This is a genomic window from Streptomyces sp. NPDC099050 (genome assembly GCF_044759865.1).
Taxonomy (GTDB): Bacteria; Actinomycetota; Actinomycetes; order Streptomycetales; family Streptomycetaceae; genus Streptomyces.
Genome location: NZ_JBIWAE010000026.1, coordinates 57,672 through 115,342 on the forward strand (window position 1 = coordinate 57,672; position 57,671 = coordinate 115,342).

Annotated in this window: 46 protein-coding genes (2 of these 46 cut by a window edge); 31 read left to right on the forward strand and 15 right to left on the reverse strand. The window is 72.4% G+C overall.

Annotated features, from left to right (window positions below; all coding sequences use genetic code 11):
• The 5 genes from hutI to ACIQV3_RS33295 all read left to right on the forward strand — a co-directional run.
• Positions 1-735, forward strand: partial view of an imidazolonepropionase gene (hutI, locus tag ACIQV3_RS33275; protein WP_403718948.1) — the 3' portion only. It extends 444 nt beyond the left edge of the window; only the last 735 of its 1,179 coding nucleotides appear in the window; the start codon falls outside the window, past its left edge; it ends in the stop codon at positions 733-735.
• A gap of 177 nt (positions 736-912) precedes the next feature.
• Complete coding sequence (locus tag ACIQV3_RS33280) at positions 913-1,581, forward strand: LPXTG cell wall anchor domain-containing protein (RefSeq protein ID WP_403718950.1); 669 nt, start codon at positions 913-915, stop codon at positions 1,579-1,581.
• A 17-nt stretch (positions 1,582-1,598) separates the two neighbouring features.
• Complete coding sequence (locus tag ACIQV3_RS33285) at positions 1,599-2,669, forward strand: hypothetical protein (protein ID WP_403718953.1); 1,071 nt, start codon at positions 1,599-1,601, stop codon at positions 2,667-2,669.
• A gap of 101 nt (positions 2,670-2,770) precedes the next feature.
• Positions 2,771-3,901, forward strand: a complete 1,131-nt coding sequence (locus ACIQV3_RS33290) for a hypothetical protein (RefSeq protein WP_403719076.1) — start codon at positions 2,771-2,773, stop codon at positions 3,899-3,901.
• A 14-nt stretch (positions 3,902-3,915) separates the two neighbouring features.
• Positions 3,916-5,244 carry a hypothetical protein gene (locus ACIQV3_RS33295; RefSeq protein ID WP_403718955.1) on the forward strand — a complete coding sequence of 443 codons (1,329 nt, stop codon included), beginning with the start codon at positions 3,916-3,918 and terminating at the stop codon, positions 5,242-5,244.
• Positions 5,245-5,335: 91 nt separating this feature from the next.
• On the opposite strand, the gene ACIQV3_RS33300 is transcribed toward ACIQV3_RS33295, so the two are convergent.
• Positions 5,336-6,832 (reverse strand): peptide MFS transporter, encoded by a 1,497-nt coding sequence (locus ACIQV3_RS33300; RefSeq protein ID WP_403718957.1) that lies wholly within the window; start codon positions 6,830-6,832, stop codon positions 5,336-5,338.
• Between the two features lie 496 nt (positions 6,833-7,328).
• On the opposite strand from ACIQV3_RS33300, the gene ACIQV3_RS33305 reads away from it, so the two are divergent.
• Together ACIQV3_RS33305 and ACIQV3_RS33310 are read left to right on the forward strand one after the other, a co-directional pair.
• Entirely contained in the window at positions 7,329-8,006 is a 678-nt protein-coding gene (locus tag ACIQV3_RS33305; RefSeq protein WP_403718960.1) for a response regulator transcription factor, read from the forward strand.
• A 91-nt stretch (positions 8,007-8,097) separates the two neighbouring features.
• A complete protein-coding gene (locus ACIQV3_RS33310) occupies positions 8,098-9,369 on the forward strand; it encodes an ATP-binding protein (RefSeq protein ID WP_403718964.1) in 1,272 nt (423 codons plus the stop codon).
• Positions 9,370-9,395: 26 nt separating this feature from the next.
• Here the strand turns inward: ACIQV3_RS33310 and ACIQV3_RS33315 are convergent, their stop codons facing one another.
• Positions 9,396-9,953 (reverse strand): GtrA family protein, encoded by a 558-nt coding sequence (locus ACIQV3_RS33315; protein ID WP_403718966.1) that lies wholly within the window; start codon positions 9,951-9,953, stop codon positions 9,396-9,398.
• A gap of 247 nt (positions 9,954-10,200) precedes the next feature.
• Between ACIQV3_RS33315 and ACIQV3_RS33320 the strand changes: the two genes are divergently transcribed.
• The 4 genes from ACIQV3_RS33320 (at position 10,201) to ACIQV3_RS33335 (ending at position 14,365) form a co-directional block, all read left to right on the forward strand.
• Positions 10,201-11,340, forward strand: a complete 1,140-nt coding sequence (locus tag ACIQV3_RS33320) for a 5-(carboxyamino)imidazole ribonucleotide synthase (RefSeq protein WP_403718968.1) — start codon at positions 10,201-10,203, stop codon at positions 11,338-11,340.
• On the forward strand, positions 11,337-11,873 hold the full coding sequence (gene purE / locus ACIQV3_RS33325; protein WP_403718971.1) for a 5-(carboxyamino)imidazole ribonucleotide mutase: 537 nt from the start codon (positions 11,337-11,339) through the stop codon (positions 11,871-11,873). The genes ACIQV3_RS33320 and purE overlap by 4 nt, the downstream gene beginning before the upstream one ends.
• A complete protein-coding gene (locus ACIQV3_RS33330; protein WP_403718974.1) occupies positions 11,870-13,081 on the forward strand; it encodes a dipeptidase in 1,212 nt (403 codons plus the stop codon). Before purE ends, ACIQV3_RS33330 begins: the two co-directional genes overlap by 4 nt.
• A gap of 207 nt (positions 13,082-13,288) precedes the next feature.
• Complete coding sequence (locus tag ACIQV3_RS33335; RefSeq protein WP_403718977.1) at positions 13,289-14,365, forward strand: membrane dipeptidase; 1,077 nt, start codon at positions 13,289-13,291, stop codon at positions 14,363-14,365.
• A gap of 7 nt (positions 14,366-14,372) precedes the next feature.
• On the opposite strand, the gene ACIQV3_RS33340 is transcribed toward ACIQV3_RS33335, so the two are convergent.
• Both ACIQV3_RS33340 and ACIQV3_RS33345 read right to left on the reverse strand, forming a co-directional pair.
• Positions 14,373-15,704 (reverse strand): glycosyltransferase 87 family protein, encoded by a 1,332-nt coding sequence (locus tag ACIQV3_RS33340; protein ID WP_403718982.1) that lies wholly within the window; start codon positions 15,702-15,704, stop codon positions 14,373-14,375.
• 184 nt (positions 15,705-15,888) lie between these two features.
• Positions 15,889-17,241, reverse strand: coding sequence for a UDP-glucose dehydrogenase family protein (locus ACIQV3_RS33345; RefSeq protein ID WP_403718985.1), 1,353 nt, complete (start codon positions 17,239-17,241; stop codon positions 15,889-15,891).
• Between the two features lie 208 nt (positions 17,242-17,449).
• Between ACIQV3_RS33345 and ACIQV3_RS33350 the strand changes: the two genes are divergently transcribed.
• The 3 genes from ACIQV3_RS33350 to ACIQV3_RS33360 all read left to right on the forward strand — a co-directional run bounded on the left by ACIQV3_RS33350 (position 17,450) and on the right by ACIQV3_RS33360 (position 20,632).
• Complete coding sequence (locus ACIQV3_RS33350) at positions 17,450-18,622, forward strand: acyl-CoA dehydrogenase family protein (RefSeq protein ID WP_403718987.1); 1,173 nt, start codon at positions 17,450-17,452, stop codon at positions 18,620-18,622.
• A 143-nt stretch (positions 18,623-18,765) separates the two neighbouring features.
• Positions 18,766-19,416, forward strand: a complete 651-nt coding sequence (locus ACIQV3_RS33355; protein ID WP_403718990.1) for a hypothetical protein — start codon at positions 18,766-18,768, stop codon at positions 19,414-19,416.
• A gap of 133 nt (positions 19,417-19,549) precedes the next feature.
• On the forward strand, positions 19,550-20,632 hold the full coding sequence (locus ACIQV3_RS33360) for a sugar phosphate nucleotidyltransferase (protein WP_403718992.1): 1,083 nt from the start codon (positions 19,550-19,552) through the stop codon (positions 20,630-20,632).
• 67 nt (positions 20,633-20,699) lie between these two features.
• On the opposite strand, the gene ACIQV3_RS33365 is transcribed toward ACIQV3_RS33360, so the two are convergent.
• Positions 20,700-22,055: an LCP family protein gene (locus tag ACIQV3_RS33365; RefSeq protein ID WP_403718995.1), complete on the reverse strand. Its 1,356-nt coding sequence runs from the start codon at positions 22,053-22,055 to the stop codon at positions 20,700-20,702.
• Positions 22,056-22,323: 268 nt separating this feature from the next.
• Here ACIQV3_RS33365 and ACIQV3_RS33370 point away from each other — a divergent pair, with 268 nt between their 5' ends.
• From ACIQV3_RS33370 to ACIQV3_RS33385, 4 genes are all read left to right on the forward strand, one after another.
• Positions 22,324-22,866 (forward strand): acyl-CoA thioesterase, encoded by a 543-nt coding sequence (locus ACIQV3_RS33370; protein ID WP_403718997.1) that lies wholly within the window; start codon positions 22,324-22,326, stop codon positions 22,864-22,866.
• Between the two features lie 118 nt (positions 22,867-22,984).
• Positions 22,985-23,803 (forward strand): SGNH/GDSL hydrolase family protein, encoded by an 819-nt coding sequence (locus tag ACIQV3_RS33375; protein WP_403718999.1) that lies wholly within the window; start codon positions 22,985-22,987, stop codon positions 23,801-23,803.
• Positions 23,804-23,880: 77 nt separating this feature from the next.
• A complete protein-coding gene (locus ACIQV3_RS33380; RefSeq protein ID WP_403719002.1) occupies positions 23,881-24,504 on the forward strand; it encodes a TetR/AcrR family transcriptional regulator in 624 nt (207 codons plus the stop codon).
• A complete protein-coding gene (locus ACIQV3_RS33385) occupies positions 24,501-25,415 on the forward strand; it encodes an SDR family oxidoreductase (protein WP_403719005.1) in 915 nt (304 codons plus the stop codon). The genes ACIQV3_RS33380 and ACIQV3_RS33385 overlap by 4 nt, the downstream gene beginning before the upstream one ends.
• A 69-nt stretch (positions 25,416-25,484) precedes the next feature.
• Here the strand turns inward: ACIQV3_RS33385 and ACIQV3_RS33390 are convergent, their stop codons facing one another.
• Complete coding sequence (locus ACIQV3_RS33390) at positions 25,485-27,008, reverse strand: LCP family protein (protein ID WP_403719008.1); 1,524 nt, start codon at positions 27,006-27,008, stop codon at positions 25,485-25,487.
• A gap of 141 nt (positions 27,009-27,149) precedes the next feature.
• Between ACIQV3_RS33390 and ACIQV3_RS33395 the strand changes: the two genes are divergently transcribed.
• Positions 27,150-28,175 carry a glycosyltransferase family 2 protein gene (locus tag ACIQV3_RS33395; protein ID WP_403719011.1) on the forward strand — a complete coding sequence of 342 codons (1,026 nt, stop codon included), beginning with the start codon at positions 27,150-27,152 and terminating at the stop codon, positions 28,173-28,175.
• A 133-nt stretch (positions 28,176-28,308) separates the two neighbouring features.
• Here the strand turns inward: ACIQV3_RS33395 and ACIQV3_RS33400 are convergent, their stop codons facing one another.
• The 4 genes from ACIQV3_RS33400 to ACIQV3_RS33415 all read right to left on the reverse strand — a co-directional run bounded on the left by ACIQV3_RS33400 (position 28,309) and on the right by ACIQV3_RS33415 (position 34,262).
• Positions 28,309-29,988 (reverse strand): LCP family protein, encoded by a 1,680-nt coding sequence (locus ACIQV3_RS33400; protein WP_403719014.1) that lies wholly within the window; start codon positions 29,986-29,988, stop codon positions 28,309-28,311.
• A gap of 102 nt (positions 29,989-30,090) precedes the next feature.
• The gene (locus tag ACIQV3_RS33405) at positions 30,091-31,839 is read right to left on the reverse strand and encodes an LCP family protein (protein WP_403719017.1); all 1,749 of its coding nucleotides are present in this window, start codon (positions 31,837-31,839) and stop codon (positions 30,091-30,093) included.
• A 222-nt stretch (positions 31,840-32,061) separates the two neighbouring features.
• Positions 32,062-33,333 carry an LCP family protein gene (locus tag ACIQV3_RS33410; protein ID WP_403719020.1) on the reverse strand — a complete coding sequence of 424 codons (1,272 nt, stop codon included), beginning with the start codon at positions 33,331-33,333 and terminating at the stop codon, positions 32,062-32,064.
• A 179-nt stretch (positions 33,334-33,512) separates the two neighbouring features.
• On the reverse strand, positions 33,513-34,262 hold the full coding sequence (locus ACIQV3_RS33415; protein ID WP_403719023.1) for a TIGR03089 family protein: 750 nt from the start codon (positions 34,260-34,262) through the stop codon (positions 33,513-33,515).
• A 150-nt stretch (positions 34,263-34,412) separates the two neighbouring features.
• Between ACIQV3_RS33415 and ACIQV3_RS33420 the strand changes: the two genes are divergently transcribed.
• On the forward strand, positions 34,413-35,855 hold the full coding sequence (locus tag ACIQV3_RS33420; protein WP_403719026.1) for a peptidoglycan recognition protein: 1,443 nt from the start codon (positions 34,413-34,415) through the stop codon (positions 35,853-35,855).
• An 885-nt stretch (positions 35,856-36,740) separates the two neighbouring features.
• Positions 36,741-37,646 carry a DNA-3-methyladenine glycosylase family protein gene (locus ACIQV3_RS33425; RefSeq protein WP_403719078.1) on the forward strand — a complete coding sequence of 302 codons (906 nt, stop codon included), beginning with the start codon at positions 36,741-36,743 and terminating at the stop codon, positions 37,644-37,646.
• Positions 37,647-37,715: 69 nt separating this feature from the next.
• Here the strand turns inward: ACIQV3_RS33425 and ACIQV3_RS33430 are convergent, their stop codons facing one another.
• The 3 genes from ACIQV3_RS33430 to ACIQV3_RS33440 all read right to left on the reverse strand — a co-directional run bounded on the left by ACIQV3_RS33430 (position 37,716) and on the right by ACIQV3_RS33440 (position 40,696).
• On the reverse strand, positions 37,716-39,020 hold the full coding sequence (locus tag ACIQV3_RS33430; protein ID WP_403719079.1) for a coenzyme F420-0:L-glutamate ligase: 1,305 nt from the start codon (positions 39,018-39,020) through the stop codon (positions 37,716-37,718).
• A gap of 62 nt (positions 39,021-39,082) precedes the next feature.
• The gene (gene cofD / locus ACIQV3_RS33435) at positions 39,083-40,042 is read right to left on the reverse strand and encodes a 2-phospho-L-lactate transferase (RefSeq protein WP_403719030.1); all 960 of its coding nucleotides are present in this window, start codon (positions 40,040-40,042) and stop codon (positions 39,083-39,085) included.
• 105 nt (positions 40,043-40,147) lie between these two features.
• The gene (locus ACIQV3_RS33440) at positions 40,148-40,696 is read right to left on the reverse strand and encodes a cysteine dioxygenase (RefSeq protein WP_403719033.1); all 549 of its coding nucleotides are present in this window, start codon (positions 40,694-40,696) and stop codon (positions 40,148-40,150) included.
• A 660-nt stretch (positions 40,697-41,356) separates the two neighbouring features.
• On the opposite strand from ACIQV3_RS33440, the gene ACIQV3_RS33445 reads away from it, so the two are divergent.
• The 3 genes from ACIQV3_RS33445 to ACIQV3_RS33455 all read left to right on the forward strand — a co-directional run bounded on the left by ACIQV3_RS33445 (position 41,357) and on the right by ACIQV3_RS33455 (position 47,122).
• Positions 41,357-41,620 carry a WhiB family transcriptional regulator gene (locus ACIQV3_RS33445; RefSeq protein WP_112450237.1) on the forward strand — a complete coding sequence of 88 codons (264 nt, stop codon included), beginning with the start codon at positions 41,357-41,359 and terminating at the stop codon, positions 41,618-41,620.
• Between the two features lie 370 nt (positions 41,621-41,990).
• Positions 41,991-45,635: a glycosyltransferase family 2 protein gene (locus ACIQV3_RS33450; RefSeq protein ID WP_403719038.1), complete on the forward strand. Its 3,645-nt coding sequence runs from the start codon at positions 41,991-41,993 to the stop codon at positions 45,633-45,635.
• Positions 45,632-47,122, forward strand: a complete 1,491-nt coding sequence (locus ACIQV3_RS33455) for a DUF5719 family protein (RefSeq protein ID WP_403719041.1) — start codon at positions 45,632-45,634, stop codon at positions 47,120-47,122. The genes ACIQV3_RS33450 and ACIQV3_RS33455 overlap by 4 nt, the downstream gene beginning before the upstream one ends.
• 354 nt (positions 47,123-47,476) lie before the next feature.
• On the opposite strand, the gene ACIQV3_RS33460 is transcribed toward ACIQV3_RS33455, so the two are convergent.
• A complete protein-coding gene (locus ACIQV3_RS33460; RefSeq protein ID WP_403719044.1) occupies positions 47,477-47,971 on the reverse strand; it encodes a metallopeptidase family protein in 495 nt (164 codons plus the stop codon).
• Positions 47,972-48,012: 41 nt separating this feature from the next.
• Here ACIQV3_RS33460 and ACIQV3_RS33465 point away from each other — a divergent pair, with 41 nt between their 5' ends.
• From ACIQV3_RS33465 to ACIQV3_RS33490, 6 genes are all read left to right on the forward strand, one after another.
• The gene (locus ACIQV3_RS33465) at positions 48,013-48,468 is read left to right on the forward strand and encodes a DUF3499 domain-containing protein (protein WP_403719080.1); all 456 of its coding nucleotides are present in this window, start codon (positions 48,013-48,015) and stop codon (positions 48,466-48,468) included.
• 78 nt (positions 48,469-48,546) lie between these two features.
• A complete protein-coding gene (locus ACIQV3_RS33470) occupies positions 48,547-49,917 on the forward strand; it encodes a phosphomannomutase/phosphoglucomutase (protein ID WP_403719048.1) in 1,371 nt (456 codons plus the stop codon).
• Between the two features lie 305 nt (positions 49,918-50,222).
• Positions 50,223-50,411 (forward strand): Trm112 family protein, encoded by a 189-nt coding sequence (locus tag ACIQV3_RS33475; protein WP_385381495.1) that lies wholly within the window; start codon positions 50,223-50,225, stop codon positions 50,409-50,411.
• A 97-nt stretch (positions 50,412-50,508) separates the two neighbouring features.
• Positions 50,509-51,642 (forward strand): SIS domain-containing protein, encoded by a 1,134-nt coding sequence (locus ACIQV3_RS33480; RefSeq protein ID WP_403719051.1) that lies wholly within the window; start codon positions 50,509-50,511, stop codon positions 51,640-51,642.
• 39 nt (positions 51,643-51,681) lie between these two features.
• The gene (gene manA, locus ACIQV3_RS33485; protein ID WP_403719053.1) at positions 51,682-52,854 is read left to right on the forward strand and encodes a mannose-6-phosphate isomerase, class I; all 1,173 of its coding nucleotides are present in this window, start codon (positions 51,682-51,684) and stop codon (positions 52,852-52,854) included.
• A 93-nt stretch (positions 52,855-52,947) separates the two neighbouring features.
• A complete protein-coding gene (locus tag ACIQV3_RS33490) occupies positions 52,948-53,913 on the forward strand; it encodes a cation diffusion facilitator family transporter (protein ID WP_403719054.1) in 966 nt (321 codons plus the stop codon).
• Positions 53,914-54,023: 110 nt separating this feature from the next.
• Here ACIQV3_RS33490 and ACIQV3_RS33495 read toward each other — a convergent pair whose 3' ends face one another.
• Complete coding sequence (locus tag ACIQV3_RS33495) at positions 54,024-56,117, reverse strand: fructose-specific PTS transporter subunit EIIC (protein WP_403719056.1); 2,094 nt, start codon at positions 56,115-56,117, stop codon at positions 54,024-54,026.
• Positions 56,118-56,479: 362 nt separating this feature from the next.
• On the opposite strand from ACIQV3_RS33495, the gene ahcY reads away from it, so the two are divergent.
• Positions 56,480-57,671, forward strand: partial view of an adenosylhomocysteinase gene (gene ahcY / locus ACIQV3_RS33500; protein WP_403719059.1) — the 5' portion only. It continues 260 nt past the right edge of the window; only the first 1,192 of its 1,452 coding nucleotides appear in the window; it begins with the start codon at positions 56,480-56,482; its stop codon lies off the right edge, out of view.

Here is a 57,671-nt window from a genome sequence, read left to right on the forward strand (position 1 = left end):
CTCCGCATCGCCGCCGCGCACACCGAGGAGGTCACCTACCTCGGCGCGCACATCGTCTCCCCGGACTACGCCGACGACCCGGCGGGCTACGTGGATCTCGTCACCGGCGAGATGCTGACCGCCTGCGCCCCGTACGCCCGCTGGGTGGACGTGTTCTGCGAGAGGGGCGCCTTCGACGGCGACCAGGCCCGGGCGATCCTCACCGCCGGCGCCGCCGCCGGGCTGATCCCGCGCGTCCACGCCAACCAGCTGTCCCACGGCCCCGGCGTCCAGCTCGCCGTCGAGCTGGAGGCGGCCTCCGCCGACCACTGCACCCACCTCACCGACGCCGACGTGGACGCCCTCGCCCAGGCGTCCGGCACGACCGTGGCCACCCTGCTGCCCGGCGCCGAGTTCTCCACCCGCGCGCAGTGGCCCGACGCCCGCCGGCTCCTCGACGCGGGGGTCACCGTGGCGCTGTCGACCGACTGCAACCCGGGCTCCTCCTACACGAGCTCGATGCCGTTCTGCATCGCCCTCGCCGTCCGCGACATGGGGATGACCCCGGACGAGGCCCTGTGGTCCGCCACCGCCGGCGGCGCCCGCGCCCTGCGCCGCGGTGACATCGGCGCGCTGACCCCCGGGGCCCGCGCGGACCTGGTCCTTCTCGACGCCCCCAGCCACGTCCACCTCGCCTACCGGCCGGGTGTCCCGCTGGTCTCGGCCGTCTGGCAGAAGGGCCTCAAGACGGCCTGAAACCGCCGGTATCCGGACGCCGCGATCCGCCCCCGGGCGCGGATCGCGGCCTATGGACGGGCTGTTGATACGGCGCCGTCCTTTGTCTTCCCTCCGTAAGGCCCCCGGCGTACCTTGAGCCACCAATCTGATGTGCCGTCAGTAACTTGTGGCCCGAGGTTCGAGGGGAAGACGAAGGTGTCCGACCGGAAACGCTCCACCGCGCTCGCGCTGGCCTCCGCGCTGGCGGGGGCGGCGGTACTGCTGGCCGCCCCCGCGGCCCATGCGGCCGTTGTCGACGTCCAGTACGACTGCAAGACCCCCATCGGGGACAAGTCGGCGGTCTCGCCGATCGAGATCAAAGGAGTCAAGGAGGGCAGCGGGTACAAGCTGACGATGTCCTTCCAGAAGGGCGTCTCCTCCAGCCCCATCGAGCTCGGCAAGGGCGCGATGACGCCCAGCGCCGTGATCATGGTCGACGGTGCGGAGAAGGTGTCGGTCCCGGTCTCCGGGGCGCCCAACTCCGAGGCCGTTCCGGCCAACACCCCCATCAAGATCAGCGACCTCTCGGGCACGTACACGCCCAAGAAGTCCGGCAAGGTCACCCTCACGCCGGGCGTGCTCACGATCAAGGCGATGGGTACGACCACCACCTGCACCCCGGGCAACAGCCCCAAGCCGTCGCTCGAACTCGACGTGGCGGGCGCCGCGGGTGCCGCGGGCGGCAGCACCACCGGGGACAGCCTCCCGCAGACCGGCCCCGAAGACTCCGCCATCGCCCTCGGAACCCTCGGCGCCACCGTGATCCTCTCCGGCGCCGCGGGCGTGCTCTGGCTGACCCGGCGCGGCCAGCGGGCCCGGTCCTGAACGGAGCGCACCCGGTCATGCCCGTGCTCCACTCGCCCCGAAGGTCCGGCGGGCTCCTCCTCGCCACCGTCGCCGCCGTGGCCGCCGCCGTGCTCCCCTGCGCGGTGGCGGCCCCGGCCGCCGCCGACGGGCCCGGCTGGACCGCCGAGCCCGTCGCCGGGAGCGCGCCGGCGGCGGCGGCGAAGGCCGGGGACCGCCCGTACTTCGCGCGCCCGTTCTTCTACCTCGCGGGTCCCTCCGGCACGGTGCTGGAGGACCGCCTCGTCCTGGCCAACACCAGCGACCAGGAGCACACCATCACCCTGCGCGGCGCCGACGTCTACAACACGGCGGACGGCGCCTTCGCCGTGCGCCCCGCCGGGCCCGCCGCCGGAGGCGGCCCGGAAGGGCCCGTCACCGGCGCGGGCCCGTGGATCAGCTTCGGCACGGCCACCACGGTCAAGGTCCCGGCGCGCACCCGAGCCGTGGTCCCCTTCACCGTCACCGTGCCGCCCGGCTCCCCGCCGGGGGACCACCCGGCCGCCGTCGTCGCCACCGAGTCCGGCCGCGAGGTGGGCGTACGGGTCCACCTGCGCGTCGGCGGCCCGGCGCTGGCGGCGCTCACGGTCGAGGACGTGTCCGTACGGGGCAAGGGCGCGGCCGCGCGCGTCGCGTACACCCTGGTCAACCGCGGCAACGTGGCCCTCGCCCCCGAGCTCGCCATCAGCGCCGAGGGCGCCCTCGGCGAGGTCGCGGGCCGCAGCGTCCGCACCCTGCCCGTCGAGGTGCTGCCCGGCCAGCGCGTCGAGCTGACCGAACCCTGGCCCGGCGCACCCGTGTTCGACCGGGTCGCCCTGACCCTCACCGTCACGGCCCCCGGCGGCGCCCGCGCCACGGGAAGCACCTCGGTCTGGTTCGTGCCCTGGGGCATCGCGGGCACGACCGGTCTCGGGCTGCTCGGCCTCGGCGCCGTGGCCGCGGGCGCGCTGTTCCTCGTACGCAAGCGGCGGATCCGGTCCGGTGACGGGCCCGGGCCCGCGCCGCACGGGAGCGCCGTACCCGAAGAAGCCCCAGCGCCGGAACACGAGTTGACGGGAGCACCCAGGTGAGCACCCAGGTGAGCGCCAAGGCCGGTGGGAGACACGGCGGCAAGGTCAGGGCCCTGGTCGCGGCGGGACGCGCGGGGCTGGCCACGGGGTTGGCGGCGGGGCTGGCCGTGTGCGCGCTGGCGCTGTCCGCGGCGGTCCCGGCCGCCGCGGACGACGGGCCCGAACCGGCCGTGGCCCTCTCGCTCAAGGAGGCCGCCAAGGGCACGCAGATGGCCGTCACCGGAACGGGCTGGCGGGCCAAGACCATGGTGATGCTGCTGGTCTGCGGACAGAACATGATCGGCGGCACCAACAGCTGCGCCAACGCCGACGGGGTGGCCGTCTCGGTCGCCGACGACGGGCACTTCTCCGCCCAGCTCCCGGTGGTCGCCCCGCCCAAGCCCTGCCCCTGCGTGGTCAACGTGACCTCCGTCAACGGGGACCAGTCCACCGTCGCGGCCCCGCTGAAGATCACCGACCACCCGGTCGCCGACCTGCCCACCGAGGGCGGCACGGCCCGCCTCGCCCTGCTCACCGGGGTCCGGCTCAAGGGCGAGGACGGGGTGCTGACCTGGTTCGGGGCCCCGCCCGGCCGCAAGTTCACGGTCACCGTGGGCAATCTCGGCTCCGCCGCGGTCAAGGACCCGGTCTTCCAGCTCGGCACCGCCCACGGGGTGTTCGCGCCGACCTGGGAGGAGGTCCGCTGGAAGGGCACCATCCCGCCCGGCGGCAAGGCGGAGGTCTCCCTCGACGCCACCCTGACCGCGGGCGCCCACGGGGACTACACCCTCTCCCTCAAGTACGGGGAGACGGTGCTGGCCACGCAGCCCTGGGGCGTGGACCGCCCGTACGGGGTGCTGCTGTTCTGGGGCCTGCTCCTGCTGGTGATCCCGGCCGCCGTCTTCCGCATCGGCATGGCCGTCGTCGACAAGGTCCGCCCCCGTACGGGTCTCCCGGCGGTCGGGGGCCGCCACCGCGGCCACCGGCCGGACCCGGCGGCGGTGACGGCCCGGCTGCCGCGGATCCCGGCGGTACGGGGACCCGCGCGCGGCCCCGTACGAGGACCGCTGGCCCGCTCCGCCCCGGCGGCCGAACCCCCGCAGACCACCACGGCGGTACTGCCGTGGTTCACCCCGGACAGCGCGCCGGGGACAGCAGCACCATCCGACGCACCACAGGCAGCACAGGCAGCACAGGCACCACAGGCGTCCGCACCGTCTGAGAACAGTCCGACGACGAAAGGAACCTTGTGAACACCCAACGGAGGATGAGCGCGGCCGCGGTCGCGCTGCTTCTCGGCGGCGCGGGCGTGGTGATGGTGGCCGCGGCCCCGGCCGGCGCGGCCGAGATTTCGTTCCAGACCGTGTGCGATCCGCCGATCGGGGCGAACATCGAGGGGACGACCAAGGCCGAGGTCACCGTGACGCCCGCCGAGGCCAAGGTGGGCGATGAGGTGGAGGTGGTCTGGAAGACCACCAAGGCGGCTTCGGACAACCCCGGCTACACGGATCTGGCGCCGAACTCGGTGACCCCGTCCGGAGTGATCAAGCTGGGCGGGGACGCCACCGGCGACCTGCCGGTGCAGGGCAAGGCGGAGAACCCGGCGATCCCCAAGAACTCACCGATGGTGGTCACTCCCATGAAGGCGAAGCTCAAGCTGACGAAGGCCGGCACGGTCACCCTGACCCCGGCCTCGTACAAGATCAACGTGCTGAGCACGGACACCGTGTGCACGGCCAAGGCGGGGACGACCGTCCCGGTCGGGGCCACGATCAAGGTGACGGGCGCGGGCAACCCGAACCCGACGCCCACCACCGCGCCCCCCACCAGCCAGCCCCCCACCACGGCTCCGCCGACGAGCCAGCCGCCCACCAGCCAGCCGCCGACGAGCCAGCCTCCCAGCAGCCAGCCGCCCAGCAGCCCCGCGCCCTCCCCGTCCGGTGGGGGCCAGACCGACTTCCCCGGCCAGACCGTGGACGTCACCTTCGACTGCGGGTCCTTCATCCAGGGAGGCCCGCTCAAGGGCAAGGTGACGATCAACGCGAAGAAGAACGGCGGCACCTACGACCTGATCGCCACCACCGCCAAGGGCGTGATGAACAGTCCCATGGACCTCCCGGCGGGAGCGCTCCAGCCCGCGCTGGACATCAAGCTCGGCGGCGCCGACAGCGGCATCGTCAAGGTCAGCGGCCCGGGCAACCCCGAGCCGATCAAGGGCGGCGCGCCGGTCAGCCTCAGTGACATGAAGGGCACCTACAAGCCCGGAAAGACCGGCAAGACCACGCTGACCCCGGACAAGCTGACGATCAACGTGGTCATGGCCCCGGGCGCCGCCCCGATCGTGGTGCCCTGCGTGGCGAAGTCCAGCGCGGTGTCGCTCACGCTCGACACCGCCGCCCAGCCGGGCGGCTCGGGCACCTCCGGTTCCTCCGGCTCCTCCGGCACCTCGGGCAGCACCTCGGGCGGCCTCGCCGAGACCGGAGCCTCGGACGACGGCGGCATCAAGGCCCTGGCCCTGGTCGCCGGCACGGTGATGCTCCTCGGCGCGGCCGTCTTCACCTTCACCCCGTGGCGCCGCCTGCGCGGCCGACCGTAACGGCCCGCCCGCGACAACGGAACGGTCCGGCACACCTTGCGGTGTGCCGGACCGTTCCGTTGTCGGGCCGTTCGCCCTGTCGGGGGGTGCGTCAGTGCACGCCGCCCATGAGGGGCTGGACCTTCTTGCGGTACATGTAGATCGCGATACCGGCGAGCACCGCCAGCGCGCCCTGGCTGGCGAACCAGCCCTGGGTGTCCGTCGGGGCGCCGAGCAGCTGGAGCAGCGCGATCGTCGAGTCACCGGCGGTGACCGCGAGGAAGAAGACACCCATCATCTGGGAGGCGTACTTCTGCGGCGCCAGCTTGGTGGTCAGCGACAGGCCGACGGGGGAGAGCGTGAGCTCACCGACGGTCTGGATGAAGTACACGCCGACCAGCCACATCGGGCTGACCTTCGTGTCGCCGGTGGCCAGGCCCTGGGCCATCATCATGACGCCGAAGGAGACGCCGATCATGACCAGCGCGAAGGAGAACTTCGCGAGGGTGGTGGGCTCCTTGGAACGACGGGCCAGCGCCACCCACAGCATCGCGAAGAGGGGCGCGAGCGCCATCACGAACAGCGGGTTGAGCGACTGGAACCAGCTCTCCGGGAAGTTGAAGCCGAACAGCGTGCTGTCCGTGCTGTCCTTCGCGAACAGGGCCAGCGTGGAGCCGGTCTGGTCGTAGATCGCCCAGAAGATCGCGGCGGCGGCGAAGAACCAGACGTACGCCGACATGCGCGAGCGCTCGACGTCCGAGAGGTCCTTGTCGCGCTTGATGCGCAGGATCGCCCAGGCGGGGAGGACCAGACCGGCGATGGTCAGCGGCCACAGCGCGTAGTTGATCGTGAAGATGCCGGCCAGGCCGATGACCGCGTAGGCGGCGGCGGCGACGCCGAGCCAGATCAGGCCCTTCTTGAGGACGGAGGACTTCTCGGCGGCGCTCAGCGGGCTCGGAACCGTGTTGGAGACCGGGTTCAGGTGGCGGAAGCCGAAGAAGTAGAAGGCGAGGCCCAGGGCCATGCCGACACCGGCCATGGCGAAGCCGAGGTGCCAGTTGACCTCCTGGCCGACGTAGCCGATCGTCAGCGGGGCGACGAAGGCACCGAGGTTGATGCCCATGTAGAAGATCGTGAAGCCACCGTCACGGCGGGGGTCGTTCTTGTCCGTGTACAGCTGGCCGACCATCGTGGAGATGTTGGCCTTGAGCACGCCGGAACCGGCGGCGATGAGCGCCAGGCCGATGAAGAACGAGATGGACGAGGGCACCGCCAGCAGGAAGTGACCGGTCATGATCACGACACCGGCGACCGCCACGGCCTTGCGGGCGCCCCACACGCGGTCGCCGAGCCAGCCGCCCGGGAGGGCGAGGAGGTAGACCATCGCGTTGTAGACGGAGTAGATCGCGACCGCGGTCGCGTCGTTCATCCCGAGACCACCGTCGGCGACGTTGGTGGCCAGGAAGAGCACGAGCAGTGCGCGCATGCCGTAGAAGCTGTAGCGCTCCCACATCTCCGTCATGAAGAGGAAGGCGAGGCCGCTGGGGTGTCCGAGGAAGGTCTTCTCGGTCGAGGTACCGGCCGAGTCCTTCGTCAGGCTGGAAGCCATGGTCGATCCTTGCTTGCTCGGGACGCGCGGCTTCGTGAGCTCAACGGCGCCCGGTGAGGGGTGGCCGGTACCGGCTTCGGGTGCTCCGGACCCCACGCCCGGGGGTCTCGCTCCGCGGGGGCGAAGACGAAGGAACATCCGCAACCGGGATCCACGCCCCGTCGCGCTCCATCGCGCGAAGGGCCCGGCCCATAGGTCATTCACTGTCATCTGCTGCCCGGAACGGGCGGTGCGACAACAATGCCTGCCCGATCGGGGCAGAAATAGAGACTTTCGGCCGGTTTTCGCTCGAAAGTCTCTTGGAGGTAGTGCATCAGGCGTCTCGACACCATACGACACGACAGTGCCGCATATGAAAGTACTTGAGATATGGATCACAGGTAGCAGTGGAACCAAGTGGGTACATTCGAAGGCTGTGAGTAGCCCACGAGGTCAGATATAGAGGGGTCCACAAGCGGGCCTCTTCTTTACCCCGCCGCGGACTACCATCACCCACATGACGCGTGTACTGCTCGCCGAGGACGACGCATCCATCTCGGAACCCCTGGCCCGCGCCCTGCGCCGGGAAGGGTACGAGGTCGAGGTCCGGGAGGACGGCCCCACCGCCCTGGACGCGGGACTGCAGGGCGGCATCGACCTCGTCGTCCTGGACCTGGGACTGCCGGGCATGGACGGGCTGGAGGTCGCCCGCCGGCTGCGCGCCGAGGGCCACGGGTTCCCGATCCTGGTCCTCACCGCCCGCGCCGACGAGGTCGACACGGTCGTGGGCCTGGACGCCGGCGCCGACGACTACGTGACCAAGCCCTTCCGGCTCGCCGAGCTGCTCGCCCGCGTGCGGGCCCTGCTGCGGCGCGGCGCCACCGAGGCCTCCCAGCCCCCGGCCACCCACGGGGTGCGGATCGACGTCGAATCGCACCGCGCGTGGATGGGCGAGGAGGAGCTCCAGCTCACCGCGAAGGAGTTCGACCTGCTGCGGGTCCTCGTCCGCGACGCGGGCCGGGTCGTCACCCGCGACCAGCTCATGCGCGAGGTCTGGGACACCACCTGGTGGTCCTCCACCAAGACCCTCGACATGCACATCTCCTGGCTCCGCAAGAAGCTGGGCGACGACGCGGCCAACCCCCGGTACATCGCCACCGTCCGCGGGGTCGGCTTCCGCTTCGAGAAGAGCTGATCGCACCTTCGAGAAGAGCTGATCGCACCTTCGAGTAGAGCCGGAACGACCCGGGACCGTATATCTGGATATCTAGGGCATCCTCGGAGTCATGCGCCGCCGCCTGATCAACTCCACGCTCGCCGTGGTGCTCGTCGTCATCGCCGTCTTCGGGGTCTCCCTCGTCATCGTCGAGACCCGCACCATCACCAGCAGCGCCCAGGACCGCATCGAGTCCGAGGCGCTGCGGCTGGTGGGCATCGTCGAGAGCGACGTCCTGGAGAAGAAACAGGTCGACCCCGGCGCGCTGGCCGAACAGCTCGACTCCGGCCGGTACGCCCGGATCACGATCCCGGGCCGGGAGCCGATCGAGATCGGCACGCGCATCACCGAGAGCGTGATCCGGGGCACCGCCCTCGGGGAGCAGGGCGAGACCGTGGTCGTCGAAGAGCCGCGCTCCACCGTCACCCGCGAGGTGGGCCGGACCCTGGCCGTGGTCGGCGCCGTCGCCCTGCTGGCCGTCGTGGCGGCGGTCCTGCTCGCCGTACGCCAGGCCAACCGGCTGGCCTCCCCGCTGACCGACCTCGCCGAGACGGCCGAGCGCCTCGGATCGGGCGATCCGCGCCCCCGCCACAAGCGGTACGGGGTCCCCGAGCTGGACCGGGTCGCGGACGTACTGGACTCCAGTGCCGAGCGGATCGGCCGCATGCTCACCGCCGAGCGGCGGCTGGCCGCGGACGCCTCGCACCAGCTGCGCACCCCGCTCACGGCCCTGTCGATGCGGCTGGAGGAGATCACGGTCACCGACGACCTGGAGACCGTGCGGGAGGAGGCGACGATCGCCCTCACCCAGGTGGAACGGCTCACGGACGTGGTCCAGCGGCTGCTGACGAACTCCAGGGACCCGCGCACGGGCTCCGCCGTCCCCTTCGACCTGGACGAGGTCGTCAAACAGCAGCTGGAGGAGTGGCGCCCCGCCTACCGCAGCGCCGGCCGGGCCGTCGTCCGCTCCGGGAAGACCGGCATCCGCGCCGTGGGCACCCCCGGGGCGGTCTCGCAGGTCCTGGCGACGCTGGTGGAGAACTCCCTCATGCACGGGGGCGGCACCGTGGCGCTGCGCACCCGCGTGATCGGCAACCAGGCCGTACTGGAGGTCACGGACGAGGGACCGGGCGTGCCGGCGGACCTCGGCAACCGGATCTTCGAGCGGGCCATCAGCGGCCGCAACTCCACCGGCATCGGCCTCGCCGTGGCCCGGGACCTCGCGGAGGCCGACGGCGGCCGCCTGGAGCTGCTCCAGGCCCGGCCGCCGGTGTTCGCCCTGTTCCTGAGCCGGACCGCGCCCGCGCCCGCGACCTCGGAGCCGGAGCAGACGGTCCGCTGAGGGCGGCGTGGGTGGCCGGAGGGGCCTCAGTTGGCCGCGGCCTCCGGGGTCCGGGTCACCGGGGCGGCCTGCGCGTCCGCCGCGGTCGCGGACTGGCCGTCACGCTGCTCGACGACCAGCGAGGCCGCGGGCGGCGCCGGCAGGGCCTTGAAGACCCAGGTGCGGTAGGACCAGAAGCGGAACACGGTGGCGATGCCGATGCCGGTGAACTTGAAGAAGTTCGAGGCGAGCGGCCCGTCCCAGTGGAAGCCGTAGGTGGCCGTGAAGAGGATGCCGTTCTCGATCACCAGCCCGATCGCGCTGAACGCGACGAACAGCCCGAGCTCACGGGTGCGGCCCGCTCCGGTCCGGTCGGCCCGGTCCCGGTAGGCGAAGTAGCGGAAGCCCAGGTAGTTCGTGACGATGGCCACCAGAGTGGCTATCACGCTCGCGCGCACCACCTGGAGGTCGGTGACCTGCCGGATCAGGTTGAAGACGCCCAGATTGACCAGGACCCCCAGCCCGCCGACGGCCCCGAACCTGGCGATCTCGCGCGCGAGACCGCGCGCGCGGCCGAGGACGGATCCGTTCTCCGGCTTGCTCATATGAGGCTCAGTCCTGTCTTCGGGGCCCCCGTATGAGGCGTCACACGTTTACGTCGCGGGTTCGACCCGTGCGCGCCCATGCTAAGTGTCGCCCCATCGGTACGTCTGCGCCTTCGGAGACCGTGCGACACACGGCACACCCGCCGCACGCCCGCCGCACACCCGCCGCGCGCGAGCGGCGGGTGTGCGGCCAGGGCCGTCCCCGGGCGGGTCCGGATGGCGGAATACCGCCGGATATCCTGGAGGAGTGACGTTCCCGGTAGTCGGCATGGTCGGCGGCGGACAGCTCGCCCGCATGACCCACGAGGCGGGTATCCCCCTCGGCATCAGATTCAAGATCCTCAGTGACACCCCACAGGACTCGGCGGCCCAGGTCGTGAGCGACGTCGTCATCGGCGACTATCGCGATCTGGAGACCCTGCGCGCCTTCGCGCGCGGCTGTGACGTGATCACCTTCGACCACGAGCACGTGCCCATCGCGCACCTGCGGGTCCTGGAAGCCGACGGCATCCCCGTCCGCCCAGGGCCCGACGCGCTGGTGCACGCCGCGGACAAGGGGGTGATGCGCGCCAAGCTCGACGCGATCGGCGCGCCCAGCCCCCGCCACCGGATCGTGAGCGATCCGGCGGACGCGGCCGCCTTCGCCGAAGAGGTCGGCGGGTTCCCCGTCATCCTCAAGACGGTGCGCGGCGGGTACGACGGAAAGGGCGTGTGGTTCGTCCGTACGCCGGCGGACGCCGAGGCCCCCTTCAAGGCGGGCGTCCCGGTCCTGGCCGAGGAGAAGGTGGACTTCGTCCGCGAGCTCGCGGCCAACATCGTCCGCTCCCCGCACGGCCAGGCCGTGTCCTACCCCGTCGTGGAGTCCATCCAGGTCGACGGCGTCTGCGACACGGTCATCGCCCCCGCCCCGAACCTCTCGGAGGCCCTGGCCGGCGAGGCCCAGGCCCTGGCCCTGCGCATCGCCAAGGAACTCGACGTGACCGGCCACCTGGCCGTGGAGCTCTTCGAGACCTCCGACGGCCGGATCCTGGTCAACGAACTGGCCATGCGCCCGCACAACAGCGGGCACTGGACGATGGACGGCGCCGTCACCTCCCAGTTCGCGAACCACGTGCGGGCCGTCCTGGACCTCCCCCTCGGCGACCCGCGCCCCCGCGCCCGCTGGACGGTCATGGCCAACGTGCTCGGCGGGGACTACCCCGACATGTACGCGGCGTACCTGCACTGCATGGCCCACGACCCCCAGCTGAAGATCCACATGTACGGCAAGGACGTGAAACCGGGCCGCAAGGTCGGCCACGTCAACACCTACGGCGACGATCTGGACGATGTGCTGGAGCGCGCACGTCACGCAGCCGGCTACCTCAGAGGATCCATCACCGAATGAGCACCTCCGCAACAGCTCCCGTCATCGGCATCGTCATGGGTTCGGACTCCGACTGGCCCGTCATGGAGGCCGCGGCCCAGGCCCTCGACGAGTTCGAGATCCCCTACGAGGTCGACGTCCTGTCCGCCCACCGGATGCCGCGCGAGATGATCGCGTACGGGGAGCGGGCCGCCGGGCGCGGCCTGAAGGGGATCATCGCGGGCGCGGGCGGCGCCGCCCACCTGCCAGGGATGCTCGCCTCCGTCACCCCGCTGCCGGTCATCGGCGTGCCCGTCCCGCTGAAGTACCTCGACGGCATGGACTCCCTGATGTCGATCGTCCAGATGCCGGCCGGGATCCCCGTCGCCACCGTCTCGATCGGCGGCGCCCGCAACGCCGGACTGCTCGCCGTGCGGATCCTGGCCGCGCACGACCCGGAGCTGCTGGGCCGGGTCAACGACTTCCTCCAGGACCTCAACGACCAGGCCACCGAGAAGGGCAAGCGGCTGCGTACGAAGGTCGCGGGCCAGGACTCCTTCGGATTCGGCAAGTGACCCCCGTCGACGCCGCAGGGGCCGCGGACGCGTCCCGGTACCTGGACGCGGCGCGCGAACTGCTCGCCGAGCACCCGGTCGTCGACGGGCACAACGACCTGCCCTGGGCCCTGCGCGAGACCGTGCGCTACGACTTGGACCGGCGCGACATCGGCCGCGACCAGAAGGGCCACCTGCACACCGACATCCCCCGGCTGCGCGCCGGCGGGGTCGGCGCGCAGTTCTGGTCGGTCTACGTGCGCTCCGACTACGCCGGGGACGACGCGGTCAGCGCCACCCTGGAGCAGATCGACGCCGTCGCCCAGCTGATCGACCGCTACCCGCGCGACCTGGTGCGGGCGCTGACGGCCGACGACATGGAGGCGGCGCGCGCGGAGGGCCGGATCGCCTCGCTGATGGGCGCCGAGGGCGGGCACTCCATCAACAACTCGCTCGCCACCCTGCGCGCCCTGCACCAGCTCGGCGTGCGGTACATGACGCTCACGCACAACGACACCATCGACTGGGCGGATTCGGCGACCGACGAGCCCCGGCACGGGGGCCTGAGCGACTTCGGCCGCGAGGTCGTCCGCGAGATGAACCGGATCGGCATGCTCGTCGACCTCTCGCACGTCGCCGCGACCACGATGCGCGACGCGCTCGCGGTCACGGCCGCGCCGGTGGTCTTCTCGCACTCCTCGGCCCGCGCCGTCTGCGACCACGTGCGCAACGTCCCCGACGAGGTACTGGCGCTGCTGCCGGCCAACGGCGGGATCGCGATGGCCACCTTCGTGCCCAAGTTCATCCTCCCGGCAGCCGTCGAGTGGACCCTGGCGGCCGACGAGAACCTGCGCGCGCACGGCCACCACCACCTCGACACCACCCCGGCGGCGATGGCCCTGCACCGGGCCTTCGAGGAGTCGCGCCCGCGCCCGGTGGCCACGGCCGCCACGGTCGCCGACCACCTCGACCACATGCGCGAGGTGGCCGGCGTCGACCACATCGGCATCGGCGGGGACTACGACGGCACCGCCTTCACCCCGGCCGGGCTGGACGACGTGGCCGGGTACCCCAACCTGGTCGCCGAACTGCTGGCACGCCGCTGGTCGAAGGCCGACCTGGCCAAGCTGACCTGGTCGAACGCGGTACGGACGCTGCGCGACGCCGAAGCGGTGGCGCGCGAGCAGTCGGCCTCCCGGGGCCCGTCCAACGCGGTGCTCCAGGGGTGAGGCCGAGGAGCCCCGCCGGTTCCTGACCGGCCCGCCCGGCGGATCCGGCGTACGGGCCGTGACCAGCGCACACCTGCGCCGGTTACACCCGAACGCCACATCCGCCGGGCGCCTCCGGCGTCCCACATGTCACGGTGGCAACATCTTCCCTGCTTCTCTCCCGCTGCTTTTCGCAACGACACAGCCGCCGAGACCGGAGCGCACGCCATGTCCGACCTGCAGGACGAACCGCACACGAACCCGGTGACCCCCGTGGGCCCCGGTTCCCTAGGAGCCGAGGATCCCACCGGCACGTTGCTCCCGGGCGCCCTGGACCGCGCCGCCGCACTGCTTTGCGTCCATCCCGTCGCGGATGGCAGCAACACCCTCGTCTGGACCCTTCGGACGAGTCCGTACCACGACATCGAGACCTCGGACGCGGGCGTCGACACCGACATCCCGCGGCTGCGCGCCGGGGGAGTGGGCGCCCAGTTCTGGTCGCTGCTCACGCCGCGCGAGGCCGCGGCCACCGACCAGGTGGTGTCCGACACCCTCGAACAGATCGACGCGGCACTGGCCCTGATGCGCCGGTACCCCGACAGCCTCTGCCTCGCGCTGACCGCCGACGACCTCGCGGACGCCCGCAACCGGGGCCGCATCGCCTCCTTCCTCGGCCCGGTGCCCGGGCGCACCCTGACGGACTCGCTGGGCGCGCTGCGCGCCTTCCACGCGCTGGGCGTACGGATCCTCGCGCCGGCCGGGGCCCCCTGGGCGATGGAGGGACTGACCTCCTTCGGCCACGAGGTGGTCAAGGAGATGAACCGGCTGGCGATGCTGCTGGACCTCAGAGGCTGCCCGCCCGCACCGGCCTGCCAGCTCGCCGCGGCCTCCAAGGCACCGGTGATCATCTCGCACACCGGGGCGGCCGCCCTCAATCCGCACCCGGACAACGTGACCGACGAGGTGCTGCTCGCGCTGCGCGCGGCGAACGGCCTGGCGATGGTCGGCTTCGACACCGAGCTCACCGGGGACTCGCTGCACGCGGTCGCGGACCACGTGGACCACGTACGAGCCGTCGCGGGCCCCCACTGCGTGGGCCTGGGCGCCGGCTTCGGCGCCGAGCCGGGCATCTCCCGGCCGGCGGGGCTCACGGACCCCTCGGGCTATCCGCGGCTGATCGCGGAACTGCTGGAGCGGGGCTGGCCGGAGACCGACCTCGCCCTGCTCACCTGGGGCAACGCCCAGCGGGTGGTGCGCGACGCGGAGTTCACGTCCCGCGCGGCCCAGCGCCGCAGGGCCTCCTGAGCGGAAGTCAGACGCGCGCCGGCAGCTCGGAGCCGGCCTTGGGCGCCGGGGCCGCCACGGTCCCGGTGTTCGCGTTTCCGTTTCCGTTCCCGGTGCCGTTCCCGGTGCCGTTCCCGGTTTCGGGGAGGGGGCTCACGCTCGCCCGCCACAGGAGCAGGCAGGACCAGACGGCGGCCCAGGCCAGCAGGCCGTTGCGGAGCACCAGGAGGAACGTGCCGATGCCGCTGCCCGCGAGGATCTGCGAGACGTAGGTCAGCGGGTAGATCACGGTGGTGACCGCGGTCGCGGCCACGATCAGCCAGGCCACCGGCCGCTGCGTGGTGTGCTTGCAGGTCAGGCAGACGGCCGCGAGACCGACCAGCCACATCAGGTACTGCGGGCTGAGCACGCGGCTGGTGATGGTGAAGACGAGGATGGCGCACAGCCCGGCGTCCAGCGGGGTCGCGGTCGTCCAGCGCCGCGCCTTGATCCGCCACAGCAGCAGCCATGCGAACCCGACGAGCGTGAGGCCGACGGAGAGCATGGCGACGCTGGAGACGTACGGGCCGACGTACTCGTAGGCCCCGTAGCGGACTTCGGACTTCCCGGACCAGGCGCCGACGAGCTTGCCGAACATCAGGGCGGAGCCGCCGAGGGACTCGACCTGGATGCCGCGGTTGCCCTGGTTGCCCAGGAAGCCGAGGGTGTCGCGGAAGAACAGCGCGAGCACGGCGAGCAGGACGGCCCCGGCCGCCACGGCCGACAGGACGGCGTCGCGGGTGGTGCGGCCGCGCGGGGTGCCGATCAGCGTGAGCAGGGGCCAGACCTTGACCATGGCGCCGATTCCGGCGAGGACCCCGCCGAGCTTGCGGCGGAAGCGCAGGCACAGCAGCGAGCCGACGGCGAGCAGGGTGACCTGGAGGTCGTAGCGCGCGAAGGGCAGCGACAGCAGCAGCGGCAGCGTGGTCAGCCACAGCACGGCGCCGGCCATGCTGCCGTCGGAGCGGCGGGCGGCGCGGACCAGGCCGACGGTGATCAGCGCGTCGCAGATCACCGTCAGGGCGACGAAGGCCTCGAAGTAGCTGAGGAAGGGAAGCAGGTCGGGCGACAGGAAGATCGCCGCCGCGGCCGGCGGGTACTGCCACATGACGTCGCCGTGCGGCATGGTCCCCGTCACGAGGACGTTGTACCAGTTGTTGTAGGTGACGGTGATCTCCGCGCGGACCGAGGAGGTGCCGTGCAGGTTCACCACCAGAAGGACCACCATCAGGGTCCTGGTGGCCAGCCAGAAGCCCGCCATGGCCAGGCGGCCGGCGCGCCCCCGGAGTGCGGAGTCGATGGTCGTGCTCGTACTGGTCATCGGGCGTGAGTCTAGCGATCCATCCCGCGTGGCCCCGGCTGCTCCCGCCAACGATCCGGTGACGAGATGCGAAACCACTCATTCCGCAACGAAGCAGATCAAGGCCCGCGCCGGGGCGTACGCCGGGCCGGACGCGGGCCGGACGCGGGGCCGACGACGCGTCAGGCGCCGGGCCGACGACGCGTCAGGCGCGGGGCCGGCCCATCGCGCGGTACGTCCAGCCGGCCGCGCGCCACAGGGCGGGGTCGAGGGCGTTGCGGCCGTCGAGGACGAGCCGGTCGGTGACCACCTCGCCGAGGGCGGCGGGGTCCAGGTCGCGGAACTCCCGCCATTCGGTGAGGTGCAGGACGACCTCGGCGCCGCGGGCGGCGTCCAGGGCGGTGTCGGCGTACCCGAGGGTGGGGAAGACGCGGCGGGCGTTGTCCATGCCCTTGGGGTCGTAGACGGTGACCTGCCCGCCCTGGAGGTGGATCTGGCCGGCCACGTTCAGCGCGGGGGAGTCGCGGACGTCGTCGGAGTCGGGCTTGAAGGTGGCGCCCAGGACGGCGACCCGCTTGCCGAGGAAGGAGCCGCCGACGGCCTCGCGGGCCAGCTCGACCATGTGGCCGCGGCGCCGCATGTTGATGGAGTCGACCTCGCGCAGGAAGGTCAGGGCCTGGTCGGCGCCGAGCTCGCCGGCCCGCGCCATGAAGGCGCGGATGTCCTTGGGCAGACAGCCGCCGCCGAAACCGATGCCGGCGCGCAGGAACTTCTTCCCGATGCGCTCGTCGTGGCCGATGGCCTCGGCCAGCTTCACCACGTCGCCGCCGGCGGCCTCGCACACCTCGGCCATGGCGTTGATGAAGGAGATCTTCGTGGCGAGGAAGGAGTTGGCGGCGGTCTTGACGAGTTCGGCGGTGGGGAAGTCGGTGACGACCAGCGGGGTGCCCTCGCCCATGGGGATCGCGTAGACCTCCCGCAGGACCTTCTCGGCGCGCTCGCCCCGTTCGCCGTCGATCCCGATGACGATCCGGTCCGGGTGCAGGGTGTCCTGGACGGCGAAGCCCTCGCGCAGGAACTCCGGGTTCCAGGCGAGCTCGATCTCCTCGCCGGCCGGGGCGAGCGCGGTCAGCTTCGCGGCGAGCCGCTCGGCCGAGCCCACGGGCACGGTGGATTTGCCGACGACCAGGGCGGGCCGGGTCAGGTGCGGGGCGAGCGATTCCACGGCGGAGTCGACGTAACTCATGTCGCAGGCGTACTCGCCGTGCTTCTGCGGGGTGTTCACGCAGACGAAGTGGACGTCGCCGAAGGCGCCGGCCTCCTCGTAGGAGGTGGTGAAGCGCAGCCGGCCCGTGGAGCCCGGCAGTCCGGCCACGTGCGCGGCCAGCAGTTCCTCCAGCCCCGGCTCGTACATGGGGACGCGGCCGGCGGCGAGCATGGCGATCTTCTCCGGCACCACGTCCAGTCCGAGCACCTCGAACCCCAGCTCCGCCATCGCCGCGGCGTGCGTGGCGCCGAGGTATCCGGTGCCGATCACAGTGATCTTGAGGGGGGCCATGCGTGCTCCTGGAGGTGCGGGGCCGTATGCGGCAACCGAGCATAGTCGGGCCGATGGCCGGGGATGCATTCCGGCGTCCGCCACCGGGCAGCCACCCCGCTGTCACGCAACTCACGCCCGACGCCCGTGTCGCGGTCGGCGGGCGGACACTAAGCTTGGGCTACTTAACGGTAGTTAACACCACGCACCACCTGGGGAGTGAGAGATCTTGGCGGGTTCTGCCGACTTCGACCTGTACCGCCCGGCCGAGGAGCACGACATGCTCCGCGAGTCCGTCCGCGCGCTCGCCGAGGCGAAGATCATGCCCTTCGCCGCCGCGGTCGACGAGGAGTCCCGTTTCCCGCAGGAGGCCCTGGACGCCCTCGTCGCCAGCGACCTGCACGCCGTCCACGTGCCCGAGTCCTACGGCGGCGCGGGCGCCGACGCCCTGGCCACCGTGATCGTGATCGAGGAGGTGGCCCGCGTCTGCGCGTCCTCCTCCCTCATCCCGGCGGTCAACAAGCTCGGCTCGCTCCCGGTGATCCTCTCCGGCTCCGAGGAGCTCAAGGTCAAGTACCTCGGCCCGCTGGCCAAGGGCGACGCGATGTTCTCGTACGCCCTCTCCGAGCCCGACGCGGGCTCCGACGCGGCCGGCATGAAGACCCGCGCGGTGCGCGACGGCGACTTCTGGGTGCTCAACGGCGTCAAGCGCTGGATCACCAACGCCGGCGTCTCCGAGTACTACACGGTCATGGCCGTCACCGACCCGGAGAAGCGCTCCAAGGGCATCTCGGCCTTCGTGGTCGAGAAGTCCGACGAGGGCGTCTCCTTCGGCGCCCCGGAGAAGAAGCTCGGGATCAAGGGCTCGCCGACGCGCGAGGTCTACCTCGACAACGTCCGCATCCCCGCCGACCGCATGATCGGCGCCGAGGGCACCGGATTCGCCACCGCGATGAAGACCCTCGACCACACCCGCATCACCATCGCCGCCCAGGCGCTGGGCATCGCCCAGGGCGCCCTGGACTACGCCAAGGGCTACGTCCAGGAGCGCAAGCAGTTCGGCAAGCCGATCGGCGACTTCCAGGGCGTGCAGTTCATGCTCGCGGACATGGCCATGAAGATCGAGGCCGCCCGCCAGCTGACGTACTCGGCCGCGGCCCGCTCGGAGCGCGTCTCCGGCGGCGGCCCGCACGAGGACCTCACCTTCTTCGGCGCCGCGGCCAAGTGCTTCGCCTCCGACGTGGCGATGGAGGTCACCACGGACGCGGTCCAGCTCCTCGGTGGCTACGGCTACACCCGGGACTACCCGGTGGAGCGCATGATGCGCGACGCGAAGATCACTCAGATCTACGAAGGAACGAACCAGATCCAGCGGATCGTCATGGCCCGCAACCTGCCGTAGCGGCCGGTCCCCGACCGCGTGAACCCGCGTACCCCCGGCATATGCCGGGGGTGCCGTGGACGCCCCGTACGGCGTGACTAGGCTGTGCGCCCGGCCGGTCTTCGGCGCGGGATCAGGGGCGGGTTTCTGGGTGGGGAACGAACGTGTTCGTAGAACGTGACATAGCGGAACTGATGCGGCAGATCGCCCGGCAGGACGTCCTGGAGATCGGCTCCAACGCAACCGTCAAGTTCGTGCGGGGGGCCTCCCTGGCCCACATCGCCGAGTCCTACGGCTTCGAGTACGACGAGACGTTCCGCCTCGGGCGCAACAAGGAGTTCGTCCTGGTCCGGATGTACCGGGACCCGAGCCCCGAGGCCCGGGCCCGCGAGGCGGCCGCCATCACCGCGCACCCGCGGGCGGGCAACGGCGGAACGGTGCCGGGGATGCGGCAGGGAACGCTCAAGCCCCTGCCGGAAGCGGGGCAGGCCGTCGCCGTGATGAAGGACCGGATCCGGTTCGACATCGCGGGCGCCGCGGTGGAAAAGCGCCAGCAGATGACCGCGTACGCGTGCTGCGCGTTCGCCGCCGTCTTCATGGCGGTCCTCGGAAAGCCGGTCCTCGCGCTCGTCGTCGGCGTCACCCTCACCGCCTTCCTGTTCGGCGCCTTCCGGTTCGGCGCGGTCCGCCGGAGCCGGATCGCACAGCGGCTGCGGGACGCCGGGTACCACCAGGTGCGGGACGAGCGGGGAGCGGAGCGGTTCCTGGCCCCCGGCCGGCAGCTGCCCGGTCACGCCAACCCCTTCGCCTCCTGACCGCCGTGACGGCCGTGACCGCCCTGAGCAGCGGCGCAGACGGCCGCACACATCGGGCACCAGCTCCCTGGGGACCCCCCGGATGGGCTAAATTTGGACCTTCGTACGCCGGAACCGGTTGGGGAGAACGCAAATGACGGAAGCGATCCTGCTGGTCGGCGGACAGGGGACGCGGCTGCGCCCCGTCACGGTGAACACGCCGAAGCCGATGGTGCACACGGCAGGCGTTCCCTTCCTCGCTCACCAGATAGCCCGCGCCGCCGCCGCAGGCGTCACGCACATCGTGATGGCCACCTGCTACCTCGCCGAGGTCTTCGAGCCCTACTTCGGGGACGGGTCCGACTTCGGCGTCCACCTGGAGTACGTGGTCGAGGACGAGCCGCTCGGCACCGGCGGCGCCATCCGCAACGCGGCGCGGCTGCTCACCGGCGGCCCGGACTCCTCCGTGCTCGTCTTCAACGGTGACATCCTCACCGGCCTGGACATCGCCGGGCTCGTCGAATCGCACAAGGCGGCCGACGCCGACGTCTCCCTGCACCTGGTCCGGGTCGACGACCCGCGCGCCTTCGGCCTGGTCCCCACCGACGCCCACGGGCGGGTGCTGGCCTTCACTGAGAAGCCCCAGACGCCCGAGGAGATCATCACCGACCAGATCAACGCCGGCTGCTACGTCTTCCGGCGCAGCGTGATCGACACCATCCCGGCCGGCCGGTCCGTTTCCGTGGAGCGCGAGACCTTCCCCGGCCTGCTCGCCTCCGGGGCCACCCTGCACGGGGTCACCGAGAACACGTACTGGATGGACCTCGGCAAGCCTGAGGCGATCATCCAGGCCTCCGCCGACCTGGTCCGCGGCGTCGTCCCCTCGCCGGCCGTCCCCGGACGCCGCGGGGAGTTCCTCGTCCTGCCCGGAGCCCACGTGGCGGCCGGGGCCAAACTGTCGGGGGGCACCGTCGTGGGCGCCGGAGCCCGCGTCGAGGCGGGGGCGGTCGTCCAGGGCTCCATCGTGCTGGCGGACGCGGTCGTCGGCCCCGACGCCCAGGTGTCCGCCAGTCTGATCGGCGCCGGCGCCTCGGTGGGCGCGCGGACCGTACTGGACGCCGCCGTCATCGGTGACGGAGCCTGCGTGGGCGCCGACAACGAGCTCCGCGCCGGCGCCCGGATCTGGTGCGGGGCGCGGCTGCCCGACGCGGCGATCCGCTTCTCCTCCGACGCCTGAGCCCGTTCCGTCGGCCGGGGCGCCCCGGCCGGGGGCGCCCCCGGCCAGTGGGCGCCCTCCGCCGTGATCAGTTCCCGCGGACGGTGACCTTCTCGTCCTTCTGGATCTGCTGCACCAGCTGCTGCACCTTCGCCTTGTCCCAGACGAGGTTGCCGCCGCGCTGACCGGAGATCGGCATGTTCATGGACACGCCGTCACCGCCGCTGATGCCCTTCATCGCGAAGAACATCGACCCCATGTCGTACAGCCCCATGTCCTTGTCCACGATCAGCGTGTCCAGTCCCGCGCCCAGCACCGGGTACAGCGAGAACGGGTTCAGGATCGTCGTGGGGGTCGCCGCCTGGCTGGCCAGCGCCGACAGGAACCTCTGCTGGTTCTTGGTCCGCTGCAGGTCCGACTCGGCGAAGGCGTAGCGGGTCCGTACGTAGGCCAGCGACTGCTCGCCGTTCAGCGTCTGGGTGCCCTCCTTGAAGTCGGCCCCGGACTTCTCGTCCTTGAACGCCTTCTCGATGTTCAGCTCCACCCCGCCCAGCGCGTCCACGATGTTCGCGAAGCCGGCGAAGCCGATCTCCGCGTAGTGGTCGATGCGCAGGCCGGTGTTGAACTCCACCGTCCGCACCAGCAGCTCCGGGCCGTCCTGCGCGTACGCCGCGTTCAGCTTGGTCCGCTTGCCCGTGCCCGCGAACTTCTTGCCCGACTCCGAGCCGACGAAGGAGGGGATCTCCACGTCGGAGTCGCGGGGCAGGGAGATCATCGTGTTCCCGCTGGAGCACTTGGCGAGGATCATCATCGAGTCGGTGCGCTTGCCCTCGGCCGAGCCCGTGTGGAGCTTCTTCTTGTCCTCGGCGGACATGCCCTCGCGGCTGTCGGAGCCCACGATCAGGTACGTCGTGCAGTCGCCCTCCTTCGGGCGCTCGATGACCTTGGAGAGGTCGACCTCGCGGCGCACGTTGGAGTCGGCCCAGAAGTAGGTGCCGATGCCCGTCACGAGCAGGCCGGAGACCAGCACGATCGAACCGATCTTGATCCGCCTGCGCCAGTCCGGCGCCGCTCCCGCCGGCCGGGCCGGGCCGCCGGGGCCGCCCGGTCCGCGCCCGCGCGGCCCGCTGGGCGGCTGGCCGCCGCCGTAGACCTGACCGGTGTTGTAGCCGCTGTCGTAGCTCCCGCCGGCGCTGCCGCCGCTGTACGAGCCGTCCTGCTGCGGAGGCACGTAAGCCGGCCCGGCCGGCGGCTGGGCCGGGCCGCGCGGGGGCTGCCGGGGCTGCGGCGGCTGCGGCTGCCGGGACGCCTGGGGGCCGGGCCGCTGGACGTGCCTCATCCGCTGTGCGCCTTCCGGCTCCGCCTGACCGCTGCCGCGGCCGTACCCGTCATCGCGGCGGCCGCGCTGGTCCTGCTCGCCGCTCCACCCGTCCCTGTCACTCATGTGCCCAAGAATGCCTGGCCGGGAGGGCCGCGGAACACCCCCGGCCGCCCTTCGTACCGCTGCTGTTGCAGAGCTGACACCAGCGGGCCGCACTTAGGGCGTGTCTTTCGGATCAAGCCGGGCCCGCGGTGTCCGGCACCGCGCCTCGCCGCGTTGTCGTCGGTCCCCGACGCTCCGCGTCGGCTCCCTCCTCCGCCTTGCGATGCACGGCACCGGACACCGCGGGCTGACCCGGCCTGATCCAAAAGACACGCCCTAAGCTGTCTCCATGACAGAGATACCGGGCGAGCTGCCGGGAAAGCCGATCTCGGCTTCCCGCACCACCCTGAGCCACATCATGACCGCCAATGACACCAACCTGCTCGGCACGGTGCACGGCGGAGTGATCATGAAGCTGGTGGACGACGCGGCCGGCGCCGTGGCCGGCCGGCACTCCGGCGGCCCGGCGGTCACCGCCTCCATGGACGAGATGGCCTTCCTCGCCCCGGTCCGCGTCGGTGACCTCGTCCACGTCAAGGCCCAGTGCAACTGGACCGGCCGCTCCTCGATGGAGATCGGCGTACGCGTTCTCGCGGAGCGGTGGAACGAGTCCACCCCCGCCACCCAGGTCGGCAGCGCCTACCTCGTCTTCACCGCGGTCGACGCCGAGGGCAAGCCCCGCCAGGTTCCGCAGGTCATCCCGGAGACGGAGCGGGACGAGCGGCGCTTCCAGGAGGCCCAGATCCGCCGCACCCACCGGCTCGCCCGCCGCCAGGCCATCCGCGACCTGCGGGAAGAGCGGTCCGCGCAGGGGCTGGACGCCGACCTCTAGTGCGCCCGCGTCCGCCCGCGCCCGTGCCCGTGCCCGTGCCCATGCCCGTGCCCTCGCGTCAGCCCGCGTCCGTCCGCTCGCAGCTGCCGTCCCGCCCCATCCGGAAGGCAGAGGCATCATGAATCGCCGATCGGCCGTGTTCGCAGGCGTCGCCGGCCTCGCAGGTCTCGCCGTCGCGGTTCCGCTGCTGACGGCGGCGGACTCCGGAACGGCACCCGCCGCCATGGTCCCGCCGTTCCCGACGGCCTCCCCCGATGCCTCCCCCGGCACGGGAGCGCCCCGCACCCTGCGCGTGATGCCCCTGGGGGCCTCGACGACCGCCGGCGTCGGGAGCTCCGGCTTCGGCGGCTACCGGCTGCCGCTGGGGCGCCTGGTCGCGGCCCAGTCGGCGTACGCCATCGATTTCGTGGGCTCCCGGGCCCAGGGGCCCATGGAGGACAACCAGCACGAAGGGCACCCCGGGTACACCGTCGGCCGCATCCGTGGCGGGGTCGACCGGTGGATCGAGGCCGCGAAGCCCGACGTGGTCCTGCTGCACATCGGACTGAACAACCTGAACCGCGGCGGCGACCCCGACCGGGCCGCGGACGAGGCCCGGGAACTGGTCGACCGGATCTTCACCCTGCGCCCGGGGATCACCGTCGTCATGCAGGGCCTGGTCCCCTCGACCCCCGGCTCGAAGGACCAGGACATCTCCGGGCCCATCGCGGCGTACAACCGCAACCTCCAGCGGATCGAGACCCGGGAACAGGGGGCGGGCCGGCACTTCCGCTTCGTCAAGGCCCCCTGGCTGACCCCCGCGGAACGGGCGGACGCGAGCACGCCGGCCGAACTGGCCGACGGCCTGCACCCGAACGACACCGGGTACGCGAAGGTGGCGGACGCCTTCTTCGAGGCGATGCAGCAGGCCCACTCGGACGGCTGGTTCGGGATGTGAGCCCGGATCGCCCTCCGGGGGCGACCTCTGCGTGTTTTAATAAATGAACAGGCATTTATAAATGAAGGGTGGCGGTGATGGCACGTCCCCGAGGGGTCGAGGACGCGGTGATCCTGCGTGCGACGGCGCAGGTCATGGGCCGGGTGGGTCCCGCGGGTCTTACGCTGGCCGCCGTGGCGCGCGAGGTCGGACTGGTTCCGGCGACCCTGGTGCAGCGATTCGGTTCCAAGCGCGGTCTGCTCCTCGCGCTCGCCGACCTGTCCGAGAAGGACGCGAGCGAGACGGCCGAGCGCGTGCGCCGGTCGCACGACTCGGCGCTCGGGGCCCTGGTGGCGCTGACGGTGGAGTCGGCGGCGGCGATCGCCACGCCGGAGAGCTTCGCCAACCATCTGGCGTTCCTGTGCACGGATCTCGGGGATCCCGAGCTCTACGAGCGGGCGCTGGCCGTTCACCGCACGCATGGGCGGGTGATCGGGGAGCTGCTCACGGAGGCGGTCGGCGAGGGCGAACTCCGCGCCGGAACCGATGCCGCGGCGCTGGCCCGCACCGTCCAGGCGATCACCGCCGGGGCCGGCCTGACCTGGGCGCTCGAACGCGAAGGCACCCTCGCACAGCGGCTCCGGCAGGAGCTCGACGTCGTGCTGTCCCCCCACCTTCCCCACCTTCCGCCGCGAGACGGCCACGACCAGGAGGAATCATGAAGACCGTTGACGCACGCCCGCTCGCCGGCAAGGTGGCCCTGGTCGCCGGCGGTACCCGGGGCGGCGGACGGGGCATCGCCGTCGAGCTCGGCGCCGCCGGGGCGACGGTGTACGTCACCGGCCGCAGCGGCGCCGGCGGGCGCTCCGATCTGGACCGCCCGGAAACCATCGAGCAGACCGCCGAGCAGGTCACCGCGGCGGGCGGTCTGGGCATTCCCGCACGGACCGACCACAGCCGTCCCGACGAGGTACGGGCCCTCGTCGACAGGATCGCCGCGGAACAGGACGGGCGCCTCGACATCCTGGTCAACTCCGTCTGGGGCGGAGACCCGCTGACCGACTGGGAACACCCCCTGTGGGAGCAGGACCTGGAGACCGGTCTGCGGCTGCTGCGGCAGGCGGTGGAGACCCACGTCATCACCAGCCGGTTCGCGCTCCCGCTCATGGTCGCCCGTAAGAGCGGCCTGGTCGTGGAGGTCACCGACGGCAACACCGCCCGCTACCGCGGCACGTTCTTCTACGACCTGGCGAAGTCGGCGGTCATCCGCCTCGCGGTCGCCCAGGCCGCCGAGCTGCGGCCGCACGGCGTCGCGGCCGTGGCCATCACCCCGGGCTTCCTGCGCTCGGAGGCCCTGCTGGAACACTTCGGCGTCACCGAGGCCAACTGGCGCGACGGCGCGGCCCAGGACCCGAACTTCGCCCACTCCGAGACCCCGGCCTACCTCGGCCGGGCGGTGGCAGCACTGGCCGCCGACCCCGGGGTCATGGCCAAGTCGGGACGGGCCCTGGCCACCTGGGGCCTGTACCGGGAGTACGGCTTCACCGATGCCGACGGCACGCAGCCGGACTTCGCCGCCCACTGGGCCGAGAACCTGGAGGAGGAGTACGGGCCCCTCGGCGACCCGCTGTAACCCGGTCCGCCACGACGGCCCCGGCCGCCACGAACGGCCGGGTCCGCCACGACCCGTACGCCGGTCCGCTCAGGAGCCGCCGCAGACCACCTGGTCGCCGGTGACCACACCGAACTCGCCCTGGTACGGGTCCTCCGCGCGCACCGTCACCACCTTGCGGTAGTCCGCGCCCGCGATCACCACCACGGTCCGCCCCTGCCCCCGAACGGCCCGCATCTCACTGCCGGGCAGCGCGGTGGACACCGTACGGGCCGACCGGTCCCAGCGCGGGTCGTACGTGATCACCGTGCGCTTGACGTCCCGGCTCGCGCCGTTCCCCGGAGCCCGGGTGGTGTCGAAGCCGGTGGCGCGCAGCGCCGAGTCCACCCGGGTGCCCAGCCCGTCGATCCGGGTGCCGTTCTCCACCTGGACCCGGACCTGCCCCGGGGGCACGTCCACCGGCACCGCCGGCTGCCGGCGCACCGGCTTGCCGGGGGCTGGGGCCGGGGATAGCGGCCGGTCGTCGCGCAGCGCCTGGAAGAGCTTCGCGGCCTTCGCCTCGTCCCATTTCACCGTGGAGCCGATGCCCTTGACCGGGAAGGAGGGGTTGCCGACGGGCACGGAGGCGAACTCCGAGGAGGAGGGGGTGAAATCGCGCATCGCCTGGCCGAGCGCCAGCATCTGCTCGGAGCCGAAGCCCCGGTCGGCCCGGACCGAGCCCAGCAGGGTGGAGCTGACCTGCTTGAACTTGACGGGATTGAGCAGCACCCCGCCGCCCGTGGCCTGCTTGATCAGGGCGGCGATGAACCGCTGCTGGCGCTGCATCCGGCCCAGGTCCGAGGCTCCGTCGACATGGCGCGAGCGCACGTACTGCAGGGCCTGGCCACCGCTGAGCCGGTGGGTGCCGGGGAGCAGGTCGAGGCCGGTGCTGGGGTCCTTCATGGTCTTGGCCGTGCAGATCTCCACTCCGCCCATGGCGTCGACCGTCTTCATGAAGCTGGTGAAGTCGACCTCCAGGTAGTGGTCGATCTTCACGCGGGTCATGCTCTCGACGGTGCGCACGGTCAGCTGGGGCCCTCCCTCGGCGTAGGCGGCGTTCAGCTTCACGGGGTGGGCCCCGTGCGGTTTGCCGCTGGAGCCGTCCACGTGCGCGGGCAGCTCCACGAAGCTGTCCCGGGGGAGGCTGACCACGCTGGCCCGTGCCCGGTCCGCCGAGAGGTGGACCAGCATGACGGTGTCGGTGCAGTGGCAGGGCGCGCCGCCCAGGCGGTACTCGCGCTTCTCCTCGGCGGTGATCTTGTCGCGGCCGTCGGTGCCGACGAGCAGGAAGTTCACCCCGTGCCCGGCCTGCGGCCGGTTCTTCATGTCCTTGAAGGGGTCCACCCGCTGGATCCCGGTGTCCAGCCCGGTCATCACCGCGTGCCCCAGCGCCCCCGAGCCCAGGACGAGCACGGACAGCCCCGCGGCGAGCCGGACGCCCCAGCGGGGTCTGTCCGCCGGGCGCTTCCCGCCCGCCCGGGATCCGGCCGGTCCGCCGGGCCGCGGCGCGCGCTGCGACGGCCGGGCGGACCGGGCGGGCAGGGCGGGTCGGGTGGGACGGTGCGGCTGGGGCACGGGGGACACCTCGCACGATCGGCAGATTCGTCAGAACAGTAGGTCCATACGATCAGCTGCTGTCCGTACTGCTCATCCGGCGCGCACCCGGTTCCCCCGTACGCGGTAACGTGACACCGATACCCGACCTTGAAGGACCACATGCCCGCCCAGCAGCCCGCAGTCTCGGTGATCATGCCGGTACTCAACGAGGAGCGCCATCTGCGCGACTCGGTCCACCACATCCTCGGACAGGAGTACGGGGGTGAGATGGAAGTGGTGATCGCCCTCGGGCCGTCCAAGGACCGTACCGACGAGATCGCCGCCGAGCTGGTACGGGAGGACCCCCGCGTCCACACCGTCCCGAACCCCACCGGCCGCACCCCCGCCGCCCTCAACGCGGCCATCCAGGCCTCCCGGCACCCGATCGTGGTGCGCGTGGACGGCCACGGCATGCTCTCCCCGAACTACATCGCCACCGCGGTCCGTCTCCTGGAGGAGACCGGCGCGCAGAACGTCGGCGGCATCATGCACGCCGAGGGCGAGAACCCCTGGGAGGACGCCGTCGCCGCCGCGATGACCTCGCGGATCGGCGTCGGCAACGCCGCCTTCCACACCGGTGGCAAGGCCGGCCCCGCCGACACCGTCTACCTCGGGGTGTTCCGGCGGGAGGCCCTGGAGGCCGCCGGCGGGTACAACGTGGAGTTCATCCGCGCGCAGGACTGGGAGCTGAACTTCCGCATCCGCGAGGCCGGCGGCCTGATCTGGTTCTCGCCGGAGCTGAAGGTCCAGTACCGGCCGCGCCCCTCCGTGCGGGCGCTCGCCAAGCAGTACAAGGACTACGGGCGCTGGCGCCACGTGGTGGCCCGCTACCACGCGGGCTCCATCAACCTGCGCTACCTCGCCCCGCCGGCCGCCGTCTGCGCGATCGCCGCCGGTCTGGTCGTCGGCGCGGCCGTCACCCCGTGGGCCTTCGTCCTCCCGGCGGGCTACCTCGCGGCGATCACCGCGGGCTCCGTCCCGGCCGGCAAGGGGCTGTCGCTGGGGGCCCGGCTGCGGATCCCCGTCGCCCTGGCGACCATGCACGTGTGCTGGGGCTACGGCTTCCTGACCAGCCCGCGCTCACTCGCCGCCAAGGTCATCGCGAGCCGCCGCCCGTCGGTGAGCCGGGACCCCGCCGGGCTCTGAGGTTCCGTAGCCGTACGAAGGCACACACGAGAACACGCACGAGAACACGCACGAGAACACGCACGAAAGGGGTGACCCGGTCCTCGCGGACCGGGTCACCCCTTTCGGTGTTCGAGGCCGCCGGCCTCTCAGGTCACCAGCGGTACGGCTTGTAGATGTCCATGCAGCTGGTGTCCGTGCCGTTGAGCGCGTCGGCCGACTCCGGGACGTCGCCCGCCTCCGGCGGCGCCTGCTGCGGGTAGACGGCGCCCTCGCGCCAGTCGGCCCCGACCAGGACCGTGATCCGGGCCGCCCCGGCCGACTTCTGCACGGAGGTCGCGGGGATGCCGAGCGCCGCGGCCACGCTCTGCGCGTCGGCGGCCTGCGCGTCGGTGGCGTAGCGGACGACCGTCGCCTTCTCCGGGGTGAGCGCACTGTCCGCCTTGGCCAGGGAGAACCCCTTGGCGACCAGCTGGTTCGCGACGGCCGTGGCCCGCTTCGGCACCGGCTGCGCCCCGACTCCCGTCCCGTTGACCACGTGTACCGCGATCTTCGCGGGGGCGGAGGCCGGCGGCGCGGAGGACGGCGGCGGGGTCGGCGCGGGGACCGACGGCGAAGCGCTCGCGGCGGGCGCCGGGTCGCCGTTCTTGTCCATCGCGACGTCCTTGCGGAGCAGCTCCCACACCTTCGGGGCGTCCTTGGGGTTGAGGATCAGCCGGTCCTTGTTGCTCGGCGCCTGCAGCACCGGGATCGTGGTCGACGTGATGCGGTTGATCGGCACGTCCTTGAGCAGCAGGGCGAGGTCGAGGAGCTTCTTGACCGTCCCGATCTCCTCCGACACCTGCAGCGCCTTGGTCGCCGCCTCCGCCAGGCCCGTGAGGCGGGGCAGGTCGGTGAAGGCGTTCTGGCTCTTGAGCCCGCGCATCATCGAGTTCATGTACATGTGCTGCGCCTTGGCCCGGCCGATGTCACTGCCGAAGGAGTGCCGGGTGCGCAGCCACTGGAGCGCCTGCTGGCCCTGGATCCTGGTGGTGCCGGCCTTCAGCTTGAGGCCGGAACCGCCGGTACCCGACCCCGGCTCCGACTGGTCGAAGACGTTCTGGTTGACGCAGACGTCGACGCCCCCGATCGCGTCGGCCATGCTCACGACACCGACGAAGTCGATCGTCATCCAGTGGTCGATGTAGACGTTGGTCATCTTCTCCCACGTGGCCAGGGTGCAGCCCGCACCCCCGCGCGAGAAGCTCTCGTTGATCATCGTCCTGGTGGCCTTGTGCTTCTCGCCCGTCTTGGGGTCGGAGCATTCGGGGACGTCCACGAGGGTGTCGCGCGGAACGGAGGTGACCGAGGCGTTCTTCCGGTCGGCCGATATGTGGACCAGCATCTGCACGTCGGCCCGCGCCGGGTCGCCGATGGTGTCCCAGCCCCCGCCGAGCTTCGCGTTCTCCTCGTCGCGGACGTCGGAGCCGAGCATCAGGATGTTGATCGGACGCCGCCCCGCGGCGTCGGCGTCGCTCCTGGCGACCCCGCTGTCGCCGCTCAGACGCTGGCCGCTGCGGATGTTGCCGTTGAGGTGGCGGTAATAGAGGTATCCGGCCGCCGCCGTCCCGAGTATGAGCAGCGCGACGACGGAGGCCGTCCAGCGCAGTACGCGGCGCCGCCCCTGCCGGGTCGGCCGCCTGCCGCCGCCCGCGCCGCCCCCGCCGCGGCGCGGGCCGGAACCGGACCTCGGCGCGGGTACGGCACTGGTGGCCGTCGGCCGGGTTCCGGCGCCGGATATGCCGTCGCCGGCCCGGCCCGGCGCCCCCTCCCCTTGCACGCTGCTGTGCCTCACGCGTCCCCCATCACGATCAGTCTGTGTCGGTATTGTGCCGGTCCGACGGGTTCCGGTACGTCATTGCACGGCCGCGGGGCGCCGGTCGGCCCCCCTGTCCGGTCACTTGGCGCAGACGGGCTTGTCCGCCTCCACGCGCTGGACGCCCTCGGGCGCCTGCTGAGGAGCCGTCATGGAGACCCCCGCCCCCTTGAAATCCGCACCGAGCGTCAGCTTCATCGGCGTCTTGGGTGCGGCGTCGGCCGTGCCGATCTTCAACGCCGTCGCGGGCAGGCCCATCATGTCCGCCAACGCCCGCGCCTGATCGGCCTGGTTGGGCGCGTACTCCAGCTGCGTGGCCGCCACCTTGGCGGGCGCGTTGCCCAGGTTGCTGGACTTGAGCACCCCCTTGGTGTTCTGCAGCCAGGTCAGTGTGCCGGACGCGGATCCGGCCGGGCCGCCGCCGTTGTAGACGTCCACCCGGACGTCCTTGGCCGCCGCGCGGGGACCCTGCATCAGGGCGTCCAGCTTGGCCTTCGCGTCCGTGGCCGCCGCGTCCTTCGCCGCCTGTTCCTTCTTCTCGACCTCGGTCAGCGAGACGTCGCCCCGGATCATCTGCAGCAGGGGCTCCGCCTGCGCCTGCTTGACCACCACGGTGGCCTTCGCGCCGACCGGCTCCGCCGGATTGTCGATGACCGGGAGCGTGGTGAAGGTGATGTTCTTGAGGTCGATGCTCTTCAACTCACCCGCGAGATCGGTGAGTTTGGCGATCGACCCGATGCCCGAGTCCACGCTCAGCGATTTGGTGGCCGCCTCGGCGAGGGAGAGGAACTTCTGCGGACTGGTCAGGGTCTCCTTCGACTTCATCTCCCGCATCATCGAACCCAGGAACTGCTGCTGGGTCTTGATGCGGTCGAGGTCGCTGCGCTGGCCGAAAGCGTGCCGGGTCCGTACGAAGGCCAGCGCCTGCTCGCCCTCCAGCCGGTGATCGCCCGCCGTCAGCTTGAGCTTGGAGGCCTTGTCGTTCACGTCCTTCGCCACGCAGACCGGTACGCCGCCGACCGCCGTGCTCAGGTTCTTCACCGCGTTGAAGTCGGCCATCATGAAGTGGTCGACCTGGATCCCGGTGAGCTCCTTGACCGTGCGCATCGTGCAGCCGGGGTCGCGCCCCGCCTGCCCCAGGCTGGTGTTGAAGCGGGCCCCCCGCTCGCCGGGGATGTCCTTCGTCGAGCCGTCCGGCTGCTTCGTCGGACAGTTCGGCACATCGGTGATCAGGTCGCGCGGGATGGACAGCGCGGTGGCGTTGGAACGGTCCTTCGCGACATGGAAGAGGATCGTGGTGTCGGCGTGCCCGACGCTGCCGGCGTCCCCGTACCCCTCGTTGCCCGCGCCGCTGCGCTTGTCCGTGCCGATGACGAGGATGTTGATCGGCTGGTCCTTCTTGAACCCGCCGCTCGTACCCGCGTCACCGATGTCGGTGACGTTGAGGTTGCCGTTCAGGTGGTCGTAATAGAGGTACCCGGCGATCGATCCGGCGACCAGCACGAACGCCAGCGTTCCGCCGGTGGCGACCAGGATCTTCTTGCGCCGCCCGCCGCCCCCGCCCCTGCCGGGACGTGCTCCGCGCCGGCCTCCGCCGGGCGGGGCGTCGCCGCGGCGCGGCCCGGGAACCGCGGGGCCGGCGGGGGAAGCGGGGGAGCCGGGGGAGCCGGGCGCTCGGCGCGGCGGCGTCGTGCCGGGCGCGCGCCGCTGCGAAGGTGCTTGCGCAGCGGATTGCTCCAGTCGCAGCTCGTAGTTGCCGGTGCGGGGGTTCAGCACCCACTGGTCTGCGGGGTCGATCTCGTCGGCCCGTCCACGGCTTTGCGCATCCACGGTTTGCTCGAATCCTCCGTCGGTGCTTCGCGACGCGCCTCCCCCAGGCGCACGGTCAACGATCCGGCTGCTGGCACGCGGCCTCTGTGCTGGCCGGGCGCCGGATCGCTCACCTTATCCGGACAGGTTCGCCGCAAACCATGCTGGTGATGAATTCCACGCACTTACAACGGGGCAATCGCCCCAACAAGCTCGGCCCGGGCACCGGCTTTTGGGATTGCTTTACCGGCAGTCGGCAACTCCGGCCGTGGTGCCGGTGAAGGTGGGGACGGGCGAGGAGGGCTCCGCGGTTCCCGGGCGGTCCCCTGTCCCGCTCGTGGTACCGCTCGTAGTGCCGCTCGTCTCGCCGTCCGCCCCGTCGCCGTCCGCCCCGTCGCCCTCCGCCCCGTCGTCGGCCGTGGCCGGAGCGGGCGTGGGCGTGGGCGCGGGCGGGGCGATGGTCAGCGGCTGGTCCGACCGCAGCCGCTGGAAGAGCTGGGTCGCGTCCGGCTGCCTCAGCTCGTCCCGGTTGCGGTCGGCCGCGTACGGCCGGCGCGGCACCGTGAGGAACTTGATCTGCTCGGTCGGGATGTCGCGTACGCCCCGGACGAGCTCGTACAGCCCGCGCAGCGAGGCCAGCCCAGGGTCGGTCGTCACCGAGGAGGTCGCCGCGTCCAGCAGCGGGTACAGCCGGGCCGGATTGAGCAGCACCCCGTTGCTCTGCACCTTCTTGACGAGCGACCCGAGGAACGCCTGCTGGCGCTCCATCCGCTCGGTGTCACTGCCGTTGCCCAGGCTGTGCCGCGCCCGTACGAAGCCCAGCGCCTGCTCGCCCTGCAGGGTCTGCCGGCCCGCCGGCAGCTTCAGCTTGGCCTCGGTGTCGTCCACCGGCCGCCGCAGGCACACCTCGACCCCGCCGATGGCGTCGACCATCTTCTTGAAGCCGCTGAAGTCCAGCACCATGTGGTGATCGACCCGGATCCCGGTCATCGCCTCCACCGTGCGGACCGTGCAGGCGGTCCCGCCCCACTCGAAGGCCCAGTTGAACTGGGCGAACTGCTCCCTGGTCCGGCTTCCGTCCGGCTTCAGGCACGCGGGTATCTCCGTCATCAGGTCCCGCGGCACCGATATCGCCGTCGCGCTCTTCCGGTCCGCCGGCAGGTGCAGCAGGATCGTGGTGTCCGAGCGCTGCGTGCCCTGGTCCTGCCCGTACGGGGCGTTGCCCGCGCCGGTGCGGGAGTCCGAGCCGATCAGCAGGATGTTCTGCGCGCCGCCCGCCAGGTGGGCCGGGCGCTCCTTCTCGTAGCGCCGCAGCTCGGCGGCGGCCGAGGTGTCCTCGGCGATGTTCCCGTCGAGCTTGTCGTAGATCCACCAGCCCGTGCCCGCTCCGGCGACGACGAGCATGCCGGTCCCGAGCCCGATCCAGCGCAGCAGCCGGCGCCGCTTGCGGCCGTTCGGAGGCTGCTCGCCTCCGGCCGCATCGGTGCCGCCCGGTATGCCCGCGCTGTCCCTCACTCGCGTTCCGTCCCCTCACCCGAACCGGTACGGGCCGTACGGGTGAGTACGGCCTGTGCCGATCCTGCCCCCGGGTGTTCGATGCGGCCCGGGGGCACGACCGTGTATAGGGCCATCTGGGTGACAAATCGGCCAGATCCGGCATTGGGCGGTGTGGGTGACGGCGGTGCCGGGCCGGATCAGGCCGTGTGGGTGACCCGCTCGCTCTCGATCCGCTGGGCCAGAGCCGCGTCCGCCAGCCCCCCGGCGTTGCGGCACAGCACCACGGAGCCTCCCGTGGCCAATGCCGCGTAGAGCCCGGCCGAGAGCCCCTCCCAGCTGTCGTAGCCCTGCCGGGACAGCACCCGGGCACCCTCGCCGAAGCCGAGCTTCACCGCGTCCTCGCGGGCCCGCTCGCAGATCCGGGCGTACGAGAGCTCCTCGCCGCCGACCACCAGGCCCGGGCCGTCCGCGTCCACGGGCTGGAAGGGCGCGAACCGGTCGCCCTGCCCCGGCACCTCCACGGCGTAGTCGGCGAACCCGGCCGGCGGCTGCGGGAAGCGCCCGCCCAGCGGCCGCAGCGCGAGCGCCACCCGCTCGCCGGAGCACGCGGCGGCCTCCTCCAGCGTGTCCGGGCCGCTCACCACGAGATCGGCGCCGCCCGGATCCCCGCCCACCTCCACCACGACCCCGACCGAGGCACAGGCGAGCAGCCACACAGCGCTCTGCCAGTGCGCGGGGAGCAGCAGGGCGAGCCGGTCACCGGGCTCGGCGCCCAGGTCGCCCTGGAGCAGATTGGCGGTCTTGGCCACCCAATTGGCGAAGGTGGCGACGGACAATTCGACGCGCTCGCCCGTGGCGTCGTCGTAGAAGGTGACGAGCGGGCGGCCGGGATCGGCGGCGAGCGCGGATCGCAGCAGGTCGGCAGGGGTGCGGTCAGTGGCGTTCACGGACCAGAGCCTACGCGGAGCGACCCGCGCCCCTCCTCCGTACGGCCGCAGCACGATCCCCCGTACGGAGGAGGGGTATCCGGACCGGGACCGGACGGCACGTCAGTTCTCGGATGGCGCCGGCCTCCGGCAGTCCACAACATCCTTTCCATGCGTGCATTCCTTGCTTCCTCCATCGGCGTCGCGACGGCTGCCGCACTGGCCCTGCCGCTCGCGCTCCCCTCCACGGCCCTGGCCCACCCGGCGGCGACGCGGCAATCGGCCGGGGCGGGCACGTCGGCCCCCGCGGCCCCATCGGCCATCGCCGGATCCACCCAGTCCCTTCCGCTCGTCCCCGTCGGACCCTCGGCGGACCGCTCCACCGGGGTCCCCGGCATGAGCACCTCGCCCCGGCTCCCCGACACCCGCGGCCTGTCGGCGCGCGAAGTCAGGACCTTCTCGCTCGTCGGCGTCGTCTGGGACGACGCGAGCACCCGGCTCGACGGCCGCGTCCAGGTCCGCACCCGCTCCGTGACCACCTCGGCCTGGTCCGAATGGCAGGACGTCGACACCCACAACAGCGAACACGCCGCCGACCCCGACACGGCGGAACGGGGCACCGGCCGGGTCCGCGGCAGCACCGCCCCCCTGTGGGTCGGGCAGTCCGACGGCATCGAGGTCCGTGTCCAGGCGGAACACGGTGACCGCGAAGTGAGCAGCGGGCTCCCGACGGGCATGCGCATCGAACTGGTGGACCCGGGGGAGTCCTCCCGCCCCCACTCGGACGCGAAGAACGGGAACGGCACCGCGGAACCCTCACCGGTCGTCGACGACGACGACAAGGGCGAACTGGCCGTCCTCCCCGGCATGACGATGGAGATGGCGGAGTCCTCCTCCGCCAACGTGCCGATGGCCCCCCTCGGCGCCCAGGAGATCCCCGCCCTCAACAAGGCCGACTCCACCGCCGACGCGGTCCTCGCCGACGAGGCGCTCGCGGCCGCCCCGTACATCGGCCCGCGCCCGAAGATCGTCACCCGGCTGGGCTGGGGCGCGGACGAGAGCCTGCGCGAGAAGGGCTTCGTCTACACGAACACGGTCAAGGCCGCCTTCGTCCACCACACCGCGTCCGGCAACAACTACGCCTGCAAGGACGCCCCGGCGGTCCTGCGCAGCCTGTACCGCTACCACGTCGTCAGCAGCGGCTGGCGCGACATCGGCTACAACTTCGCCGTCGACAAGTGCGGCACCGTGTACGAGGGCCGGGCGGGCGGCGTCGCCAAGGCGGTGCTCGGCGCGCACACCATGGGCTTCAACACGGACAGCATGGGCGTCGCCGTCATCGGCACCTTCGCCTCCACGACCGCCCCCAAGGCGGCGGTCGACGCGGTGGCCCGCCTCACGGCCTGGAAGCTGGGCCTCTTCGGAGCGGACCCCCGCGCGAAGACCACGCTGCGCTCGGGCGGCGGCAACCTCTACGCGAAGGGCAGCAACGTCCGCCTGAACGTCATCTCGGGCCACCGCGACGGCTTCGCCACGGAATGCCCCGGCCGCCAGCTCTACGACAAACTCCCCCCCACCCGAACCGCCTCGGCCAAACTCCAGGGCCGCCCCTGAGACAAGCCCCCTCCTTGACGCCCCGCTCGCGCGGTGCGGCCCTGGCGGGCCAGCCCCATCCAGCCGCGCGAGGGCCCAGGGCACAGCCCGGGGCCACCCCTTCCGCCCCGGCCAAGCCCGGCCGTCCGGCGCTGAGAACCGAGTCCTGGCCGGAGCCCAGGGCCAACTTTTCCGTCCCGGTCACGGCCGGGTGGGCCGTCCGGCGTTGAGGATCGGGTCCGGGGCTGAGCCCCAGGGCCTCTTCAGCCCGTCCGGCGTCTGGGGACCTGGGCCCAGGGCGGGGCCCCAGGGCCTTTTCAGCCCGTCCGGCGTCTGGGGACCTGGGCCCAGGGCGGGGCCCCAGGGCCTTTTCAGCCCGTCCGGCGTTTGAGGACCGGGGTCCGGGCGGAGCCCGGGGAACGGTGGAAGGGCGGGTAGGGGACAGCCCCGCAGGGCTACGCTCGAGTCATGGCCGGCCGCTTCGACCCCCTCACCCGCACCGCGATCCGCGGCGGCCGCACCCCGGTGCCCCCGCCACCTCCGACCCCCACCCAAGCCACCGGCACAACCGACGCCCCTACCGACGCCCCGGCCCAGGCCCCGGTCCAGGCCCAGGCCCAGGCCCAGGCCCAGGCCCAGGCTCCGGCCCCGGCCCAGGCCCAGGGCCAGGCTCCGGCCCAGGGCCAGGTTCCCGGCCAAGGCCAAGGCCAAGGCCAAGGCCAAGGCCAAGGCCAAGGCCAGGGCCAGGGCCAAGGCCAAGGCCAGGGCCAGGGCCAGGGCCAAGGCCAAGGCCAAGGCCAGGGCCAGGGCCAAGGCCAGGGCCAGGGCCAGGCCCAGGGCCAAGCCGCAGGCGACCGCTCCGGTCACCCCAAGACCCGCTCCTGGGCCCCGCCCGGTGGCGGCCCGGTGGATCTGGGGCTCACCCTCGGTCCGCTCAGGCGCGGCCCCGCCGACCCCACCTTCCGCACCACACCCGGCACGGTCTGGCGAGCCACCCGTACCCCCGCCGGCCCCGCCACCCTCCGCGTCACGCTGGACGGGGCAGAAGTGAGCGCCACCGCATGGGGGCCGGGCGCCGACTGGATCCTGGACGGGCTGCCCGAGCTCCTCGGCTCCGCCGACGACCCGGCCGCCTTCGTCCCGCGCCACCGGCTGGTGCACGCCAGCCACCGCCGCCGCCCGGGCCTGCGCCTGACCCGCACCGGCCTGGTCCTGGAGTCCCTGATCCCGACGGTCCTGGAGCAGAAGGTCACCGCCGACGAGGCGTACCGCGCCTGGCGCCGCCTCGTACGCCAGTACGGCGAGCCGGCTCCGGGCCCGGCCGACCCGGCCGACCCGGCCGATTCGGCCGACCCGGCCGCCCCGAACCTCTACGTGATGCCCGCCCCCCGCACCTGGACCCTGATCCCCTCCTGGGACTGGCACAAGGCCGGGGTCGACTCCAAGCGCTCCGCCACCATCGTCCGCGCGGCCCGCCTCGCCGCCCGCCTCGAAGAGGCGACCGCCATGGACCTGCCGGCGGCCGCCGCCCGCCTGGAGGCGGTCCCCGGGATCGGCCCGTGGACCTCCGCCGAGACCCTCCAGCGCAGCAACGGCGCGGCCGACGCCGTCACCACCGGGGACCTGCACCTGCCCGGGATCATCGGCTACGCCCTGGCCGGGAACCGGGACGCCGACGACGCCGCCATGCTGGAGCTCCTCGCGCCCTACGCCGGCCAGCGCCACCGCGCGGCCCGCCTCGTCCTCCTGGCCGGCGCCGCCCCGCCCCGCCGTGCCCCGCGGATGCCCCGGGGCGACATCGGCAAGCTCTAGCCCGGCAGCCCCGCAGCCCGGCAGGCCATCCGGGGGCCGGGGGCCGGGGGCCGGGCCCGGCCCGGAGGCTCACCGGACCTCGATGAACTCCTCCGCCGCCCGCGCCGCCCGCTCCGCCGGAGCGACCGCGGCGTGCCCGACGGCCACCGCCCCCATCGGGTCCCAGTCCTCCGGAAGGCCGAGCACCTTGCGCACCACGTCCCGGCAGAACATCGTCGAGGACACCCACGCGGAGCCCAGCCGTTCCCCGGCCAGCGCGACCAGGAAGTTCTGCACGCCCGCGCCCATCGCGACGACGAACATCTCCCGCTCCGCGGCGTCCCGCCGCGCGTGCCCGTAGTCGTGCGCGCCGTCCGTGACCAGGCAGGGCACCACCAGGTAGGGCGCGGCCCGCAGGACGTCGCCCCGCCGGACCCGCTTCGCGATGGACTCCTCGGACTTCCCGTCCCGCCGCAGGTCCTCGATCCAGGCGTCCCGCATCGCGTCCAGCAGCTCCAGTCGCGCGCCCGCCGACTCCAGCAGCACGAACCGCCACGGCGTCGTGTGGTGCGGGGCCGGGGCCGTCACGGCCGCCGCGACCGCGCGGCGCACCGCGCCCGGGTCCACCGGCTCGGACGTGAAGGCCCGTACGGTACGCCGCTGCGTCACCGCTTCCCGTACCGCCTCCGAGGTGCCCAGCCGGAACATGTCGTCGGCCGGCGAGCGGACCAGATCGGCCGCCGAGGACCCCTCGCCCCGTACGTGTTCCAGTCCGCGCACGATCGCCACCGGCAGGCCCAGGGCCTTGCCCTTGACCAGGTCGCCCGCGGCGGCCAGCTCGTCGGCGGTCGCCACGACCGTCGCGCTCAGCGGGTTCCCGTGGGCGTCGGTGCCGCCGCGCAGGTCGTCCAGGACCTGTACGCCGGCCGAGCCGATCGCCACGTCGGTGAGCCCGGTGCGCCACGGCCGCCCGAAGGTGTCCGTCACGATGACGCCCACGTCCACGGACCGCAGCTCCCGCAGCCGGGCACGGATCGCGGCGGCCGAGGCGTCGGGGTCCTCGGGCAGCAGCAGGACGGTGCCGGCCTCGGTGTTCGAGGCGTCGACCCCGGCCGCGGCCATGACCAGCCCCTGCCGGTTCTCCACGATCCGCAGCGTTCCCCGCCGCGCGACGACCCGTACGGTCTCGGCGTCGATCGCCTCCTCGCGCGAATCGGCGCGGACGATGCGCCCCTCCGCCTTGGAGACGATCTTCGAGGTGACGAGCAGGATGTCCCCGTCCCGCAGCCGGGTGGAGGAGCCGTCCCCGGCGGGGACGTCGGTCGCGGCGGCGATCAGCGCCGCCAGGTCGTCGCCGGGCCGTACCTCCGGGATCCCGCGGACGGCCCGCACCAGGAACTGGTGCGGCGGGTTCCCGGTGCTCCCGGTGTCGCCGGGAACACCGGTGCTCCCGGCGGTCACCGGGAGGCCTCCGCCAGTTCCAGCGCGGCCCGCGCCATCTCCGCCGTGGCGGCCAGGTCGGTCATCATCAGCGGGACCGCCCGGCAGGTGATGCCGGCGGCCTCCACCTCGGTGACGGCGTCAGCGTCGGCGGTGTCGACGAGCCAGCCGTCGAGCAGTTCGGTGCCGTAGTGCAGGGCGACGGCCGCGGCGGTGGACTCGACGCCCACGGCGGCCAGCACCTTGTCGGCCATTCCGCGCACGGGGGCGCCCCCGACGATGGGGGAGAGCCCCACGACGGGCGCCGTGGCGGCGGCCACGGCCTCCCGGATGCCGGGTACGGAGAGGATGGTGCCCACCGACACCACGGGGTTCGACGGCGGGAAGAGGATCACGTCGGCGGCCGCGATGGCCTCCAGGACGCCGGGCGCGGGCTTTGCCTGCTCGGCGCCCACGGGTACGACGGCCTCGGCGTCCACCGCGGCACGCATGCGGACCCAGTACTCCTGGAAGTGGATGACCCGACGCTCCCCGCTCTGGGAGTCGGTGATCGCGACGTGGGTCTCGACCCGGTCGTCGGACATGGGGAGCAGCCGGACCCCGGGCTGCCAGCGGTCGCAGAGGGCCTCGGTGACGGCGCTGAGCGGGTAGCCCGCACCGAGCATCTGGGTACGGACGATGTGGGTGGCGAAGTCGCGGTCACCGAGGCCGAACCAGGTCGGTCCGACCCCGTACGCGGCGAGTTCCTCCTTGACGGTGAAGGACTCGTCGGTGCGGCCCCAGCCCTGGTCCTCGTTGATGCCACCGCCGAGGGTGTACATCACGGTGTCCAGGTCGGGGCAGACCTTGAGCCCGAACAGGTGAATGTCGTCACCGGTGTTGCCGATGACCGTGATGTCCGCGTCGGGAACCGCGGACTGGAGACCTCGGAGGAAACGGGCGCCGCCGATGCCGCCGGCCAGAACAACAATGCGCATACCGACAGTCTGTCAGCCGCAGGATGATCCTTTGAGGGGCGGTGGCCGGGCGACGGGCGGGACCGTCAGGCAGCGCCGGTGATCAGACGGACAGGGCGCCGGTGATCAGACGGGCAGGGCCTCGGGCCGGGCCGGAGAGCAGCTGTGCATCGGCATTTCCGTCAGGCCGGGGAAGTACACGTGCAGGCTGACGGCGCCTTCGAGGCTGTCGTTCTGCACCTCGTGGGCGTACCCGGGGGCGAAGACGCGCTGGGAGCCGGCGCCGAGCGCGAGCGGGCCGCGGGCGGTGTGCTCGGTCAGTTCGCCATCCAGGACGGTCAGGACGCCGGAGGAGGCGCCGTGGTCGTGCAGGCCGCTGCCCTGGCCGGGTACCCAGCTGAGCAGCCAGACCTCGTAGCCGGGGCCGGTGCGCAGCCGGTGGTACCAGCGGGTCGTGGCGTCGTAGCGGACCAGGTGCTCCCACGCGGAGCGGTCGGCGGCGATGGAACGCGCGAGGCCCACGAACTCGGCGACGGTGGCCGGGTGCTCGCGGGCGGGCTGCAGGAGGTGCTGGACGGAGAGGATGTCGCCGGCGATCTGGAGGTCGCTCTCGACGGGCGCCGGGGCGATGGCCGGGGCGGTGGGGGTGGCGTTCAGTGTGCTGGTGCTGTTCATCGGGGGGTTCCTCGACGGATGTCAGTCGTGCGGCGGTTGCTGTGGGGGGCGAGCTGGAGCTCAGGGGAGCCGAAGCTCCCGAGGCATCAACAGCTGCAACAGCAACAGCGAACCTGGGCAGCGCACAGGAACCCACGAATGGGGGTCCGGGTGACTGCCGAGAGCGCTGACATGCGTACAAGAAGACCCGGTGGGGGGCCGGACTGTCAACCCAATGTCCGATTTGGTAGAAAAGTTTCACCTCATCCGGTTACCGTGCCCGGAGAAAGGTTTGTGCAGTCGGTACCAGGGGATGTGGCGCTGCGAGTCGCGTCGCAGTCCGCTGTGGCGGCTCTCAAACCCGTAAAGCCGTGCGACGTCCTTCTGTGGCTGAAATGTGATCTGCGCCGCTTCTTCGGCCGGATTGGAACCCCACCACAGAGTGACGCGTCGACTACGGGGGAGGGGGTGCCGGTTGTGACGTGTGTGGCATGTGTCACGATTTTTGGCGATTTGAACACTTTCTGCATAGGCTTGGTTCCGCAGAGTGAATAAGGGGCCCAATAGCAGATCTCGGCTTGACTGCGCCGGAGCCCCGCACTTGTAATTTCACTCGTGTCGTTACGTAGCGATGAGTGACGACATGACCACGGGGACGCACAGACAGAGCGAGGGGCGCACATGACCGAGCTGGTTCAGGAACTGCTGGTCGAGGAGGCGGACGAAGAGCTCGGTTGGCAGGAGCGGGCTCTCTGCGCCCAGACCGACCCCGAGTCCTTCTTTCCCGAGAAGGGCGGCTCAACCCGCGAGGCGAAGAAGGTCTGCCTCGCGTGCGAGGTCCGCTCCGAATGCCTCGAGTACGCACTCGCCAACGACGAGCGATTCGGCATCTGGGGCGGCCTGTCCGAGCGCGAGCGGCGACGTCTGAAGAAGGCCGCCGTCTGAATCGCCCTCGGCGCGCACCGAACGGCGCCCATGACAGGGCCCATGACAGGGCTCACGGCAGGGCCCGTGGCAGGGCTCACGGCAGGGCCCGCGGTACGGCCCACGACATATCCGCCGGCCCACCCGAAGGCATAGCCGCCTGTGCACCCGGCCTCACGCACGGCAGTGGCCGAAGTGCACGCACCGGTACAAAACGCGGCACGGCGAACGGTACGACCCGCACGGTGATGTTCAGAGCAAACGGTCCGCCTCCCGCACCTTCCCCGCAGGAGGCGGACCGCTGTGTTCCCAGCCGTTAGGGTGGGGCGCTGTCCAGCAGCCTCCGAGGGCACACCACCCCCGGACCCCCGGCCGGAGGGCCCGTACCGCGATGTCCCTGCACAGCCAGTCGAGCGCCTCCCACCAGGCTGCCGCCGCACCAGAGTTCCCCCGGCACGTCGTCACCGCGGTCCTCGTCGCCCACGACGGCGCCCGCTGGCTGCCCCGGACCCTCGCCGGTCTCCTCGGCCAGGAACGCCCCGCCCAGAGCCACATCGCCGCCGACACCGGCAGCGCCGACGACTCCGCGCGCCTGCTCGGCGAGGCCCTCGGCGAGGACCGCGTCCTGCACCTGGCCCGCCGCACCGGCTTCGGTGCCGCCGTCGACGAGGCCGCCCGCACCGCCGGGATCCTGACTCCCGAGGAACTCCCGTACCTCAAGCGCCCCTCCGGCTGGGATCCCGTCAGCCGCACCTGGCGCGACGACACGTACGACCTCCCCGACCTGCCCCACGGCGAACCCGTCCAGTGGCTCTGGCTGCTCCACGACGACTGCGCACCCGAGCCCGACGCCCTCGCCGAACTGCTGCGCGTCGCCGACGAGAACCCCGAAGCCGCCGTCATCGGCCCCAAGCTGCGCGGCTGGTACGACAAGAAGCAGCTCCTCGAAGTCGGCGTCACCATCGCCCGCAGCGGCCGCCGCTGGACCGGCCTCGACCGGCGCGAACAGGACCAGGGCCAGCACGACCAGGTCCAGCCCGTCCTCTCCGTATCCAGCGCCGGCATGCTGATCCGCCGCGACGTGTACGACGCCCTCGGCGGCTTCGACCGCCGCCTGCCCCTCATGCGCGACGACGTCGACCTGTGCTGGCGCGTCCAGAGCGCCGGCCACGCCGTCCTCGTCGCCCCCGAGGCCGTCCTGCGGCACGCCGAGGCCTCCGCCCGCGAACGCCGCACCGTCGACTGCGTCGGCCGCTCCGCCGCCAGCCCGCACCGCGTGGACAAGGCCGGCGCCGTCTACACGATGCTGGTCAACAGCCCCGGCGGGGCCCTCCCGTACGTCCTGCTGCGCATCCTCCTCGGCACCGTCCTGCGGACCCTCGCCTACCTCATCGGCAAGGCCCCCGGACAGGCCGTCGACGAGGTCACCGGCCTCCTCGCCACCCTGCTCCGCCCCGGCCGGATCCTCGGAGCCCGCCGCCGCAGGGGCCGCGCAGCCGTCACCGCCAAGGAACTGCGGCCCCTCTTCCCGCCGCCCGGCGCCAGCCTGCGCGCCAACGCCGAACAGCTCGCCGAGTACTTCGGCGCGGGCGGCGACGCCGAGAGCCCCGCCGCCGGCCGGCACGGCGGAGCCGTCGAATCGGGACCCGGCGGGGACGACGCCGAGTACCTGGACATCGAACAGTTCGCGCGCCTCAAGCGGATCGCGCGCAAGCCCGCGCCCGTCCTCTTCGGGCTCCTCCTGCTCGTCTCCCTCATCGCCTGCCGCTCGCTCCTGGGCGGCGGCTCCCTCATGGGCGGAGCCCTGCTGCCCGCCCCCGACGGCGGACTCGACCTCTGGCGCGTCTACGCCGACGACTGGCAGCCCGTCGGCACCGGCACCACCGCCGGAGCGCCGCCCTACCTCGCCGTCCTCGGCGTCCTGTCCACGCTGCTCCTCGGCTCCACCGACGCCGCCCTGACCCTGCTGCTCGTCTGCTCGGTCCCGCTCGCCGGACTCACCGCCTACTTCGCCTCCCGGCCGCTGGTGGAATCCCGGCTGCTGCGCGCCTGGGCCGCCGTCGCGTACGCCTTCCTCCCCGCCGTCACCGGAGCCCTGGCCGGCGGCCGCATCGGCACCGCCGTCCTCGCGATCCTGCTCCCGCTCATCGCCCGCTCCGCCGTCTCCGCCTTCGGATTCGCCGACGGGGAGGGCGGGGGCAGCTGGCGCTCCGCCTGGACCTACACCCTGCTGCTGACCCTGGCCACCGCCTTCACCCCGGTCGTCTGGCCGCTGGCCGCCCTCCTCGGGTCCGCCGCGCTGGTCCTGCGCCGCGCGCACTGGAAGACGTACGGGCCCCGCCTCCTCGCGACGCTCGGCGTCCCCGTCCTCGTGCTCGCCCCCTGGTCGCTGAGCCTGCTCACCCACCCCGCGAGCTTCCTGCGCGAGGCCGGACTGCCCTACGGAGCCGGCTCGGCCACCGCCCTGGACCTCCTCGGCATCAGCCCCGGCGGCCCCCGCACCGCCGGCGGCCTGATCCTCCTCGGCGTCGTCCTCGCCGCCCTGGCCGCGCTGCTGCGCGCCGACCGGCAGTTCGCCGTACGCACCGCCTGGGCCACCGCGCTCGCCGCGCTCGTCCTGGCCGTCCTGGTCAACCGCACCACCTGGGCCGGACCCGCCACCCTCGTCTACGGACTCGCCCTGCTGGCCGCCGCCGTCACCGGCGCCGACGGGGCCAAGGTGCGCGTCGCCGCCCGCAGCTTCGGCTGGCGCCAGCCCCTCGCCGCCCTGATCGCGCTCGCCGCCGCCGTCGGCCCGATCGCCGGCGCGGCCGGCTGGATGCTCAGCGGCGCCGCCGGCCCGCTCGAGCGCCGCGACCCCGTCCAGGTCCCCGCCTTCGTCGCCGAGGAGAGCGGCACCCGCGACCAGGCCCGCACCCTCGTCATCGGCGCGGACACCCCGGCCGTCCTCTCGTACACCCTGGTCCGCGGTTCCGGCGGCCGCCTCGGCGACCCCGAACTCGCCGCCCGGGCCGGCAGCGACACCCGCCTCGACAAGGTCGTCTCCAGCCTCGTCGCGGGCTCCGGCGCCGACCAGACCGACCAGCTCGGCGGCTTCGCCATCCGCTACGTCCTGGTCCGCGACGGCGCCCCGCAGGAGATCGGCCGCGTCCTGGACGCCACCCCCGGCCTCAGCCGCCTCAGCAAGCTCGAAGGCAGCGCCCTGTGGCGCGTCGACCGCCAGGTCGCCCGCGCCGTCATCGTCTCCGGCAAGCCCGGCGAGGCACCCATCCCCGTCGCCTCAGGTCCCGTCGAGGCGCACACCAAGATCCCGGCGGGCGAGGCCGGACGCGTCCTGCGCATCGCCGACCGGGCCGACGCCGGCTGGCGGGCCACCCTCGACGGCAAGCCGCTCGAGGCCAAGACCGTCGACGGCTGGGCCCAGGGCTTCGAGCTCCCCGCGGACGCCGGCGAGCTCGACCTCGTCCACGAGGACGCCCTCACCCGGACCGCCTGGCACTGGGCCCAGGGCCTGCTCGCCCTGGTGCTCCTGGTGATGGCCCTGCCGGGCCGCCGCGCCCGCCTCGACGACGACCTGCCCGAGGACGACGCCCCCGCCGAGGAGGCCGGCGAGGGCCGCCGGGCCCGCCGGCTGCGCGAGCAGTCCGGGCCGGACCCGCGGTCCGAGCCCGCCCCGGCCGAGGCGGCCGTCGCGGCCGACCCGTACGCGCAGATCCCGGCGCAGCAGCCGTACGCCGATGACGCGTACGCCTACCAGCAGCCGGCCTACGGAGACCAGGGCGGCCAGGGCGGCTACGCCTATGACGCCGCCGCCCAGGAGCAGCAGCAGTACGCCCCGTACCCGTACGAGCAGCAGCAGCCGTACACCGGCCACCCGGACACCCCGTACGAGCAGCCGTACGAGCAGCCGTACGAGCCGTACCCGCCCTACCCGCAGCAGCCCGACCCCCAGACCGGCTACGACACCTACGGCCAGCACGACGGACAGCAGGGCGGGCAGCACCCCCCGCGTCCGGACGGGAGCCCCCAGCAGTGAAGCAGCGCGTACCCCTCACGCTCGCCGCCGTCGCGGCCGCCCTGGCCGCCGTCACCGGCCTCGCCACCCTCACCGCGCCCGCCGCCGACGGGGCCTCCACGGCTGCCGGGGCCAAGCCCGCGGCCCGGATGCCGGTCGAGCGGTCCCTCCTGGTGTGTCCCTCTCCCAGCTCCTCCGACATCGCCGAGACCCTCTACACGGCGATCACCCCGGGCGCGGCCTCCCCGGGCGGCAAGGGCACGGCCCGGCTGCTGGGCGCGACCAAGGAGGCCAAGCCCGTCCTGGAACTCAAGGAGCCCGGCAAGCCCGTGGGCGCCAAGGCCTCCGGCGCCGAGGCCCCCGCGCTCAGCGGCGTCGCCGACGGGTTCCTCGCGCCCGGCTGGAGCGCGCAGCAGACCACCGTGGTCTCGGTGGGCCGTACGCGCGGCCTGCTCGGCGTCGGCTGCACCGCGCCCGGCACCGACTTCTGGTTCCCCGGCGTGAGCACCGCCAAGGGCCGCGAGGATTACGTCCACCTCACCAACCCCGACGACACCGCGGCCGTGGTGGACATCAAGCTGTTCGGCCCGGACGGAGCGGTGAAGGCCGAAGCGGGCATCAGCGAGAACATCCGGATCGATCCGAAGTCCAGCAAGGCGATCGCCCTGGCCTCCCTCGCCCCCGGCGCGCAGCTCGCGGACGTCACCGCCCACGTGACCACCCGCGCCGGCCGGGTAGGAGCCACCGCCCAGGCGGGCGAGGAAGGCGTCGGCGCCGACTGGCTGCCCGCCACCGTGGACCCGGCGGGGACCCTGGTCCTGCCCGGCATCCCGGCGGACGCCACCTCCGTACGGCTGGTCGCCTTCGCCCCCGGCGAGGAGGACGCGGACCTCAAGGTGAAGCTGGCCGGGGCGACCGGCTCGATCAGCCCCGCAGGCGCCGAGCAGCTCCACGTCAAGGCCGGCATGACCGCGAGCCTCGACCTCAAGGACGTCACCCGCGGCGAAGCCGGCTCCCTGGTCCTCTCCCCGGCCGACCCCAAGAAGTCCGAGGTCCCCGTGGTCGCCGCCCTACGGGTGGTCCGCGGCACCGGAGCCAAGCAGGAAGTCGGCTTCATCCAGGCGTCCGCCCCCGTCGGCGCCCGGGCGACCGTCGCGGACAACCGCCCCGAGGCGAACGCCACCCTGCTCTCGCTGACGGCCCCGGCCGGAGCAGACGCCACGGTCAAGGTGACGGCCTCCCCGGGCACGGAGGGCGGCGAACCCGCCTCCAAGGAGGTCACGGTCAAGGGGGGCACCACGCAGACCGTGACCCTCGCCCCGACGGGCGGCAAGGGCGCCTACGCCCTCACGGTGGAAACCGTCTCCGGCGGCCCCGTCCACGCGTCCCGCACCCTGTCGCTCCCGCGCGACGGCATCCCGATGTTCACGATCCAGACCCTCACGGACGACCGCTCCACGGTCTCGGTCCCCAAGGCCACCCAGGACCTCACGGTCCTGACCCGGTAACCGCGGCCGGCGCCCGGGCCTCTCCAGCCGCCCGGCGTTCGAGGACCGGGGTCCGGGGCCCCGGGCGCAGCCTGGCACCCCTGGGTCCCCGCCGGCGCGCGCGGCGCGGGCCCGGGCAGCGCCCGGGGACACACTCAGCCCCGCCGGCGCTCGCGGCGCGGGTCCGGGCGGCGCCCGGGCACAGACTCAGCCCCGCCGGCGTTTGAGGCGCGGGTCCGGGCAGAGCCCGGGGAACGGTGGAAGGGCGGGTAGGGGACAGCCCCGCAGGGCCGCCTCCAGCACCGCCGGCGGGGGCCAGAACCCCAGTGGCCCGGACTCCCGGTCCGCCCCGTACCCCTAGTCCGCCCCGTACCCCTAGTCCGACCCGTACCGCGGATCCACCGTCTCGGGCGACAGCCCCAACAACTCCGCGACCTGCTCCACCACGATCTCGTGCACCAGCATCGCCCGCTCGTCCCGAGACTTCGCCCGGATCTCCACCGGCCGCCGGAACACCACGATCCGGGCCGGCCGCCCGCCCCCGGCCTCCGCCAGCGCCCCCAGAGGCACCGCCTCGTCGTTCCAGCCGGTCTCCGCGCCGCCCGGCGGCCCCGGCACGTCGCCGATCATGAACTCCACCTCGGCCAGCTGCGGCCACCGCCGTTCCAGCCGCTCCACGGAGTCCCGTACGAGGTCACCGAAGAGCTCCCCCCGGCTCGCCGACAGCGGTACCTGCGGAGGAGCCACCGGCCCGCGCATCCCGCGCCCGTGCCGGTCTCGCCGCCGCACCCGTGGCTCACCGGCGGGGGACCCGCCGGGCAGGGAGGCGGCAGGGGGCACGGGAGGGGGAGGCAGAGTGCTGTCCGTCACCCCCGCAGGGTAGCCCGCACATCCGCGCCGGGGCGGGGGAGATCGGACGACACGGGGAGCGTCGGGGGGCGAGTCGTCGCGGCCCGGTCAAGAGTGCGGTACGGTCCAACGTCGTGAGCCTTGTACGTCGCTGTTCGCGCACCGCGTGCGGCCGCCCTGCCGTCGCGACTCTGACGTACGTCTACGCCGATTCGACCGCAGTTCTCGGCCCGCTCGCCACCTACGCCGAACCCCACTGCTACGACCTCTGCGCCGAGCACTCGGAGCGCCTGACCGCCCCGCGCGGCTGGGACGTCGTACGCCTCACCGACGGGTCGGCGCCCTCGCGTCCCACCGGTGACGACCTCGAAGCCCTCGCCAACGCCGTGCGCGAGGCGGCGCGCCCGCCGGAACGCACGGCCGGAGCGGGCGGCGCGGGCGGCGCGGGTCAGGGCGGTCCCACCCCCGGGGAGACCCGTCGCGGACACCTCCGCGTCCTGCGTTCGCCCGATTCCTGACATTCGGCTGATCTGAAAAGCCGCGCTGCGTCCACGGTAGGTTTGCCTCACCGCACATGACCTTCAGGAGGGCAGGCAGTGGCCACCGATCTTTCGAACATCGTCAAGGCGTACGACGTACGGGGCGTCGTGCCGGACGAGTGGGACGAGCAGCTGGCCGAACTGTTCGGTGCCGCCTTCGTCGAGGTGACCGGTGCTTCGGCGATCGTCATCGGCCACGACATGCGGCCCTCCTCCCCGGCCCTGTCCGCCGCCTTCGCCCGCGGCGCGGCCGTACGGGGCGTCGACGTCACCCTCATCGGGCTGTGCTCCACGGACCAGCTGTACTACGCCTCCGGCAAGCTGAACCTGCCCGGCGCGATGTTCACGGCCTCGCACAACCCGGCGCAGTACAACGGCATCAAGCTCTGCCGGGCCGGCGCCGCCCCGGTCGGCCAGGACACCGGCCTCTCCACCATCCGCGAGCTCGCGGAGAAGTGGAGCGACGAGGGCGCCCCGGCGATCCCCGCCGGCACCGTCCCGGGCACCGTCACCGAGCAGGACACCCTCACCGGCTACGCCGACCACCTGAAGGGCCTGGTCGACCTCACCGCCGTCCGCCCGCTCAAGGTCGTCGTCGACGCGGGCAACGGCATGGGCGGGCACACCGTCCCCACCGTCTTCACGGGCCTGCCGCTGGACCTGGTCCCCATGTACTTCGAACTGGACGGGACCTTCCCGAACCACGAGGCCAACCCCCTCGACCCGAAGAACATCGTCGACCTCCAGGCCCGCGTACTGGCCGAGGGCGCCGACCTCGGCATCGCCTTCGACGGCGACGCCGACCGCTGCTTCATCGTCGACGAGCGGGGCGAGGGCGTCTCCCCGTCCGCCATCACGGCCCTGGTCGCCGCCCGCGAACTGGCCCGCAACGGCGGCACCGGCACGGTGATCCACAACCTGATCACCTCCTGGTCCGTGCCCGAGGTCGTCCGCGAGAACGGCGGCACCCCCGTCCGCACCCGCGTGGGCCACTCCTTCATCAAGGAAGAGATGGCCAAGTCCGGCGCCATCTTCGGCGGCGAGCACTCGGCGCACTACTACTTCAAGGACTTCTGGAACGCGGACACGGGCATGCTCGCCGCGCTCCACGTCCTGGCGGCCCTCGGCGGCCAGGACGGCCCCCTCTCGGACCTGGTCTCCTCCTACGACCGCTACGCGGGCTCCGGGGAGATCAACTCGACGGTCGCCGACCAGAAGGCCCGCCTGGCCGCCGTCAAGGAGACCTACGGCTCCGCCGAGGGCATCACCCTGGACGAACTGGACGGCCTCACCGCGACCAGCGCCGACTGGTGGTTCAACGTCCGCGCCTCCAACACGGAGCCCCTGCTCCGCCTGAACGTCGAGGCCCGCGACCAGGCCACGCTGACCAAGGTCCGCGACGAGGTCCTGGCCCTGATCCGCGCGTAGCGCCGCGCGCGGGCCGGGCGTGTAGTCCGCCCATGTCCGGCGCCGCGCGTGCGCTTCGCGCACGTCCGGGCTGTGCGCTTCGCGCCCACGCGGGCCGCCCGCACGTCCAGGCCCCGGCTGCCAAAGATCAGCCCCGCCGGCGTTTGAGGCGCGGGGTCCGGGGCGGAGCCCCGGCAGCGCCGCCGCGCCACGTACCCGCCGTACCGCCGTCGACCCCTCACCGAAGGTCTTCCTCCACCCCGCACCGCAGGTGACCGGGCGGTAGGCTGACCAGGCCCGATCCACACCCCCGAAGGGAACCGCACATGCCGCTCGAAGCCGGCCTCCTGGAGATCCTCGCCTGCCCCGCCTGCCACTCGCCCCTGGAGGACAAGTCGGCCGACGAGCAGACCCCCGAGCTGATCTGCACCGGAGGCCAGGACTGCGGTCTCGCCTACCCGGTCCGCGACGGCATCCCGGTTCTCCTCGTCGACGAGGCGCGCCGCCCCGCCTGAGCCTCCTACCGCCACCCCGCGCAAACGCTGAGACTGGTTCCGTCCCACACAGGTTCCGTCCCCGCTGGACACGTCACAGAATGAGCCGGAGGCCGCCATGCTCGACGAGTCACTCCTCGACGCACCTGACGATCTCGCCCGCGCCGACCGCCGCGGCCTGCTCCGCGGCGCCGCCGACGCGGGCGCACGGGTACGCACCGCGGCCCGGCACGCCGCCGAGGCCGGTCTCGCCGACCTGCGCCCCGACGGCCGCCCCCGCGCGGTCCTCATCGCCGGGCCGGGTACCGCCGCCACCGGGGTCGCCGATCTGCTCGGCGCGCTCGCCGGAGCCTCCGCGCCCGTGATCCGGCTGCACCCGACCGGCGTCGCGCACGCCGCCGGGGCCCTGCGCTGGACCCTGCCCGGCTGGGCCGGCCCCGTCGACCTGCTGCTCATCGCCACCACCGACGGAACCGAGCCGGGTCTCGCGGTCCTCTCCGAGCAGGCCTACCGGCGCGGCTGCACCGTCGTCGCAGTCGCCCCCGAGCGCTCGCCGCTGAGCGAAGCGGTGGACGGCGCGCACGGGCTCCTCGTACCGATGGCCAAGGCCCCGTACCAGGAGTACGACGAGTCGGCCGCGGCCGGCCCCGGCGCCCTCTGGGCCCTGCTGACCCCGCTGCTGGTGCTCCTCGACCGGGTCGGCCTGATCACCGCCGCCCCGCAGACCCTGCAGCTCGTAGCCGACCGGCTCGACCGCACGGCCGAACGCTGCGGCCCCGCCATCGCCACCTACTCCAACCCGGCCAAGACCCTCGCCTCCGAGCTCGCCGACTCCCTCCCGCTCATCTGGAGCGAGGGCGCCGCCGCCGGACCCGCCGGGCGCCGCTTCGCCGCCACCCTCGCCGAACTCGCCGGCCGGCCCGCACTGGCCGCCGACCTTCCCGAGGCACTCCCGGCCCACGGGGTCCTGCTCTCCGGCGGTTTCGCCGCCGGCGCCGACCCCGACGACTTCTTCCGCGACCGAGTGGAAGAACCGCAGGCCCTTCGCGCACGCATCGTCCTGCTGCGCGACAGGCCCGCAGGCGGACTGACAGCCGCCCCTGCCGCACGCGAGCTCGCCCTCAGCCACGACACGGCCATCAGCGAGCTCGAACCGGAGGAGGGCACCGAGCTGGAACAGCTCGCCGAACTCCTCGCCGTCACGGATTTCGCCACCGCCTACCTGGCGTTGGCCTCCGGGGGACACAGCTGAGGCGCACGCGAGCGCGCCTCTCACCCAGGAAGACGACCGATGGACCGCCTCACGAACACGATCCGCCCCTACGCCTGGGGATCGACCACCGCGATTCCCGGGCTCCTCGGAGTCGCGCCCACCGGCGAACCCCAGGCCGAGATGTGGATGGGCGCCCACCCGGGCGCCCCCTCCCGCCTCGACCGCGGAGCGGGCGAGCGCGCCCTCTCGGACGTCATCGCGGCCGACCCCGAAGGCGAACTGGGAGCCGAGGCCGTCCGAAAGTTCGGCCCCGGGCTCCCCTTCCTCCTCAAGCTCCTCGCCGCCGGCGCCCCGCTCTCCCTCCAGGTCCACCCCGATCTCGCCCAGGCGAAGGCCGGGTTCGAGGACGAGGAGCGGCGCGGCGTCCCGATCGACGCACCGCACCGCAACTACAAGGACGCCAACCACAAGCCCGAGCTGGTCTGCGCCCTCACCCCCTTCGAGGGCCTGTCCGGGTTCCGCCCGCCGCTGGAGGCCGCCGCCCTGCTGGAGGGTCTCGGCGTCAACTCCCTGAAGCCCTACGCCGACCTCCTGCGGGCACACCCCGAAGAGGCGGCCCTGCGCGAGGTTCTCACCGCCGTCCTGACCGCCGACCGCGCCGAGATGGCCCGTACGGTCACCGAGGCCGCGGCCGCCGCCGAGCGGCTCAGAGGCCCGTACGCCCCGTACGCCGGGCTCGCCCACCACTACCCGGGCGACCCGGGCGTCATCGGCGCGATGCTCCTCAACCACGTGCAACTCCAGCCCGGCGAAGCCATGTTCCTCGGCGCCGGCATTCCGCACGCCTACCTCGACGGCCTCGGCGTCGAGCTCATGGCCAACTCCGACAACGTCCTGCGCTGCGGGCTCACCCCCAAGCACGTCGACGTGCCGGAACTGCTGAAGATCGTCGTCTTCGAGCCCGGCGACCCCGGCATCCTGCGCCCGGAGGGCAACGGCGAAGAGGTCTACGAGACCCCCATCGACGAGTTCCGGCTCTCCCGCTTCGTCCTGGCCCCCGGCGGCGCCCCCCGGGCGGTCCCCGACGCCACCGCGCAGATCCTGCTGTGCACGGCGGGCTCCCCGAAGGCGAGTTCCGCGAAGTCCGGCGAACTGGCCCTGGCCCCCGGCGAATCGGTCTTCGTACCGGCGGGCGAAAAGGTCGAACTATCCGGAACCGGCACCGTCTTCCGTGCCACCGTGGTGGTCTGACGTACCGTCCCTCTCGGTGGCTGTGAGAATCTGCGGCCGTAGCGCGGCGTCCCGGCCCGGGGCGCCGCACCGAGGAAGGGACACATAGCAACCATGAGCGCGTCGGGCGGTACCAAGGCGATCGTGGCGGCACTCGCCGCCAATCTGGCCATCGCGGTAGCCAAGTTCGTGGCCTTCGTCTTCAGTGGCTCGTCGTCGATGCTCGCGGAAAGCGTCCACTCGCTGGCGGACTCCGGCAACCAGGGCCTGCTCCTGCTGGGCGGCAAGAAGGCCAAGCGCGAGGCGACTCCGGAACACCCCTTCGGGTACGGGCGCGAGCGCTACATCTATGCCTTCCTCGTCTCCATCGTGCTGTTCACCGTCGGTGGCATGTTCGCCATCTACGAGGGCTACGAGAAGATCCACGAGCCGCACGCGATCTCGCACTGGTACTGGCCGGTCGGCGTCCTCGTGTTCGCGATCATCGCGGAGTCCTTCTCCTTCCGCACCGCGATCAGGGAGTCGAACGCGATCCGCGGCAGCCTCACCTGGGGCCAGTTCATCAAGCGCGCCAAGGCCCCCGAGCTGCCCGTGGTCCTCCTCGAAGACCTCGGCGCCCTCATCGGCCTCGTCCTCGCCCTCGCGGGCGTCAGCATCGCCCTGATCACCGGCAACGGCGTCTGGGACGGCATCGGCACCCTGTGCATCGGCGTCCTGCTGATCGGCATCGCCATCGTGCTCGCCGCCGAGACCAAGTCCCTGCTGCTGGGCGAGGCGGCCGGCACCGAGGACGTCGAGAAGATCAAGGCCGCCGTCGTCGACGGCGACGTGGTCACCGGCGTCATCCACATGCGCACCCTGCACCTGGGCCCCGAGGAGCTCCTGGTCGCCGCGAAGATCTCCGTTCAGAGCGACGACACCGCGACCGAGGTGGCCAACGCCATCAACGCCGCCGAGGCCCGCATCCGCGCGGCCGTCCCGATCGCGCGGGTGATTTACCTGGAGCCGGACATCTTCAACGCCGAGGCCGCGTCGAAGGGCACCAACCCGGGCAAGTCGCCCGGCGGCGACGGCCACTGACCGGCCACTGACCGGCCACGACGCGACGGGGCCCCCGCGGAAGCGGGGGCCCCGTCGCTTTCCGGTGCCGGGGTCAGCCGACCGCCGGCCACCGCCAGAAGTCGGCGCGGCTACTGGATCTCGCGCAGCACGTCCAGGATCTCGGCCTTGCCGGGGGCGGCCTGCAGCCGCTCCCGGAAGCCGGTGTCCATCAGCTTGCGCGACAGCAGCGCCAGGATCCGCAGGTGCTCGTCCCCGGCCGCGGCCTCCGGTACGGAGATCATGAAGACCAGCCTGGCCTTCGTCCCGTCCAGCGCGCCCCACTCGATGCCCTCGTCGGACCGGGCGAAGCCCACCGTCGGGCGGGTCACCGCGTCCGTCTTGGCGTGCGGGATGGCGATGGACTCGCCGAGGCCGGTCGTGCCCTGGGCCTCCCGGGCCAGGGCGACCCGTACGAGCTCGTCCACGTCGGTGACGTTGCCGGTCGTGGCCAGCATCTCGGCCATCTCGCGGATCGCCGCCTCCTTGGCGTCCGAGGACAGCTCCGTCTTCACGGTCTGCTCGGTGAGGTACCCGGAGAGCACCTCGGGCGGTCCGCCGGCGGCCACCGGAGCCGCGCCGGCGGGCTGCTGTGCCCGTACGGCCGTCCCGGCCGCTCCCGCACCCGCGGCGGCGCCCGCACCGCCGCCGACGGCCACGGGGGCGCCCGCACCGACCAGGGCGGGCTCCGGCGCGAGGACCGCGGCCCTGCCGTCGGCCGCGGCCTCCCGGCGCAGCTTGAACTCGATCAGCGCGTTCGTGGTCAGCGCGGTCACGACCGCACCGGCCGCGATCGCCACGAGGAACATCGCGACACCGCTGATGGCACCGAACAGCGAGACGATCGGACCGCCGTGCGGCACCGAGTCCTGGACCCCGGCCACACCGGCGATCGCGCCGGCCACCGCGCCACCGAGCATGTTCGCGGGAATGACCTGCGCGGGCCTGGCGGCGGCGAAGGGGATCGCTCCCTCGGAGATGCCGAAGAAGCCCATGAACAGGGCGGCGAGGCCGGTCTCCTTCTCCTCGTCGCTGTACAGCTTGCGGCGCAGGAGCGTGGCCAGGCCCTGGCCGAGCGGCATGACGGGGATGGCCGCGGCGGCCATGCCCATGACGTGGTTGTTGGTGCCGATGAGGCCGACCGCGACGAGGAAGGCGGTCTTGTTGACCGGTCCGCCCATGTCGAAGGCGATCATCAGGCCGATCAGGGCGCCCAGCACGATCGCGCTGGAGCCGGTCATCCCGTTCAGCCAGCTGGTCAGACTGGTGAAGAGCCAGGAGATCGGCTTGCCGATCACGTAGATGTAGAACAGGCCCAGGGCCACGGTCGACACGATCGGGATCACGATGATCGGCATGATCGGCTGGATGACCTTGGGGACCTTGACCTTCTTGATCCACACGACCAGATAGCCCGCGAGGAAGCCCGTCGCGATGGCACCCAGGAAGCCGGCGTTCGCATCGGCCCCGTAGATGTTCACGGCGTCCGCGGCGAGGAAACCGCCGATCATGCCGGGTACGAGCGCCGGCCGGTCGCCCAGCGCGTAGGCGATGTAGCCGGAGAAGATCGGCAGCATGAGCGAGAAGCCGGTCACGCCGAGCTTGTTGACGTAGAACCAGAAGGTCCCGTCGGGAATGACCAGCCCGCCCTTGGCGTCCGCGTGCCCGCCGAGGGACAGGGAGATGGCCAGCAGCAGACCGCCCACGACCACGAACGGGATCATGTGGGAGACGCCGTTCATCAGCGCCTTGTACGCCTGACTGCGCTGGTGGCCACCGCCGCCGGCGCCACCGCCACCACCGCCACCCGCCGCCGCGGTCCCGGACTGCACCGGCGCGCTCTGCGCGCGCTGGATCAGCTCCTCCGGCTTGTGGATGCCGTCCGCGACGCCCGTGGACAGGACCCGCTTGCCGGCGAACCGGTCGAGGTCGACCTCCTTGTCGGCGGCGATGATGACGGCGTCCGCCTCTCTGACATCGTTGTCAGAGAGCACGTTCTCGGCCCCGATCGAGCCCTGCGTCTCCACCTTGATCGAGACGCCGAGCCGGTCGCCGGCCTGCTGGAGCTTCTCCGCGGCCATGTACGTGTGCGCGATACCGGTGGGGCACGCGGTGACGGCGACGATCTTCACGGGCTTGCGCCCGCTCGCGTCCCCGCCTTCGGGAGGGCCTGCCGGACTGGTCACTGGAATCTCCTCACGACACATGCGTTGTCCTGCGGGATCGCGCGTACAACCCGACCCAACGGCATCCTCGTTCATGTAAGGCCTTGATCAAAAGTCCGAAAGGCCCCTAAATCTCCGCCGGAAGCCCTGAACTCAGGCCAAGACCGGCCCACCACGGCCTCAAGTCGCCTGGGCCGCGCTCCGCCGATCGGTGTAGATTCGTCATCAGTGTCAGGCGTCGCTGCTGATGGCGGTCGGGCGGTCTTCGGACCGGCCGAGGGGAGAGAGGACCCCCGACGGACTGAGCGCCATGTGCGCCGTCTTGACGACGGTGTACGGCTCAGCCGTACCCACCTCTCTACAGCACGAGGAGCAGCACCCACATGACTGCCGCTTTCACCGACTTCAAGGTCGCGGACCTCTCCCTCGCCGTCTTCGGACGCAAGGAGATCACCCTCGCCGAGCACGAGATGCCCGGCCTCATGTCGATCCGCCGGGAGTACGCGGCCACCCAGCCGCTCGCCGGAGCCCGCGTCACCGGCTCCCTGCACATGACCGTGCAGACGGCCGTCCTCATCGAGACCCTCGTCGCCCTCGGCGCCGACGTCCGCTGGGCCTCCTGCAACATCTTCTCCACCCAGGACCACGCGGCCGCCGCCATCGCGGTGGGCCCGAACGGCACCCCGGAGAACCCGCAGGGCGTCCCCGTCTTCGCCTGGAAGGGCGAGACGCTGGAAGAGTACTGGTGGTGCACGGAGCAGGCGCTGACCTGGCCGAACACCCCCACCGGCGGCCCGAACATGATCCTCGACGACGGTGGCGACGCCACCCTCCTCGTCCACAAGGGCGTCGAGTTCGAGAAGGCCGGCGCCGCTCCGGACCCGTCGACGGCGGACTCCGAGGAGTACGCGAACATCCTGACCCTGCTCAACCGCACCCTGGGCGAGTCCCCGCAGAAGTGGACGCAGCTCGCGTCCGAGATCCGCGGCGTCACCGAGGAGACCACCACCGGCGTCCACCGCCTCTACGAGATGATGGCCGAAGGCACCCTGCTCTTCCCGGCGATCAACGTGAACGACGCCGTCACCAAGTCGAAGTTCGACAACAAGTACGGCTGCCGCCACTCCCTCATCGACGGCATCAACCGCGCCACCGACGTCCTCATCGGCGGCAAGACCGCCGTGGTCTTCGGCTACGGCGACGTCGGCAAGGGCTGCGCCGAATCGCTGCGCGGCCAGGGCGCGCGCGTCATCGTCACCGAGATCGACCCGATCTGCGCCCTCCAGGCGGCCATGGACGGCTACCAGGTCGCGACGCTGGACGACGTCGTCGAGACCGCCGACATCTTCATCACGACCACGGGCAACAAGGACATCATCATGGCCGCCGACATGGCCAAGATGAAGCACCAGGCCATCGTGGGCAACATCGGCCACTTCGACAACGAGATCGACATGGCCGGCCTCGCGAAGATCGAGGGCATCGTCAAGGACGAGGTCAAGCCCCAGGTCCACACCTGGAAGTTCCCCGACGGCAAGGTCCTCATCCTCCTGTCCGAAGGCCGCCTGCTGAACC

Excerpts from the sequence above, each read along its gene's own strand:
- ACIQV3_RS33285 (WP_403718953.1), top strand. The coding sequence starts at position 1,599 with ATGCCCGTGCTCCACTCGCCCCGAAGGTCCGGCGGGCTCCTCCTCGCC.
- ACIQV3_RS33295 (WP_403718955.1), top strand. The coding sequence starts at position 3,916 with ATGAGCGCGGCCGCGGTCGCGCTGCTTCTCGGCGGCGCGGGCGTGGTG.
- ACIQV3_RS33300 (WP_403718957.1), bottom strand. The coding sequence starts at position 6,832 with ATGGCTTCCAGCCTGACGAAGGACTCGGCCGGTACCTCGACCGAGAAG.
- ACIQV3_RS33305 (WP_403718960.1), top strand. The coding sequence starts at position 7,329 with ATGACGCGTGTACTGCTCGCCGAGGACGACGCATCCATCTCGGAACCC.
- ACIQV3_RS33310 (WP_403718964.1), top strand. The coding sequence starts at position 8,098 with ATGCGCCGCCGCCTGATCAACTCCACGCTCGCCGTGGTGCTCGTCGTC.
- ACIQV3_RS33315 (WP_403718966.1), bottom strand. The coding sequence starts at position 9,953 with ATGAGCAAGCCGGAGAACGGATCCGTCCTCGGCCGCGCGCGCGGTCTC.
- purE (WP_403718971.1), top strand. The coding sequence starts at position 11,337 with ATGAGCACCTCCGCAACAGCTCCCGTCATCGGCATCGTCATGGGTTCG.
- ACIQV3_RS33335 (WP_403718977.1), top strand. The coding sequence starts at position 13,289 with ATGTCCGACCTGCAGGACGAACCGCACACGAACCCGGTGACCCCCGTG.
- ACIQV3_RS33340 (WP_403718982.1), bottom strand. The coding sequence starts at position 15,704 with ATGACCAGTACGAGCACGACCATCGACTCCGCACTCCGGGGGCGCGCC.
- ACIQV3_RS33345 (WP_403718985.1), bottom strand. The coding sequence starts at position 17,241 with ATGGCCCCCCTCAAGATCACTGTGATCGGCACCGGATACCTCGGCGCC.
- ACIQV3_RS33360 (WP_403718992.1), top strand. The coding sequence starts at position 19,550 with ATGACGGAAGCGATCCTGCTGGTCGGCGGACAGGGGACGCGGCTGCGC.
- ACIQV3_RS33365 (WP_403718995.1), bottom strand. The coding sequence starts at position 22,055 with ATGAGTGACAGGGACGGGTGGAGCGGCGAGCAGGACCAGCGCGGCCGC.
- ACIQV3_RS33370 (WP_403718997.1), top strand. The coding sequence starts at position 22,324 with ATGACAGAGATACCGGGCGAGCTGCCGGGAAAGCCGATCTCGGCTTCC.
- ACIQV3_RS33375 (WP_403718999.1), top strand. The coding sequence starts at position 22,985 with ATGAATCGCCGATCGGCCGTGTTCGCAGGCGTCGCCGGCCTCGCAGGT.
- ACIQV3_RS33380 (WP_403719002.1), top strand. The coding sequence starts at position 23,881 with ATGGCACGTCCCCGAGGGGTCGAGGACGCGGTGATCCTGCGTGCGACG.
- ACIQV3_RS33385 (WP_403719005.1), top strand. The coding sequence starts at position 24,501 with ATGAAGACCGTTGACGCACGCCCGCTCGCCGGCAAGGTGGCCCTGGTC.
- ACIQV3_RS33395 (WP_403719011.1), top strand. The coding sequence starts at position 27,150 with ATGCCCGCCCAGCAGCCCGCAGTCTCGGTGATCATGCCGGTACTCAAC.
- ACIQV3_RS33420 (WP_403719026.1), top strand. The coding sequence starts at position 34,413 with ATGCGTGCATTCCTTGCTTCCTCCATCGGCGTCGCGACGGCTGCCGCA.
- cofD (WP_403719030.1), bottom strand. The coding sequence starts at position 40,042 with ATGCGCATTGTTGTTCTGGCCGGCGGCATCGGCGGCGCCCGTTTCCTC.
- ACIQV3_RS33440 (WP_403719033.1), bottom strand. The coding sequence starts at position 40,696 with ATGAACAGCACCAGCACACTGAACGCCACCCCCACCGCCCCGGCCATC.
- ACIQV3_RS33445 (WP_112450237.1), top strand. The coding sequence starts at position 41,357 with ATGACCGAGCTGGTTCAGGAACTGCTGGTCGAGGAGGCGGACGAAGAG.
- ACIQV3_RS33450 (WP_403719038.1), top strand. The coding sequence starts at position 41,991 with ATGTCCCTGCACAGCCAGTCGAGCGCCTCCCACCAGGCTGCCGCCGCA.
- ACIQV3_RS33475 (WP_385381495.1), top strand. The coding sequence starts at position 50,223 with ATGCCGCTCGAAGCCGGCCTCCTGGAGATCCTCGCCTGCCCCGCCTGC.
- ACIQV3_RS33480 (WP_403719051.1), top strand. The coding sequence starts at position 50,509 with ATGCTCGACGAGTCACTCCTCGACGCACCTGACGATCTCGCCCGCGCC.
- manA (WP_403719053.1), top strand. The coding sequence starts at position 51,682 with ATGGACCGCCTCACGAACACGATCCGCCCCTACGCCTGGGGATCGACC.
- ACIQV3_RS33490 (WP_403719054.1), top strand. The coding sequence starts at position 52,948 with ATGAGCGCGTCGGGCGGTACCAAGGCGATCGTGGCGGCACTCGCCGCC.